This window comes from Agromyces subbeticus DSM 16689 (assembly GCF_000421565.1).
Classification (GTDB): domain Bacteria; phylum Actinomycetota; class Actinomycetes; order Actinomycetales; family Microbacteriaceae; genus Agromyces; species Agromyces subbeticus.
In genome coordinates, this window is the sequence record NZ_ATXG01000001.1 from 400,540 (window position 1) to 458,210 (window position 57,671).

The following is a 57,671-nucleotide window of genomic DNA, read 5'->3' on the forward strand; positions in this document are numbered from 1 at the left end:
GTGCCCGGGCGTTCGGCCTGCCGAACCGTGCCGCTAGGGCGTCTGCGGTCCGTCGACCCGAAGCGGCCTCGCTGCGGTCGTAGCCATCGAAGAACCCCACCCACGAGGGCGAGAGGTCTTCGGGGTCAGGAACGAACGGAACATGGTCGGCGACTTCGGCGACCTCGTCGACCAAAACGCGCGGCATCTCGGCTGCGACTATCTGAGCGCTCTCGACAGCCCGTGGCAGTGGGGAATGCCACACCACGTCGATAGGCAGCCGGGCGAGTCGTCGGCCTATCAATCGAGACTGTTCCCGTCCCTGGTCGGTCAGCTGGCCCCAGGTGTCAGCCGCCCCGTGGCGCACGAAATAGATTGTGCGAGCGGCCATCACCGTCCTCCTGGATGTAATTCCGCGGAACGGTCACGGCCGAGGCTGGACAGCAGGTCCTCATGGAGCTCCGCCCACACGACGTGGTAAGAGAGCCTGCCCACGCCAGCCACCCACTGATGGTCGCCCGCGCGCACCTTCTCCAAAGCCGCCGAGAACTGCCGCGGGTACCGAGCGAATCGGGGGAGGTGGGTACACAGTTCGACCATGAGGTCGCCGAGAGAGTCGGCGAGGTCCGTCAGCTCCCGCAATACCTCGATACTGCGGTCCGTCCGGTCGCCGGAAGTGTCAAGCTGCCAGTCGGTCACCGCCCGCACCAGACGAGGATTGACGCTGCTCTCGAACTCCTCAACCGTGGCTTGGAGGATCGGCTGCGCCCCGGCCGCGTCAAGTTCTTCCCGGAGCAGTTCGCCGTCTCGACTCTTGCCCGCTTCCGTGAGAATCCAGCCCCCGGAGTCGGCGAACGTCAAGCGCTCGACAAGGTGCTGCACTTCGAGAACGCGGAGAGTTTCACCGACAATGCTGGCTGGCAGAGCGACGCGGTCAGCGACCGCCGCGGTGTCCGCGAACCCGGCGAGACGGACCGCGTGAAGCACCAGCAGCTCGTCACGGGACCGCCACGTCATATCGGACCGTTCAGCCGTCACTCTGATCGCTCCGCGGCGTCGCCGGCCTGGGAGCGAGTCGACACCCTCTGGAAGCGCTGCTGAGCTGCCTGCGGGGACTTCACGCCGAGCTGCTTGGCGATGTCAGGCCAGGTCAGCCCCTCCGCCCTCGCGATCAGCGTCAAACCTGCCTCGAGAGCATCGAGGCCAGCTCGTGCCGACTCCACTAGTGCCAGCGCCGCACGAAGATCGTCGTGAGAAGCCTCGCCAACCGTGGAATTCGCCCGCCACATGGCAAAACGCAGCAGGGTCACATCTTCCGGCACGGCCCCCGGCAGGAGCCAGGGGAGCGCGGGCAGCCGGTCGGCGCCAGACTCGCACAGTCGTCGCCGCGCGGAGTCCAGCACGCTCAATTCGCCAAATTCATCCGGAATGGGAACCATGTCGCAAGCCTCACGCAATCAACATCGTGTTGTCAACATGATGTTGATCCTTGGAGCTCGGTATCAAATGCCGCGCCGAGAACAAATCGCTCATGGATTGTCTGCACGACGCACGCGGCCACGAATGTCAAGGGCTGCTCGATGTCAGTCTCGCCGTCGAGGATGTCCGCCGGCATCCCGCGAGCACCGTGACTATCACGGCAGCGGGGATGACGGCAAGGAACCGCTGGCGTCGTCTCGCGGGGCAGCTTCGTCAAGCGGCCTGGCCAACTCGAGCAGATCGCCTGGTGCGAACTTGTGCGGGCGGGTCCGGCCGGTCGGTGAGAAGCTGTGTCTCCTGTAGAACCGGATCGCGGGCTCTGAGCCCTCGTAGACGTACAGCCGTAGGCGTGTGGTACGGGGGAGTGCCCATTGGATCACGAGTGCCATCAGCTGGTCGGCGACCTTGGGAGTCCGGCTCCGGTATTCGGGCACGACGTAGACGCCAGTGAGCACGGGGTCCTCTCCCTCGTCGTCATGACTCTGCGCGCTCATCATGCCGACCCAGCGGCCGGTCTCCTGTTCGATGGCCACGAACGATGCAGCGTCGTCCTGCTCGCCGCGACGGGCGCGCATCCGCCAGTCGCCCTCGGTCAGGGCGAGCACGTGCTCCAGAGAAGCACCGAACGAAATCGGGTGCTCGGTCGCGTTCTCGATGCGGAACGCACGCACGAGCGGCCAATCGACCTCCCGCGTGCCCCGGATGAGAATGTCTGCGGCAGGCATGCTGGTCACCCTATCGACGGAGGATCAGTCACCTCGGCAGCCACTGCGATGAGAGTCGAACCATGTCAAGTTCCGTGCGCCCGGGCAGGGATCTGACCGTGGACAAGGGCTCGTTGCTGAAGCTGCTAGCGGACCAAGGGGCTGAGAGCGAAGTGGGTGCCCGCACCTCCAGCGGCTCGAGTGCCGGAGTCTTCGACCTGTGAATCGTGGGATCGCAGGATGTTGCGTAAGTTCCGTTGGGTTGCCGCCCGGACCCTCCTCGTCGCACGAGTATGGTGATGAAGCGTCATGAGCGGGGCGGGGGAGCGATGACAGGAACTGACTTGGCCGAACAAGCCGCGGCGCACCGTCAGCACTTGATCCGAGTGGCGTTTCGGATCGTGGGCTCGCTGACCGACGCGGAAGACGCGGTGCAGGAGGCCTTCGAGCGCTGGTACCGCCTGCCCGTTGCAGACCGGCGCGACGTCCGCAATTCCGCTGCATGGTTGACAACGGTCGTCTCCCGGATCTGCCTGGACCTGCTCGGGTCTGCGGCTCACCGTCGGGAAGAGTACGTCGGACCGTGGCTACCCGAACCGATACCAGGCACGGGGCCCCTCGTCTCGGACGATGACCCGGTCGATCAGGCGATCATGCGCGAATCGGTGAGCACTGCGATGCTTCGGCTCATGGAACACATGACTCCTGCAGAGCGTGTCGCTTTCGTGTTACATGATGTGTTCCACTACTCCTTCACCGAGGTCGGATCCGTGCTCGACCGCTCAGCGGGTGCCGCACGGGAGTTGGCGTCGTCTGGCCGCCGACGCCTGTCCGGCGGGAAGCGAGCCGACGTCGACGCAGCACGAAACCGCGAGGTCGTCGAGGCGTTCCTCATAGCCGCAGGCACGGGAGAGCTCGCCGCACTGGTGCGCCTGCTTGACCCACGCGTCGTACTCACCTCCGACGGCGGTGGCATCGCCCGCGCCGCACTCAATCCGATCTACGGATCCGACAAGGTGGCTCGTTTCGTACTCGGCGTGAGACGGCGCAACCCCGGTGTCCGCGTCACGCTCGGTGAGACTGCTGACGGCGCCGCGATCCTGTTTTCGGACGAGGCTGGTGTGAGCGGCGTGCTGAATTTCGAGGTCGTGGACGGCGCCGTCTCTCAGATATGGATCCAATGGAACCCACGCAAACTCGGCCTGTGGAAGGCGCCCGCCTGACATTCTCCCCGTCTGCTTCGTCGAATAGAGCGAAGGCATAAACCAGAAGGAGAGTCATGCGAGCAATCATCGTGAGCGACAGGGAAGCCGGCGCGAAAGGAATGCGGCTGGCGGAACATCCGCGCGCACACGCCGCAGAGAACGATGTGGTCGTGCGGGTGCGCGCCTCAGGGTTCACGCCGGGCGAACTCACGTGGCCGGGCACCTGGGAGGACAGGTCCGGCAAGGACCGTACTCCGTCTGTCCCCGGCCACGAGGTCGCCGGCTACGTTGACGAACTCGGATACGGCACCACCGGTCTCACCGTGGGGCAGCGGGTCGTCGGGCTCGCCGACTGGGCCCGAGACGGCTCGCTTGCTGAATACGTTGCCGTCGAAGCGCGAAACCTCGTCCCGCTCCCGGCCGACATCGATTTCGTCACCGCCGCCAGTCTGCCGATATCCGGCCTGACCGCATGGCAGGCACTCTTCGTTCATGCCGACCTGCGGGCGGGACAGAGCGTGCTCGTCCACGGGGCAGCGGGTGGCGTCGGATCAGTCGCAGTACAGCTCGCCCGCGAAGTCGGTGCCTATGTGATCGGCACCGGTAGACCTCGGGACCGCGACACGGTCCTCGGCCTCGGCGCGCACGAGTTCCTGGACCTCGGGACCGCCGACTGGACCTCCCGCGAGGAAGTCGACGTAGTGCTCGACGTGATCGGAGGGCAGATCGGTGAAGCGTCCAACAAACTCGTCCGCGCCGGCGGCGTACTCGTAACGATTGCCGAACCTCCCGCTCGCCAGCCGGCGCAAGGCCGCGCGGTGTTCTTCATCGTCGAACCAGACAGAGCACAACTTCTTGAGATCATCCAGCGTGTTCGCGCCGGGCGGCTGCATGTATCGGTTGGTACTGTCGCTCCGCTGGAGCATGCGGTCGCTGCGCTCACTTCTCGCAGCCACGTGCCCGGCAAGACCATCATCAGCGTTGGCGACTAGACGGTACTGTACGGAAGCAACGACTCTCAAAGGACGACGATGAGCATCGCATTCCTGCTGACCACCCTCGTGGTGGTCGCTACTCCCGGCACGGGAGCGGTGTTCTCCATTGCGGCCGGGCTATCTCGTGGTACCAAGGCTGGGCTCGTGGCCGCGTTCGGCTGCACGCTCGGCGTGATCCCTCACATGGTCGCTGCGATCACCGGGCTCGCGGCGATCCTGAACGCCTCCGCGATCGCGTTTCAGACGATCAAGTGGCTCGGCGTCGCGTACCTGCTCTACCTGGCCTGGCAGACCTTCCGCGACAAGTCGCTGATCGACGTCGATGCCAACGCGGCCCCGGTGTCGTTCTGGCGGGTGATCCGCACCGCCATTCTCATCAACCTTCTCAACCCGAAGCTGACGATCTTCTTCTTCGCGTTCCTGCCTCAGTTCGTCCCGGCGGGCGAGGCGAATGGCACTTGGCACATGGTCGGCCTGAGCTTGGTCTTCATGGTGCTGACCTTCGTCGTGTTCGCTCTCTACGGGGTGTTCGCCGCGACGATGCGTAACCAGGTCATCACGCGCCCGAAGGTCATGGCGTGGCTGCGTCGCACGTTCGCGGCGACGTACGTCCTTCTCGCTGGCCGGCTCGCCCTCGAAACCCGATAGCCGGCGATGCAGTTCAGTCACGACCCCGCGCTGCGCGCCGAGTTCCCGCAGCTCGCCGCGTGAGCGAAGCGCTCCACGACACCGCGCCCGCCGACATCGACGCGCTACGATCCGAGCTGTCCAGGGCGCTCGGACAGCACTGGTAGACGAACCGAAACTCCGCCCGAAACCGATCGTCCCGTAACTCGGTTTCGAAAGGGCACACGTGCGGTCACGCTACAGCTTCCCCTGTGGGATGCCTCCCGCAATCGATCGGGTCCGGCACAAGGTCGGCCGCTCAGTCCTTTCGCGCGGCGATCGCTTCGACTTCGACGAACCACATGGGATCGAGGAGCTGTTGCACCACCACAGTGCGGGCCGTCAGCGTGACCCCAAGATGCTCAGCCAGAACGTCAACGTTGGCCGGATCGAAGTCCGCAGACGTCAGAAAGAACCGTAGCGAAACAAGGTCGCCGTACCCCATCCGTGCGGCATTCAGAGCCGCACCCAAGTGCGCCCAGACATTCCGCACCTGTTCTTCGAACGTGCCGGGGAGCGTTTCGCCAGTGGCGTCGTAGCCATTGAGTCCGCTGATGTAGAGCGTTCGGGCACCAGGGGGGACTTCGATCGCGTGAGCGTAGTTGCGGTACGGGGAGAAGATGGCCGAGGGGTTGTGGGCGACGTTGGCTGAAGGCGTGTCGTGCTGGACTGTGTTCTTGGTCATGCGTCGATGATGGTCCTCGGATGCGTCGTTATCCACCTGCGGTCCGAGGCGAGCTGCCCGCGTGTGAATGAATCCGTCGCGGCAACGGCGACGAAGTCGGCAAGCGACGCAGCAATTTCACGTCGACGTTAGAGCGAGATGAACCCTGAGGATTCTGCGCGCAGCCCGATGGACATGAACGTGGATCCACTCATCATGCGTCATTATGAACATTTCTGATGTACGATCAGACATGTCAAATGTTCGATCAGCAGATTCTCGGTTCAAAGGGGAACAGGAAATGTCAATCAGCCAGTCCGAGGCGCGGCCAGACGAGGTGAGCACGACGCAGAGCGGACTCCGAACGGGATCCATCGGCCTCGGCGGGACGCTCATGCAGTCGATCGCACAGATCTCGCCCACCCTCGGCATCTTCTACACCATTGCATTCACCACAGGTCAGGCCGGCGTCAGTGCACCGTTGACCTATCTCGCCGCGTTCGCCGTGTGCATGGCGATCGCTGTCCCGATGCGCGGTCTCGCGCGACACCTGCCTTCGGCCGGCGGGTTCTACACCTACGTGTCGGCCGGTATCGGTCCGAAGGCGGGCTTCATCACGGGCTGGCTCTACGCAGTCATGGTCACGATCGTGCCCGCCGCGCTCGCCGCCTTCACCGGTGCGATCCTGCAGGACGAGTTGGGCGGCAAATACGGCATCCTGGTGCCCTGGTGGGTCTACGCCGTCGTGATCCTCGCGATCTGCTTCGCGTGTGCCTACCGCGGCATCGTCATCTCGATCAAGTTCCTCGTCGTCATGACGATCTTCGAGATGGCCGTCGGTCTCGGCCTTGCGATCGCGGGCATCGTGAACCCCGGCCCGGGTGGCGTCTCTCTTGAGGGCTTCAACCCCGCGAACATCGAGAACGGCAGCGGCTTCTTCCTCGCGATCGTGCTGTCGATCTTCGCCTTCACGGGCTTCGAGAGCGCGGCTGCGGTCGGCGAGGAGTCGCGCGATCCCAAGCGCATCGTGCCGAAGGCGATCATCGGCTCGCTCGTGCTGATCGGCCTCTTCTACGTCTTCACGGCGTGGGGCCTGCAGGTCGGCTGGGGCGTCGACGACCTCGACGCGCTCGCCTCCTCGCCCACGGCGCCCGCGTTCGTACTGGCCGACCGCGTGTTCGACGGTGCCTCGCTCATCATCCTCATCGCCCTCGTGAACTCCGGCCTCGGCGTCTGCATCGCCTGCACCACGAGTGCGACCCGAACGATCTACGGCATCGCCCGCACCGGTGCACTGCCCTCGGTGTTCGCCCGGGTGCAGCGCACGCATCGCACACCCGTCGTCGCCGTGTTCGCGCAGTCGGCGATCGCCATGATCGTCTGCCTCGCGATCGGGCTGCCGCTCGGCCCGTACAACCTGTTCAACATGCTCGGCACGACCGGTACGTTCGTCTACATCCCGATCTTCGTGCTCATGAACATCGCGGCGTTCCAGTTCTTCCGGCGCAAGCACCCCGATGAGTTCAACATCTGGGCATACGTCGTCGCGCCGATCGTGTCGACCGCCGCGCTCGGGCTCATCGCCTGGAACAGCCTCGTGCCGCTGCCGGCCTTCCCGGTGCTGCTCGCGCCGTTCATCGCCCTCTTCTACCTGGCGCTCGGCCTCGTCGTGCTGATCGGCCGCAACCTCCGCCCTGGCAAGCGGGCGTGGATGTCGCGTGCCGGTGAGCTACCTGAGGTTGACTGAACACGAGAAGTGTTCTGTCGCACATGAAGGAAGGCAATCGATCGTGAACGCAGAGACCCGCCAGCAGGAGATCCTCGAGCAGCTCGCCAAGCGCGGCGAGACGAGCATCGCCGAACTCAGCGCCCGCTTCGACGTGTCCGAAATGACCGTGCGCCGCGATGTCAATCAACTGGCGGCCGCCGGCCTCGTGGTGCGCACGCACGGCGGGGCAGCGCCCGCGGCGAGCGGCAGCTTCGAGCCGCCGTTCGCGCTGCGTAGTCGCACCAACAGCGAGGCCAAGCGGCGCATCGCCGTCGCCATCGCCCGCGAGGTCATCGACGGCCAGACCGTCATCCTCGACGGCGGCTCGACAGGGCTCGCGATCGCCGAGGAGCTCCTCGGACGCAACCTCACGATCTGCGCGCTGAACCTGCGAGTCGCCGAGGTGCTCTCGGCCGATGCCGCGACCCGGGTGATGATCCCAGGCGGACTCATCCGCCCTGGGGAGTCGAGCGTCGTCGGCTCGGAAGCGGAGGCGTCACTGCGCGCATACCGCTTCGATGCGTACATCATGACCGCATCGGCCGCGGACGCCTCCGCCGGATTCACCGAGTGGAACATCGAGGATGCCGCGATCAAGCGCACCGCACGTGCGGCATCTCGCCGCACCCTGGTCGCGATCGACTCGTCGAAATTCGGTCGTGAGGCCTTCGCGCGGATCTGCGGCCTCGACGAGGTCGATGTCATGGTGACGGATGCCTCGCTCACTGACCAACAACGCCAGGAACTCTCGGTCGCGGGGGCCGAGATCCTGATCGCATAGCCCCCCGCGTCTAGGAACCCCATGAACACCTCTCATCCCACCCTTCCGACGTACGTCGACACGCTCGTCATCGGCGGCGGCACCGGCGGCGCCTCGTTCGCCGGCACGCTCGCGGCCGGCAGCGACGAGTCCGTGCTGCTGGTCGAAGCCGGCCCCGACTACGGCCCGTTCTCCGATGGTGCCTGGCCCGTCGACATGCTCGACGGCCGGTCGATCCCGCTGTCGCACGACTACACCCTGCACACCACTCGCACCGCGGGCGAAGGCGTCCTCGACCTCCCGCGCGCCCGCATCCTCGGCGGGTGCTCGGCGCACAACGGCTGCACCGCGTCGGTGAGCGCCCGGTACGACTACGACGAGTGGGCCGCATTCGGCAACCCGGGTTGGTCGGCGGCCGAGGTCGAGCCGCTGCTCGAGTCGGTGCGCGAGCGGTTCCGGGTGCGCCGCTACACGATGGACGAGCTGACCCCGCCGCAACGCGCTTTCGTGAACGCCGGGCTCGCCGCCGGACTTCCGTTCGCCGACGACCTCGACGACATCGAGGCGGCCGAGGGAATTGGCCCGATGCCGGTGAACATCTCCGACGGAGTTCGCTGGAACAGCGCGTTCGTCTTCCTCGACCCGGTGCGCGACCGCCCCAACCTCGTCATCGCGGGCGACGCGAAGGTCACTATGTTGACCTTCGAGGGCGGCACCGTGACCGGCGCGTTCATCGAGCGCAACGACGAGCTCGTTCACGTGTCGGCGGGCCGCGTGGTGGTCGCCGCCGGCGCCTACCACTCGCCGGCCATCCTGCTGCGTTCAGGCGTCGGCCCGGCCGACGAGCTCGCGGCGCTCGGCATCGACGTCGTCGCCGACCTGCCGGGTGTCGGCAAGCACCTGCTCGATCACGAATGCGTGCAGCTCGACTTCGCGGGCCCCGGTCTCGTCGATGAACTCGCCGCCCTCGACTGGAACCCCGACGAGCAGTCGCTCGGCCGGGCGCGCTCGAGCCGCTGCGACGACGGACCCTACGACATCCACGTGTTCATGGTCGCGGGCGCGAACAGCGGCCACCCGGGGCTGCCGCCCATCTCGCTCTACGGCGGCGCGATGCGCGCCCGCTCCGAAGGCACCGTGACACTCGGCGCCGACCTCGACTTGGCCAACCCGATCATCGACCACCGCTACGGCACCGACCCCGAGGGGTACGACCGGGCGGTGCTCGGCGAGGCACTCGACCTGCTCGAACGCATGGTCGTGCAGCCCGAACTCGCCGAGATGCTGGGCGAGCGCGTCGGCGACGCCGACCCGCTCGACGACATCGTGAACTACTGCCATCCTGCCGGCACCTGCAAGATGGGCCCCGCGAGCGACCCGCTGGCGGTGGTCGGCCACGACGGCCAGGTGCACGGCGTCACCGGTCTCTATGTCGCTGACGCCTCGATCATGCCGACGATCACGCGAGGCAACATCAACCTGCCCACCGCGATGATCGGCATGAACGTCGCGCGGCACCTGCTCGACGGCCAAGCCTCGACGGTGGCCCTGACCGGAGCGGAGGAGACCCGATGAGCAACGTGCGTCCTGCCGGGCCGACCCCGTTCGAGCTCGACATCTTCGCGCAGCCGGAGGCGTTGCGAGCCCTCGCAGCGGCCGGCGCCGATGCCCGGCTCGCCGAGATCGCGGGCCGGCCGTGGTCGCGCGTCGTGCTCACCGGCATGGGCAGCTCGCACTTCGCCGGGTTGCCGACGTGGCGCGCGCTCACCTCGATCGGCCTGCCGGTCTGGACCGTCGATGCCGGGCAGTTGCTCGACACCCCCGGGCTGATCACGCCAGACACGCTCGTCATCGCGACCTCGCAGTCGGGCGCGAGCGGCGAAGTGGTCGAGCTCATCGAGCGCGCCGAGGCGGGCGAACTCCACTGGGGCGGGCTGATCGGCGTCGCGGCGAACGAGTCGAGCCCGCTCGCTCGGGCCGCCGACCTCTTCCTTCCGTTGCGCAGCGGCGAGGAGGCGACGGTGAGCACGAAGAGCTATCTCAATACTCTCGCCGTCCATCGTCGTATCGCCGCCGCGTTCGGCGCCGACGACGAGGCATCCGTCGAGCGCGACATCGTCGAGACCGCTGAGCGCGTCGCGCCGCTCGTGACGTTCGACACGACCGAACTCGCACGCACGGCGCTCGCGTTCGGCCGGCCCCGCCTCGTCGCGGTCGGTTGGGGTGACTCGGCGGCGACCGCCCAGTACGCCGCACTCATCGTGAAGGAGTCGTCGAAGGTGCCGATCGAGGGCTTCGTCGGCGGGCAGTTCCGACATGGGCCCTACGAGCTCGCCGGGCCGGGCCTGACGGCGGTGCTCTTCGGGGCGTCTGCCGCTGATCCCGACGGCCCGCTCGCTCGTATCGCCCGCGACCTCGTCGCAACCGGCGCCGCGGTCGTGCTGGTCGGCGACCTCGAGATCGACGGTGCGACCACGTTGCGCATCGAGCAGGACGGCTCGCTCGCCGCGCTCGCGGCCGAGTCGGTCGTCGCCGAGTCGCTCGCGGTCGCCGTGGCCCACGCGAACGGCGTCGAGCCGGGTGCCTTCGCCTACGGCAGCAAGGTGACGGTCAAGCTGTGAACCTCGCCGACGAATCGGATGCCTCGGACGGAGCCGTGCGCATCGGCATCGACCTCGGCGGTACGGGCACCCGCTTCGTCGCGCTCGACGGCGAGGCCGTCGCCGCGTCGGCCTCCTTCGCGACACCGTCGGAGGCCGACGCAACGGCGGTCGTCGCCTTCCTCGTCGAGCAAGTGCGTGCTGTGGCATCCGACCGGCCGATCGCGTACATCGGTATCGGCGCGAGCGGCCCGGTCGACGCCGCCGGCATGATCCGCAACCCCGACACGCTGCCGGCGTTCACGGGCGTCGAGCTGCGACGACCGCTCATCGAGGCGTTCGGCGTTCCCGTCACGATCGACAACGACGCCGTGGCCGCGGCGGTGTTCGAAGTGCGTGCCGGCGCGGCGCGCGGGTTCGCCAGCACCCTCGTGGTGACCCTCGGCACGGGTGTCGGCGTGGCAGCACTGCGCGGGGTTCAGCCGATGCGGGGAGCCGACGGCCAGCACCCCGAGGCAGGGCACCTGAGCGTGAACGGCGCCGACGCGCCCTGCTACTGCGGGCGATCGGCGTGCTTCGAGCAGCTCGTCTCGCGGGCGGCGTTGCAGCGCTCCGCCGCCGCGCTCATCGCGCAGTCACCGGCGATACCTGCCGATGGGGCGGCCGTGATCGACCAGGCGGCCGAACTGGCCCGTGCCGGACACCCCGGCGCGCTCGCCCTCTTCGAGCGCTTCGGCACCCTGCTGGCGGCGGGCGTCGCCGACCTCGTGACGGTTTTCCGCCCGGACTGCGTGGTCATCGGCGGCAGCGCGGCGCGGTTCTCGAGCGAGTATTCAGAGGCGTTCCAGCGTCGACTGTCACAGCTCGAGGTCTACCGCGCGCATCCGGGGGTGCGATTCTCGGCCGCCGGCGACTTCGGCGGGGCGATCGGGGCCGCCCTGCAGGAGCCCCGGGCACAGGCCTGATCACGGACAAACCATGCGTGCTGTCGGCGTGCTCGTCCTGAACGGCGCCGCACACCGGTTGATCGGACCCCGAAGCCGAGACCCTCCGAATTCTGACGTTGCCTCTCGAGAGAGATCGCTACAGATTGCAAGGGAGATCGGTTTCCAACGAGCGCGGGTTCGAGTCCCGCCCTCGCTACAAATAAATGCCCTCTGAACAGGAATCTCGTTCGGGCAAGTGGCCGGCGACGCTGGACTGGCCGCGAGTCTCAGCCGCGGCGGCGGCGGGCTCGGGTGCCGAACGCGTCCAGCGCAGCGAGGATCTCCGGCGCCTGCCAGATACGGTTTCGTCTGCCGGCGCTGATCTTCGTGAGCACCTCGGCGTCGACGAGGCGATCGATGGCGCCTTGCGCTGCGACTTCGCTGATCTCGAGCTGGGCGGCGACCGTCCTCGTGTTCACGACCGGCTGGCGGAGCAAGTACTCCTTCACCCGGTGCACCGAGGAGTCTCTTCGGGCGGTGACCTGACTGTCCCAGCGCGTCGCGGCGGCTTGGATGTCGCCGACGAGCGCGCGGCCGTTCTGCACGGCGAAGAACGCAGCTTCGGCCACGGCCGTCACGATGGCGTCCGGGCGGCCTGCCCGGTACTCGGTCAAGGCGCTGAAATATGCGTCGGTGTCGTGCAGGAGCCCCGCGGACACAGGCACAGTGACGTTGCGGGTGAGGCGGCCGTGGCGGAGCATGCCCTGCAGAAGTGCGCGTCCGGTTCGGCCGTTGCCGTCTGGGAACGGGTGGATGGTCTCGAACTGCGCATGTGCGATCGCCGCCTGGGTGAGCACCGGCACGTCAGTGCGCCGGGCGAAAGCAACCACATCAGCCATGAGCTCAGGCACCCGACTCTGGTGAGGCGGCACGAACGACGCTGCGTGCGGAGAGATGCTCCCGCCGCCGATCCAGACCTGCTCATCGCGCCAGCGCCCGACGTACTCGGGAGCCGAATCCCGGAGGAGCGCGTCGTGCATGGCGAGGATCGAGGCTTCGTCCAGGCGGTCCGAGAGTTCGATGGCGGCGCTCATGGCGCGAACGTTCGCCACGACCAGTCTTGCGTTGCCGGACTGCGACTCGCCGATCTCCGCGAGAGCCACCTGCTTGGCGCTCGAGGTGAGGTTTTCGACCTCCGAGCTCGACGCGGACTCCGTGCGCAGCAAGATCGAGGCGAACGGGGCAGCGATCGTGCCGGCCTCCGCGTCGAACCGGGCCAGCTCCTGGCTGGCGTCATCCGCCAGCGCGATCGTTGCTGCAGCCAGCGCCACCGGGGTGCTGGCGATGAGCGGCGGGACGGCGGCTTGATAGTCGCCGTGAGCCGCGCGCAGGGTCCGGCGTGAGGCGACCTCATCGCCGGTACGCTCCCACGGGTGCGGCTCGTACGCGGTCGCGGGCCAGACGCCGGCCTGAGCTTGCTGCCGATCCGTGGTCATGCTCCAAGCATAGCAAAGGGTAGCTGTTTAGCCTTTGATATGGAGGGGATAGCAAGGGGAGCAATCGGTGCCCGCGGGCGGGGCATCAGGGATGCTTGCGCGCAAGCCCTTTCGTCGGCGGCGCAACCGTCGTAGCTTTTCGGCATGAGTTCGCAAGGGATGTCCCGAGTGTCAAGCGAGGGTGGGCGTCGGGCTGCGCTGGTGTACAACCCGGTGAAGCTGGAAGCGGACGAGCTGAGGCCCCTGTTGGATGCCGCCGAGCGGGATGTCGGTTGGCGTCCCACCTTGTGGCTGGAGACGACCGAGGAGGATCCTGGGGCGGGCCAGACCAGGGAAGCGCTGGAGGCGGGTGTCGATGTCGTGATCGCGGCCGGCGGTGATGGCACCGTTCGGGTCGTCGCTGAAGTGCTCCGCGGGTCCGGGGTGCCGCTCGCGTTGCTGCCGTCGGGCACCGGGAATCTGCTGGCGCGGAACCTGGACCTCACGCTTGATGACTCAGAGCATTCACTCCGCACCGCATTCACGGGTGTGGACCGTCCGATCGACATGGCGATGATCGAGATCCGCGATGAGGGCGGCACCCTCAACCGGCACGCGTACCTGGTGATGGCGGGGCTGGGGCTTGATTCGAAGATGCTCGCGAACACCGATGACGAGCTGAAGGCGAAAGCGGGTTGGCTCGCGTATGTCAAAGCGATCGGACAGGCTCTCGGCGACAAGAACCGGCTGCGAATGCGGTACAAGCTCAACGGTGGCAAGACCCGCGCCCTGCGTGCGCACACGATCATGATCGGCAACTGCGGTTCGCTGCCCGCCAATATCCTGCTGCTGCCCGACGCGGCCGTCGACGACGGCGAGTTCGACATCGTGGTCTTGCGACCGGAGGGGTTCGTCGGCTGGGTCCAGATCATGGTCAAGATCTTCTGGGAGAACGGCGTGCTTCGCCGTACGACGGCAGGCCGCCGGCTCATGGGCGCGACGAAGGAAGTACGCGCACTCAACTATCTCCGCGGTACAGAGCTGGTCGTCTCACTGAGTCGTCCGGAACCGATCCAGCTCGACGGCGACGGTTTCGGTGACGCGCGTGCGTTCAAGACCTGGATCGACCCGGCCTCGCTGCTCGTGCGGATACCGTCGACGCACGCGCACTGAAGAGAGTTCTCGACGTGGTGCGGTGCCGGTTTCAGCGGCGAGCATCGAATCGGCGTCGGTAGCTCGACGGCGTGCTGCCGAAGGCTGAAGCGAAGTTCTGGCGAAGCGTGACCGGGTTGCCGAAGCCGCACGAGGCAGCGATCTGGTCGATCGAGAGGTCGGTCGTCTCGAGCATGCTGCGGGCCGCATCGAGACGCCGGGACCGCACCCATGCTGCAGGTGTCGAGCCGGTCGTGACTCGGAAGGCCCGAATGAACGAGCGGCGGCTCATGTGCGCCACCTCGGCGAGTCGTTCGACGCTGAGTTCCTCGTCGAGGTGCAACAGTGCCCAGGCGGATGTTGCGGCGATCGGTTCGCTGCCGGCGCCCACCGAGATCGGTCGTTCGATGTACTGAGCTTGCCCGCCTTCACGGTGCGGTGCCACGACGAGACTGCGAGCGACCCGGTTGGCGGCATCGGCCCCGAGGCGTGTGCGGACGATGTGCAGACACGCGTCGATGGCCGAAGCCGTGCCGGCGGAGGTGACCACGTCTCCGTGGTCGAGATAGAGCACGGAGGCATCCACGGTGATGTCGGGGTGGCGGGCTGCGAGGCGGTCGACGGAGTGCCAGTGCGTCACGGCACTGCGCCCCGTGAGCAGGCCCGCGTCGGCCACTGCGATGGCGCCGAGACAGAGGCCGGCGACGGTGGCCCCGCGCTCGTGTGCGTTGATGAGCGCCCGGCGGAATGCCGGTCGGGGGTCGCGGCCGTCGTCGACCCAGGACGGCACCACGACGACATCCGCGTCTTCGGCAGCGCTGAGCCCCCGAATGCCGCCGATGCTGTAGCCCTCAGCGGTCTGAACCGACCCGGCACGGTCTGAGAACAGCACCGTCTGCCAGTCGCCGAGGCCCAGACGGGCGACCTCATCGAACACCATCTGCGGCACCGACAGGTGGAACATGGTCACGCCGTCGAAGGCGTAGATCGTGATCTTCATGGTTCCCTCGTTTGGCCTGTTTTCATCATAACGCGGCATTCGTGCCAATGGCATTCGGGGGCGCGACGCGTCAGTATCGTGAGGTCGCGGCAATCGCGACTCCCCGAATCACCAGGAGTAGATGACAATGAGCACCCCCCGTCGTGCACTGATCCTCGTCGACGTGCAGCAGGAGTACTTCGACGGACCGCTGGAGATCCAGTACCCGCCGCACGCGGAATCGCTGCCGAAGATCGTCGCGGCGATCGACGCCGCGACGTCTGCGGGAGTTCCCGTGGCCGTGTTCCAGCACACGTCCGGAGACGACGCGCCCGTGTTCAACCCGACCACGCAGGGCTTCCAGCTGCACCCGGAGATCGCGCAGCGCCAGAGCCTTCAGTGGAAGGCGGTGACGAAGCAGTTCGGCACCGTCTTCGCCGGGACCGACCTGCTCGAGTGGTTGCGCGAGCACGACGTCGACACGATCACGCTCGTCGGGTACATGACGAACAACTGCATTCTCGCCTCGGCCGCCGAGTCGGAGACACACGGCCTGGCCGCGGAGGTGCTCTCAGACGCCACCGGTGCCATCAACATCGCCAATGACGCCGGTTTCGCCGACGCCGAGACGGTGCACACCACGCTCATGGCCCTGCTGAACTCGAACTTCGCCGCCGTCGGTACCACCGACGACTGGACTCGTGCCCTCGGTGAGGGCACGGCGCTCCCGAAGGACAACCTGCCCGGTTCCGCCCTCCGCGGCGCGGCGCGCTGAACGAAGACCTGCTCGGGATGCCCCGGGAGCGCATCCGCACTCTCGGGGGCCGTTCCGTGCCTACCGACCGTAGCGGGCCGTGATCGTTCGGGCTGCCTCGTCGACGGTGTGGAGCACCTCGTCGTCAGTGAGCGACCAATTGCCGTGGACGAGCCGTGGCCAGAACACGACGGTCGCGATCATGCCGAGGAACTGCGCCGCGGCGACGTCGAGGTCGCTCACGTTCGCGGTTCCCTGAGCATTCGCCTGCTGGAAGAAGCGCCGGAGCGCCCGGAGCACGGGCAGCGTGCCGAAATCGAACGTGCGTTCGCGCAGTTCTGGGAACCGCGCGGATTCGGCGATCACCGCCCGGATCAGGTCTGCGATTCGGGGCCGCGACAACAGTTCGGCGTATGCCTCGCCGAGACTGACCAAGCCCGCATGGAAGTCGTCGGACGGCGGCTCCAGGGGCTCGGAGTCCGGCGTCGCGCCCGCCGCGAGCACCGTTGCCTCGAAGAGCTCCGCCTTGGTCGGGAACTGTTTGAACAGCGTCGCCTTCGAGACGCCGGCGTTGTCGGCGACTCGGGCCAATGGAGTTCGGTCGTAGCCGAGTTCGAGGAACAGGCCGGCCGCAGCCTCGAGGATCGCCGCGCGATTCTGGGCGGCGACCTGTCGATGGTACGCAGAGAGTTCGCGTGGCATGCATCCAGTATGACGCAAAGGTGAGTCGGTTGACTCACGTCAGCGGAGTCGGTACTCTCGGCAGAAGTGAGTCGCCTGACTCGCCTCTCATGAGATCGACTCGGACGCGTTCAAGGAGAAGCAGATGTCGAAGGTATTCATTCACGCGACGGTGACCCTCGATGGGTTCATGGCCGACCTGGACGGAGGGGTCGACTGGATGAACGGCTTCCCCTCGGCTCCTGAAGACGAAGAGGTCGTCGAGCGGGTGATTCAGCAACTCGGCGCCGTCGTCGGAGGCGCCAATAAGACGCAAACCATCGAAGAAGGAGAGGTTCCGTACGGCGCCATGGTCAAGGTGCCGGTGTACCTGATGACCCACAGTGCTCACGAACCGATCGAGATGGACGGTGTGACGTACACCTTCGTCGTCGACGACATCGCGCAGGCTGTTGAAGCCGCCGAACAGGCGGCGGGGGACAAGTGGGTCAGCCTTCTCGGAGGCAGCATCTCGAGACAGTGCCTCGAACTCGGGCTCGTCGATGAGATCCACTTGGACGTCGTGCCGATTCTGCTCGGAGAGGGGATCTCGCTCTTCACCGGACTGCGCAAGCGCATCAAGCTCGAACGTCTCGAGACGTCGGCGTTCGCGAGCGAGACCCACCTCCGCTACCGCGTTCTTGCGTAGCCGGCGGCTGCCGCGCCTTCTTCATCGAACTCGGCAGTCAGGCCCACGAGTCGACGGAAGGCCGGTCGGGGAGGTTCCCGACCGGCCTTCGTCGTTGTGGTGCTGACCGCGGTGCGGGCTGAGCGTCAGCAGCCGATCGCGGGATGCGCCGCCGTGACCGTCATCGATCGGCTCGGGTCGGCGGCATCGGTGCCCGAGACCGTGACCGACCCTGCACCGATCGTTCTCGTGCGGGTCGAGAACGCCGCGCTGCTCGACGCGCCGGCCTCGAGCGCGAACGACTTCGAGCCGTAGGTGCCGGCCGCGGTCACGTCGAGGGCGACCACGTCGGCATTGCGCACCGTGGCCACCACGACGGCCTTGCCGGCGACGCAGCGCGCCGTGGCCGTGGCCTCGAGTGCCGGTGTCGCGACCGGGTCGGTCGCGACCGAGGCGATGCGGTAGCGCTGGCAGTCGTTGTTCAGCACGCTGTACTGGTGGATGCGGGTGCCGTCGGCTGCAGCGCAGAACGAGAGGTCGAGCGCCTTCAGGCTCGTGCCGTTGCGGAACTCGACGGTGCCGTCGTTGCCGACGAGCACTCGCCACGTGCTGCCCGCGATGGCGCACGCGCCCTGCGTGACCGCCACGCTGTCGGCCGTCGACCCGCCGGCCACGGCGAGGCACTTCTCGGGCGCTGAGGCGAGGTGCAGCTCGGCCTCGCCGTTCGCGGCAGCGGTGAAGCTGACGCTCTGGCAGGGCGCAGCGAGGTACTCCCGCTGCTGCAGGATGGCGCCGTCGGCCGTCGAGCACCCGGGCAGGTCGAACGACTTGCCAGAGACGATCGAGGTGACCACGACCTGGCCCGCGGGGCGCAGCGCCCAGTCCTGCCCGGCCGAGGCGTTCACCGTCGACTGCACGAGCGCGACGCCGGTCGCCTCGCCGGCCGCCGCGCCCGCGTCGAGCACCTTGCCGCTCGTGCGGTTCGTGAGCTTCGACCAGCCGCCGGTCGTCGAAGCGACGGCCCACTGCTGGCATCCCGTGGTGAGGAACGGGGTCTGCACCACCGCCGCGCTCTCGGCAGTCGAGCACTCGACCGGCCCCAACGATTCGCCGCTCACCGCGTTCACGACCCGCAGGTAACCGTCGCCGGTGGTGTCGAGCACGAAGCGAGCACGTGACGAGGAGCAGTCGCCCTGCGCGACGGCAGCACCGGCTGCATCGCTCGGTGCCGTGGCGCAGAGCCCCGTGCTGCGGCTGACGAGGTTCCACCTGGCACCTTCCACCTGGGCGGTGATCGGCGCGTTCTCGCCACTCGGCACCTGCACCTGCGTGCTGGTCGCCTGCGGGATACCGAAGTCGGGCTCACCGTCGGCGCCCCAGTTCACGATCTGCGCACGGGCCGAGCGTTCGCGACTGCATCCGCCGTTCGGTCGGTTGTTGGCGTGGTAGAGATTCCACGTCTCGGTGCCGTCGGGCGAGGTGAAGAAGTCGTTGTGACCCGTGCCGTAGACGCCGTTCGCCTTCGAGAACACCGGCCCGTCGCTCTTCCGCCACGAGGTCGACAGCACGGGGTCGCCGCCGAGGTACTCGAGCGTGCCGAGCTGGTAGTCCTCGGTGCCGCAGAAGCTCGCCGAGTAGACGATCCAGGTCTTCCCATCCTTCTGCAGGGGAATCGGGCCCTCGTTCACCGGTTGGCCGATGACCTCCCACGGCTCGGTCGGCTGCGACAGGATATTGAGCGGCCCGGTCGCCGACCACGGCGTCGTCATGCGTGCGATGTAGTTGCTCTGCAAGCCGTCGGGCGCGAACGCCGACCAGGTCACGAAGAGCTCGCCGTTCAGCTCCAGGTACGCGCCGTCGATGTTCCAGTCGTCGGTCGGAATCGGTCGGCCCTTGTAGGTGTACGGGCCCATCGGGTCATCCGCTGCGCTCTCGATCACCTGCAGGTGCTGCGTGCCGAAATTGCCGGAGACGCCCATCGTGTACATCAGGTACCAGCGCCAGCCGTTCGGCCCTTCGATGCGCTCGAGCTCGGGAGCCCACATGTTGCCGTTGCGGCCGGCGTTGGTGTCGGAGTAGACCGTCACCGGCTTGGTCGTGCCGAGGCCCGCGAGCGTCGGCGCCTTGCGCATGACGACCTTGTTGTCCCACGTCGTCGCCACCATGTAGTAGTTGCCGTCGTGGAACTCGATCGTCGGATCGGCCGTGTCGGGCGCCAGGGGATTGGTGAAGGTGTCCTCCCCGATCGCCTGAGCGGCCGGGGCCTGTGCGGCGTCGATGGCGGTGAGGCCGCCGAACGCGAGCGCGGCGACCAGCGCCGCGCGCATCACGGTTCGAAACGGTCTCAGCATGAGCGGCCTCCGTACGCAGCCGTGGTGATGGCGCCGTCGGCCGCCGTCGAGACCTCACCGGCGGCCACCGTCGCGAGACGGCTCGAGAACGTCGCCGACTGGCTCGAGCCCGCCGCGATCGTCACGACGCGCTCGCCGAAGGGCGTGCTGATCGTGACGCTCGACGCCTGGGTCGACTGGTTGGTGGCCTTGGCGACGATGACGACCTTGCCGGCCACGCACCGGGTCGAGGCCGCCACGTCGATGCCGGGCGCGACGATCACGGTCGCCGCCACCGGCATCCGCGAATCGTCGTGCGCGACGCCGCGCACCGTGAAGGTGCCTGGCGCTTCGTAGTCGGCGGGCGAGACGCCCTCCCACGTGACGTCGACTTGCTCGGTGGTGCCGTCGATCATGGTGAGCGAAGCACCGGGAAGCACCGGTGCCTGGCCGGGGCGCGTGGTCACCTCGATAGGGGCGACCTCGGCGACCGCGACCGCGGGAGCGTAGGCCTCGAGCACCGTCTGGTACTCGGCCCTGGTCACCGGGATCACGGTGCCGTGACGCGGCTTGCCGCCGTCGCTGTTCTGCGGCAGGTGCTCGCGCAGCGTGGCGCCCAGTGGCTGCCACGACGAGCCGTCGGCGATGTCGTTCGAGCCGAACGGGATGTAGTAGTTCGGGCCGCCGTGATACGAGGGCTGGTCGATGAACAGGAACCAGTCGAGGCCGTTCACGTCACCGGGGTTCGCGGCGAAGATGCTCGGCCCCTCGCCGCTCGAGTACGTGCCGCCCGGCTCGCCGTTGGGCAGGCCGGTCGCGATCTGCTCCTTGATGAGCGTCCACTCGTCGTCGGCGCCCGTGGTGCCGGGCAGCGAGCCGCTGATCGTCGCGAGCAGGTCGGTCGACTTCTCCTCACGGATCGTCATGGACGCCTCGTCTTTCGTGAAGCGGTAGTAGGTGTCGTCGACCTTCGCGACCGTCGAGTCGATCAGGCCGCGGCCGGTTCCCCGCTTCACGTCCGACCAGATCTGAGGCTCCGAGAAGGTCACGAAGTCGTCGGTCGTGGCGTACATCATGCGGTTGTAGGTGACGGCGGTGCGTGCAGCCGCGTCGGTGCCCGGGTAGAGGTTCGACGCCCAGAACACCACGTAGCGGCCGAGCTCGTCGTCCCAGTACGCCTCGGGCGCCCAGGTGTTGCCCGCGTAGGGCGTCGAGACCTGCACGTGCCGCTGATCCGACCAGTTCACGAGGTCGGTCGACTCCCACACCTCGATGCCGAGCGAGCCCGAGATCTGCGCCGTCGTGAAGCCGCCGGGCAGGCCGGCGACCTTCAGGTCGGTGGCGAGCATGTAGAACTTGTCGCCCTCGTGCGAGCGGATGATGAACGGGTCGCGCAGCCCGCTCGTGCCCTGCGTCGAGGTGAAGATGGGCTCGCCGTCGTTCAGCGTGTTCCAGCGCAACGCATCGTTGCCCTTGGATGCCGCGAGGCTGACCCGCTCGGCACCGGCGCCCTCGCCCGTGAAGAAGGCCCAGACATAGGCCTCGGGGTCGGCCGCGTCTGCCGGCGCCGCCGGCACGGTGAGCGTGAAGCTGCGCGAGGCGGTCGCGTCGCCGCTCGTCGCGGTCGCGGTGAGCACGACGTCGGATGCCGCGGCGGGACGCGTGATCGCGATGGTCGCGGTGCCCGTCTTGACGCCGTCGCGGAGCGCCGCGATGCCATCGCCCGAGGTGACGGCCCACGAGATGGTCGAGCCGTTCGCTCCGGTCGTCGGAACCGCGAAGCTCGTGCGCACGTCGGCGGCTCCGGGAATGGCGAGGGCCGCAGCATCCGCGTCGACCTTCGCCTGGTCGGAGAGTTGCGCTGGCACCGTCACGGTGTAGCTGCGGGTCGCCGTCGCGCTCCCTGCGGTGAAGCCGGCCGTCAAGGTGACCACGGCGTCCGCCGAGCCGCCCGCCGGGCGGGTGACCGTCGCCGTTCCGCCCGACACGGCGATCGCGGCACCGTCTGACGCCCACGAGACGGATGCGCCGTGGCTCGTCGTCGGCAGGGCGAAGTCGGCCGTCGCGCTCGCCGGAGGCGACACCGCCGCGGTCGCGCGCTCGATCGCCTGGTCGGCGAACACCTGCTGCACGGTCGTCGCGTCGAGCGCTTCGGCGTACACGGCGAAGTCGTCGATGTCACCGGCCCAGCCCGGGTCGTTGTAGGTCGAGCGACCGAGGTACGACGCCAGGCTGGTGCCGAACGATGACACGTCGCGCGCGATCGTGTGCTGGCCGATCTGCTGGCCGTTGACGTACACCGTGAGCTTCGCGTTCACGCCGTCGATGACGGTCGTGTAGAGCGCCATGCCCGACGGCGTGCGTGCGCCGGTCGTCGCGGTGTTCGTCGCACCGGGGCCGACCTCGGTGCCCCAGGGGGCGCCCGCGTTGACCGTGTTCGTCACGACCGACTTCACGTAGCCGCTCGGGTTCGTCGGGTTCAGCATCCAGTAGGCGCTCGAGTACGAGGCTCCCGACGCGACCGGCGCGCCGATGAACGCGGCCCCGACGTTCGCCGGGCCCGAGCGGTTGCTGAGCCAGGTCGAGATCGTGAGCTGCTTCTTGCCGACGAGCCCGGCAGTCGGGATCTCGACGTAGGCGGCGCTCGCCCGCGCACCACCGGGAAGTGACAGGGCGCCGGCGGCGACCGTGGCGCCGCTCTGCTTGATGACGCCGTCGTAGCCGTTGCCCGACGCATCGCCGACGACACCGCCGGCGGCGGCATCGAAGGTGTAGTGGATCAGCGGGGCGGGCGCCTCGATGGCACCGGCGGCCTGCGGGGCGATGGTGCCCGCAACCGCGAGGGCGGCGACGGCCGCAGCAGCTGCGGCCCCCGTTCGCAGCTTTCGCACGAGGATGTCGCGCATGTCACTCCTTCGTGATGGTCGAACCGTTTGCCGGTCGAAACGTGGTGGTCGAAACGTGGTGGTCGGAACGGCGAATCGGATGCCTCGGCACGCCGCCGAGGCATCCGATTCGTTCAGCCGCAGTTGGCGGGCGGGGTACTGAACGAACCCTCGAAGGCGCTGCCGTCGGCGGTGCTGCCGGTCAGCGTGAGCGAGCCCGCGGCGATCGACGCCGCTCGGGTCGCGAACGCGGCCGAGGCGGAGCCGCCGGCGGCGATCGAGACGCTCTTGCCGCCGTACAGGGTCTGGATCGCGACCGCGGCTCGCTGGTCGTCGGCGTTCTGCACCGTGACCACGAGCTGCACCTTGCCGGCGACGCAGCGAGTCGTCGCCGTGGCGTCGAGCTCGAGGCCGCCGTGCAGGTCGACGGACTCCGACGTGGAGGTGGCCACGAGCGCGTCACGGTAGCCGTCGTAGGTCGCGGTGACCGACGCGACCCCTGCGGGTGCGGTGACGGTCGCCGTGCCGTTCTGCAGCGACACCGTGGTGCTCCAGTCGCCGCCCGAGAACGTCACCGTGCCGGCGATGTCGCCGTCGTCGGCGGCGGTCACTTCGGCCGTGACGTCACGGCCGTCGGCGGTCAGCTGCGTGGTCGACGCGACGGCGGTGATGCCGGTCCAGTCGTGCATGGCCGTGAGCACCGTCTGCGGCACGCTCACGAACGCGCCGTGCCGCGGGCTCGCCGGCAGTCCGCCGACCGGGCGCACGTTCCAGTTCGAGCGCTGCGAGATCCGGTCGCTCTGCGAACTCGAGGCGATCTCGGCGCCCGTCGTCGCGAAGGCGCGGTAGCCGCCGGCACCGTAGTTGTCGACGAGGAAGACGTAGCCGTCGCCCGAGACGTTGTTCGGGTCGCCCTCGTTGAGCTTCACGATCTCGGGCCCTTCGCCGGCCTGACCGGTCTCGAGGCTCGTCATGCGGGTGTCGGTGAGCTGCCACGTCGTGGCGGGGTCGGCGCTCCAGCTCGACGAGGTCGTCGGTGCGGTGAGCACCTTCGAACGCTCGAGGAAGATGTCCTTGCCGGCCTCGAGCGTGCCTGCGGCACCGCCCTCCTCGTTCTTCGTGAAGCGGTAGTAGTAGTCGTCGATCTTGGTGACCGTCGAGTCGATGCGGGCGTACCCCGTGTCCTGCCACGTCGCGGGCGGCGAGGTGAAGGTCCTGAAATCGCGCGTGAGCACCGAGAACATGCGGGCGTAGAGCTTGTCGGTGTTGGTGTGCGAGGCATCCGAATAGAGGCGCGACGCGAAGAACACGACGTACGACTGCAGCTCGTCGTCCCAGTACGCCTCGGGCGCCCAGGTCATGCCGGCTTCGGGCTGGTTGACCGTGATGCCGGTGTCGATGCCGTTCGTGCGCGTCCAGTGCACGAGGTCGACCGACTCCCAGACCTCGATCTTCAGGCTGCCGGCGGATTGGGCCGGGCCCCAGCCCGTGCCGCAGCCGATGCAGAGGTCGGTGGCGACCATGTAGTACTTGTCGCCGTCGTGCGATCGCAGGATGAACGGATCGCGCAGTCCCTTGGTGTCGGTGGTCGACGTGATCACCGCTGCGCCGCCGTTGACCGGCGAGAACGTGAAGAAGTCGTTGCCCGAGGTCGCGGCCTGGTAGATCTTCTCGTCGCCGTCGGACTTGAAGTAGGCGGCGGCGTAGCCGGCGTCGGGCGCCGAGCGTGCATGTTCAGCGACCGCGACGGTGAACGACTTCTCGACGGCGGACTCGCCGAGCACCGCGTGCGCGGTGAGCGTGACCTCGCGATCGCCGTCGCCGTAGGCGGGACGCTCGACGAGGCCGCCGCCCTCGAACGGGTCGGGGGCGCCGACCGCGGGAGCGGTGTAGCCGGTGTCGGTCGGCGTGACCAGCGCGGGGTCGGAAGACGTCCACGTGATGGTCGCGCCGTTGACCGAACCGGTCGTGACGAGCGGCAGGTTCTCGGTCGTGCGGGCCGCGAGCGAGATCGCCTCGAGGTCGGCCGACGCCGAGGCGGCGAGCACGGTGAGGTCGAAGGAGATCGTGGTGCCGAGCGAGGTCGTGGCCGTGACGGTCACCGGGGTGTCGGCGGTGACGGCGCGCGAGACGACGCCGGTGTTCGAGATCACCGAACTGTCGCTCGAGGCCCAGCTCAGCGTGACGCCGTTGACGGATGCCGGCAGCGAGAGGTTCTGCGAGACGGCATCGGCCGACGGGTTGCCCGCGAGCACGGTCGGCAGCAGGTCGGCGCGCAGCATCGCGTCGGTCGTGGCCGACTTCGCCGCCGCCGTCGGCATGCTCTCGGATACCTGCGCCTGGCTCAGGGCGACGTCCCAGAACTTCACGTCGGTGACGTCGGCCTGCAGCATCGGGTCGGGGGCGTAGAGCGAGCGGCCGAGGTAGCCGAGCGTCGTGCCGGCCGGCACGATCGAGCTCATGGCGTACGAGTGGGTGACCGTCGAGGCCTGCACGCCGTCGCGGTAGAGCGTGATGGTGTTGCCGCTGCCCACGAGGGTCAGCGTGGTGAAGCCCGGGTTGAGTCCGCCGCCGTTCGGCAGGCGCACCTCGCCGTTGCTCGTGCCGGTCTTCACCCGGATTCCCGAGAGCACTGCGCTGGCGTAGGAAGACTCGCTCGAGCGCGGGTTGACGAACACGTGGTTGCCGAGCGCGGTGGTGTTCCATGCGCCGACGCCGTCACCGATCACCCAGCCGAACTGGTTGCCGGCGGTCTGGCTCGAGACGGTGTACTCGACGGTGAAGTCGTTGTCGGCTGCGGTCACGAGACCCTTGGGCAGCGCGGCGTAGCCGTTCTTCTTGAACCGGAGCACGGCGTCGCCACCGGCATCGGCGAACGAGGCGTCGGTGAGGCCGGTGAGTGCCGCGTTGCGACCGTTGCCCGAGATGTCGAGCAGTGCGCCGCCCGCGTGCGACATGTCGTAGTGAGCGGTGACGGGGGGCAGCTCGGCGGCCGACGCGGAGAGCGGAGCCGTGGCGCACAGGCCGGCGACCACGGCGCCGGTGAGGCCCGCGGCGAGCAGTCGTCGCGCACGAGTTGGGGGGAGAGCGGCAGACGGGCGCATGGGTCTCCTTGCAGTCGCCATTGACGGGGGCCCGACGATGTTCGTCGGATCGCCAGAATGTTACCGGACACATTGCCGGAATAACAAGGATCGGTGACGAAGTGCCCGTCTGCCGAAATCTTCTGGCGACACTTCTCGACTGTGTGCTACGGTCTGGCGTTACCGGTAACAATGCGAGTATCGCCGGTTCGCCCCGCCACCGAAGTCGTAGGCCCGAGGAGCTGTCAATGTCGACGCACGCCGCCACCGTCCGCGCGTTCCGCGGCACCGCGATCGCCCTCGGCGCCGCACTCCTGGCGGGCGCCGCCGCAGCAGGCCCGCTGGTGCCAACCGCGGCCAGCGCCGCTCCGAACACTGCGCCGAATGCCGCCCCCGCCGACGCCCCGCGCGACGGCCTGCTGGCCGAGTACCTCTTCACCCAGACCACGGGCAGTGCCGTGCCGAACACGGCCGGCGCTGCGTCGCCGCTCGGGCCGGCCACGGTCGTCAACGGCAGCGACGCCCTCTGGACGGGATCCTCACTGCGCTTCACCGGCGGCGCCAAGACCAGCACGGCCGACTGGGTGCGCCTGCCCGACGCGCTGCTCGCCGGGGAGCAGTCGGCCACGATCACCGTCGAGACGAAGTTCGACGCCTCGATGGCCTCGAACTGGCACTTCCTCTGGAACATCGGCAGCGACAGCACGAGCTCGTACTACTTCGCGACACTGAAAGACCCGGCGCGCACTGCGATCACGACTGCGAGCAATGGGGGAGAGGCCAACGCCCGCACCACCTCGCCGCTCGTGCCCGACCGCTGGTACAGCGTCACCTCGGTGATCGACGGCGCTGCCGACACGATCTCGTTCTACATCGACGGGGTGCGCGTGGGGCAGACGGCCACCGCACTGACCCCGGCCTCGATCACCGACCAGACCGTCAACGCGATCGGCCGCTCGCCGTGGCCCGACGGGTTCTACAAGGGCGAGGTGTCGACGTTCCGGGCGTACGACCGCGCGCTGTCGGCAGCCGAGGTGGCCGCGGTGTCCGACGCCGACAGCAGTCTGCACGCCTCGTCGTTCCAAGCGAGCGCGCAGGCGTCGCTCGACTCGATCCAGCCGATCGACATGTCGGATTCCTCCATCACCCTGCCCACCGCCAACGGGGCGACGCTCAGTTGGTCGAACCCCTCAGACGGTCTCGCGCTCGGCTCGGCCGGTACGACGCTCCAGGCCGTGCAGCCGGCACCCGGCTCGTCCGAGCTGACCGGCACGGTGACCGCGACGGCCACCGTGCGCGGAGTGAGCGTGTCGAAGGAGATTCCCGTGACGGTGGCTCCCGCGGCCGCGGCGGGCGATGACTACGGCTACCTGATGGTGCACTTCATCGAGGACTCGGCCGGCTATGCCGAGAAGATCTACCTCGACGTTTCACGCGGCGACGACCCCGAGCAGTGGGACCCGCTGAACGGCGGCGAGCCGATCCTCGCGTCGCAACTCGGCACCACCGGGATCCGCGACCCGTACCTCACTCGCAACCCCGAAACCGGCACGTACTACATCATCGCGACCGACCTGCGGGTCTTCGGCGGCGACGGCGGTGCCGGCGCGTGCACGAGCTGGTGCCACTGGACGACCAAGGGCAGCACGAAGCTGCTCGTCTGGGAGTCCACCGATCTCGTGAGCTGGGGCGAGCCGCGCAGCCTCGACGTCTCACTCGACGCGAACGGCGGCGAGGTCGCCGAACTCGGCATGGCCTGGGCGCCAGAGGCGACCTGGGTCGACGACTACTTCCCCGACGGCCGCGGCGCCTTCGTCATGTACTGGTCGTCGAACCTCTACGAGAACCCCGAGCACACCGGCGCGAGCCACAACGAGGTGCTGTGGGGGGCCACGACCGACTTCACGCAAGGCACCTACGCCTACGGTGGGTCGTTCATCGACACCGGCGCGAACGCCATCGACACCACGATGATCCAGAACGACGGCACCACCTACCGCATCACGAAAGACAACGGCCTCGGCAACGGCATCTACATGGAGTCCACGACCGCCGAGCGCTGGTGGGAACCGGGCACCGCGTGGACCCAGCTGCAGTCGAGGATCGGCGCGGCCTGGGCCGGCGGCAACGCCGGCGGCGTCGAGGGCCCTGCGGTCTTCAAGAGCCACAGCGACGAGCGCTGGTACCTCTACGTCGACGTCATCCCGTCGACCGGATACCGCCCGATGACCACGACGAACCTCGATGCGGGCTGGAGCCAGCTGAACGACCCCTCGTTCTTCATGGCCCCGAGCACCAAGCACGGCGGCGTGATCTCGCTCACCAAGGCGCAGTACGACACCGTTCGGTCAGCGGATGCCGCGGCCGCCGTGTCATCCGACCTCGGCTCGATCGAGGTCGACGCCGGCAGCGATCCGAACGAACTGGCCGGCGCGCTGCCGGCGACCGCCGACGTCGTGCTCGCCTACGACCGGGGCACCGCGGCGCGGCCGGTCACGTGGAACGAGGCATCCGTCGATCTCGACACCCCGGGCACCTACCCGATCACCGGAACGGTGAGCACGTACTCCGCCAACCTCGACACGTGGGTCGGCGCCGGCGGTTCGAGTGCCTGGAACGCGCCCGACCGGGTGCTCTCGAGCAGTGCGGCGATCACCGTGAACGCGACCGTGGTCGTGACCGCGCCAGCGGGCCCGTCGTTCACCGTATTGGCCGACACCCGCTGCGTCGCGGGCAAGGTCGTGCTCGTCGCCAAGGCCGCGAACACCGGCGAGACCGCTGCCGAGATCGCGATCGTCACCCCATACGGCTCGAAGACGGTGCAGCTCGATGCCGGTGCCGGCAAGAGCCTGACGTTCTCATCGCGCCTCGCCTCCATTTCGGCGGGCAACGTCGAAGCAACCTCCGCCGGCGGCACGCAGTCGGCCGCGTTCGCGGCGCGCACCTGCAACTGACCTCCCTTCCCTTCTCCGCACTCCAAAAGGACTCCCATGTCGAAATCGGCTCGCACCACCGCCATCGCGGCGATCGCCGCCGTCGGCGCGCTCTTCGGCGGCCTCGTCACGGCGACGATGCCCGCTGCCGCCGCAACGGGTGAACTCAGCATCGAGGCATCCAAGGTGCTCGAGCTGAACTTCGACGGCGACCTCGCCGACTCGAGCGCCAACGCCGCGAACGTCGGCCTGCAGAAGGGCGTCGCCGGCTACGCCGACGGCATCGACGGCCAGGCGTTCTCGTTCAACGGTGCCACGGCGCTGAACCTCGGAACGGCGTCGTACCTGCAGCCGCAGGACCTCACCGTCTCGTACTGGTACAACCCGAGCGCCGCGATGAGCGGCGAGCAGACCTTCGCCTGGAGCAAGACGACGTACAACTCCGACGGCTGGTATCTCACCTCCGAGAACGCCACGACGCCGCTCGCGCTGTCGATCGGTCCCTCGGCCGGTCAGCCCTACAAGGTCGCGGTCGAGGCCGACCGTGCGGCCTTCTTCCCGCCCGGCCAATGGACCCACGTCGTGGCGAGCTACGACCACGAGAGCAAGGCCGTGGCGTTCTACCGCAACGGAATCCGCCAGCCCGCGATCGTGAAGATTCCGGTGAGCGCGACCGCTTCGGGCGTGCTCGGCGCCGAGAGCACGAGCACGAAGACCATCGGCTACAACGGCCCGACCTACAACGGTTCGCACGTGAGGGGCCTGCTCGACGACTACGCACTGTTCGACGGGGTCGCCACCGTCGCCGACGTCGTGACGCTCACCCAACGAGGCACCCCCGGCTTCGACCCGGCGACCGTCGCGCGCGGCGATCTCGACGCGATCATCCTCCCCGAGAGCGCTGCCGTCGACTTCTCGGTGCCGACCGCCGGCGCCGGTGGCAGCGAGATCACCTGGACCTCCTCCGACGATTCGGTCATCTCGATCGACGACGATATGGCGCGAGTCACCCGCCCCGACGGCGCGGCGGCCCCGGTGCGCCTCAGCGCCAGCGCGAGCTACGGCGGCAGCGCGGAGGTCACTCGCGACTTCGACCTCGTGGTGCAACCCGCCGGCGAGACATCCACCGAGTACCTCGCGGACGCCGGCCTCGAGAACGTGACGCTCGCCGACGACTACCTCCTGAACGCGAACCAGAAGACCATCGACTACCTGCTGAGCCTCGACCCCGAGAAATTCCTCTACTCCTGGTACCTGCAGGCCGGACTCACTCCGACGACCGCGACCGGGTACGGCGGGTGGGAGCGCTCGACCGGCGCCCGCTTCCAGGGCCACTTCTTCGGCCACTACCTCTCCTCCCTGTCGCAGGCCTATGCGACCACGACGGATGCCTCGGTCAAGTCGCAGCTGCTCGCGAAGCTCACTGCAGCGGTCGAAGGCCTCGAGCGCTGTCAGGATGCCTGGGCGGCCGCCGATCCCTCCAGTGCCGGGTACGTCGCGCCGTTCCCGCTGAACGCGCTTCCGAGCGGCCGCGACGGGCTGCTCGTGCCGTTCTACAACCTGCACAAGGTGCTCGCAGGCCTCATCGACGCGCACGAGCAGGCCCCGGCCGAGGTGTCGGCGAAGGCCCTCTCCGTGGCGTCCGGCTTCGGCTCGTGGGTGAAGAACTACGCGGCATCGCTCTCGAACCCCGCCGTCATTCTCAACACCGAGTACGGCGGCATGAACGAGGCGCTCTACGAGCTCTTCAGCATCACGAGGAGCCCCGACCACAAGCGCGCGGCCGAGTACTTCGACGAGGTGCCGCTCTTCCAGGCGCTCGCGAACGGTCAGGACGTGTTGAACGGCAAGCACGCCAACACGACCATTCCGAAGCTCGTCGGCGCACTCAAGCGCTACACGCTCTTCATGGACGACGAAGAGCTCTACGCGACGCTCACGCAAGCCGAGAAGGACGCGCTGCCGATGTACCGCACGGCGGCCGAGAACTTCTGGCAGATCGTGATCGACGACCACACCTACGCCAACGGTGCGAACAGTCACTCCGAGCACTTCCACGGCGCAGACACGCTGTACCAGTTCGCGACCAACGGCGTCACGTCGGGCTACGGCGAGAACTCCACCGCCGAGGGCTGCAACGAGTACAACATGCTGAAGCTCAGCCATGCCCTGTTCGCGGTGACGAAAGACGTGAAGTACGCCGACTACTACGAGTCGACGTTCATCAACACGATCCTCGCCTCGCAGAGTCCAGAGACGGGCATGGTCACCTACTTCCAGCCGCAGACCTCGGGCTACGCGAAGATTTTCGGCACTCCGCTCGACCAGTTCTGGTGCGACCACGGCACGGGTGTCGAGAGCTTCACGAAGCTCGGCGACTCGATCTACTTCACCGACCCGACGGCGGTGTACGTGAATCAGTTCCGCAGTTCGGAGCTGCGCTCGGCGGCGCAGAACCTGCGCCTCACGCAGACGGCCGACGTGCCGGCGAGCCCGACCGTGCGGCTGACGGTCGCGGCCCTCGACGGCGGGGCGGTCGCGGCCGGCACCGTGCTGAAGCTGCGCGTGCCGAGCTGGGTCGCCTCGGCCCCGACGCTGACGGTCAACGGCGAGGTGACGGATGCCTCCGCCCTCACGAGCGACGGCTACATCACGCTGCCCGTCGCCGGCGGTGACGAGATCGAGTACTCGCTGCCGGCGAAGGTCACCGTCGACGACGGCACCGAGAACCCGAACTGGGTCGCCTTCAAGTACGGCCCGGTGCTGCTCGCGACCGAACTCAGCCGCAGCAACGTCGACGCCAGCTACACCGCCGGCGTGCTCGTGCAGATGGGCGTCGCCGACAAGTCGCTGAGCTCCAACGTCGTCGTGGCCGACGCGGCCGCGTGGAAGGCGAACGCCGAGACGAACATCGAGCGCATCGCCGACGGCGTGAACGCGAACGGCATGACCACCATGCGGTTCAAGCTGCACGGGGTCGACGCGACCTCGGCAGCCCTCACCTTCGAGCCGTACTACAGCCTCTACGACGCCCGCTACGCGACCTATATGACGCTCGTGCAGCCCGACTCGGCCGAAGCGCAGGCGCTGATCCTCAAGCACAAGCAGCAGTTGCGCGTCGACGAGACGACGATCGACTCGCTCACCTCGTTCGACGACAACAACAGCGAGGCCGACAAGAACTACGCGTTCTCGAACTCGACCGTCGGCGTGTTCAACGGCAACAGCTTCCGGCATGCGCCGCCCGCCGCCGGGGCGTTCTTCCAGTACGACATGATCGTCGACCCCTCGCAGCCCGCGAACTACCTGGCCGCCAGGTACTACGGCGGCGACAACGGGCGAACCTTCGACGTGTACCTCAACGACGTGCTGCTGAAGCACGAGCGGGTGACGAACGCCGGCGGAGCGACGAGCTGGTACCTCCAGTACGACGAGATCCCGCAGGCGATCCTCGACGGCATCGAGGCCGAAGACAGCTACAAGCGCGACCAGTCGGGCGAGTACGCGCTGGATGCCGCGGGGCAGAAGATCCCCATCGTGACGGTGCGGTTCCAGAGCAACGGCACGAGCTACGTGGGCGGACTGTTCGGCCTGCACACCTCGTCGACGAACCACTACGCCACGGACCCCGAGCTCTCGAAGCTCGAGGTCGCCGGCGGCACGTTGGCGCCCGCTCTGGCCGCGGGAACGCACGAGTACACGGCGACCGTGCCGCTCGACGCGACGAGCGTGCAGCTCGACGTCGACCCCGCCACCCCCAGCGGGCTCGTGTCCGTCGACGGCATCCTCATCGACGACACCGAGCCGCGCACGGTGGCGCTCGCGTCAGGGGATGCCCCGACGACCGTATCGATCGAGGCGTCCGCGCAGGACCACACGACGAAGGTCACCTACGCCGTGCAGATCGTGCGAGCCGCTCCGGAACCCGAGCTCGCCGTGTCGGCGGTTGCCAGCACACGGTGCGTGGCGGGCAAGGTCGTGGTGGTCGTGAAGACGACGAACGGCGCCGACGTGCCGGTGGAGGTCGTCGCGGCATCCGCTCATGGCACCGCGACCGGAACGCTCGCCGTCGGGGCCTCGGCGACGAAGGCCTTCTCGACCCGCGCCGCGTCGATCGACGCCGGTGCGGTGACGGTCACGGCGACCGCGACGGTCGACGGCGCACCGCGCTCGACGGAGATCGCGGCCGCATATGCGGCGCGCAACTGCGGCTGAACAGACCACGGCGACGGAACAGGAGACCATGCAGATGAGACGCACGCGACGCCTTGACGGTGCTTGGAACCATCTCTACTCTAGGAATGTTCCCGCTAACATTGCAACGAACACGTGGCCCCCCGAAGGCCCGTACCCGGCAAGGACGCCGACCTCGGTCGCGACCAGAGCCACCACTGCGATCGTGTCAGCACCCTGCTGCACGACGGAACGGCTCGGCATGCGCCGACCGAGGAAACTGGAGACAACATGATCAGCAAAGGTGCTGCACTGCGTACCGCAGCAGGAGTGCTCGGCGGGCTCATGCTCGTCGGCGTCGGAAGCGCGGCGTTCGCTGCTTACCCCGACCCCACGAGCGGATCCGACGTCGACGTGAACGTCGACATCGCAGCCGTCGAGAACGGCGCGTTGAGCCTCACGGTCGCCGCCAACGCCACGAGCCTCGCCGAGACCGGCTCGAACGCCTCGTACCGTCAGTTCACCGGCACGCTGCCGAACGTCACGGTCACCGACACTCGCACCGACGTGCCGGCGGGCGTGTTCTGGTACGTCACGGGCCAGGCGAGCAGCTTCGTCGGGGCGACCGGCCAGCCCGACATCACCGCCGACCACCTCGGCTGGGCGCCGGCACTCGTGAACCCGGCCAATGCCGACGACGTGGTCGAAGGCCCCGCCGTCGACACCTCGCTCGACCCCACGACGCCGAACAACGTCGGCCTCGTCGGCGAAGAGCTGCTGGCGCTCAACCTGACCGACTCGCAGGCCGCGGCCACCGCCGGCCAGTGGACCGCCAACGCCGGTCTCGTGCTGAAGACCGCGGTCGATGTCGCTCCCGGTGCCTACACCTCGACGCTGACGCTGTCGCTCTTCGAGGACGCGCTCTAAGCACGTGAACCGATTTCGTCTCCGCCGCGCGCTCGCCGCCGTCGCCGCCGCACTCGCGGTCGGCGTCGGTGGCGTGCTCGCGGCCGCGGGCCCTGCCGCCGCTGAAGAGGCGGCACCCGTGTCGTGGTCGGTCACGCCGTCGGATGCCTCCGGGCCCGACGGGCGCTTCTCGGTCGAGCACGAGATCGACCCGGGTGCGAGCGTCGACGACTTCCTCGCGGTGCGCAACCTCGGCGCCGAGGAGGTCACGTTCGCGCTGTCGGCGGCCGACGGCTTCTACAACGACAACGGTCGCTTCGACATGCTGCCGTCGGGGGAGCAGTCCGTCGGCGCGGGCACCTGGATCAGCCTGCCGGAATCGGTCACCGTCGCCCCCGCCGGCACCGTCGTGGTGCCGTTCACCGTGACCGTGCCCGACAACGCCGAACCCGGCGACCACGCGGCCGGCATCGCCGCTTCCGTCATGTCGACGAGTTCTGGTGACGGGGCAGCGGTCGGCGTCGAGAGCCGCGTCGGGTTCCGAGTGATGACGCAGGTGACGGGCGAGCTCGAGCCCGTCTTCTCGGTGCAGCACGTCGTCGCCGACTACCGCACGTCGTGGAACCCCCTGCATCCCGGCGACATCGCCGTGTCGTTCGACGTGGTGAACGAGGGCAACGTGCGGCTCTCGGTCGGCGGCACCGTCGACATCGCGGGCAGGCAGGTCGCCTTCCCCGCCGACGCCGAGCGCCAGCAGGACATCCTGCCCGGCGAGCACCACACCTTCACAGCCGACCTCGACGGGGTCTGGCCGCTCTTCGGATTCGCGGGCGAGATCGTCGTCTCGCCGACCGTCACCACGGTCGGCGGCGACACCGCCGAGGTCGCCCCGGCCTCGACCTCGATCTTCGTGTGGGCGGTGCCGTGGTCCCAGTTGCTGGTGCTCATCGGGCTCGCCCTCATCATCGTGGCGCTCGTCTGGCGCCGCGGGCGCTCGAAGCGCCGCTTCGACATGCTGCTCGCCCAGGCCCGTGAAGCGGGCCGCCAGGACTCGGCCGCAGGAGGGCTGGAAGCGACTTCCTAGCTTGCCCCGAGGGCTCGCTGTTTCGACTCGCGGTTCCGCGCAGAGGCCGATGGATGCCTCGTGGCGCTCGTTCTGCACGCCTCGCCGGCGTGCCCGTCTGCACTGGAGGCAACCGATGATTCGAGAGACACCCATTCGAACGACGTCACCCGCTGCACGTCGTGATCGCAGGCTGACAACCGTGGCATCCCTCGTCGTCGGGGCCGCACTGGCCTCGTCGCTCGGCGCATCGCTGCCGGCGGCGGCAGAGGAGCCGGCCTCTCCGCAGCCGATCGCCGCCTACGCGTTCGACGATGGCACCCTGCACGACTCGGTCGGCGCGGCGGACCTCACCGCCTCGGGCACCGCCGCCCTCGTGACCGATGCCGATCGAGGCCAGGTGCTGCGCCTCGACGGTTCCGCGAACGGCTTCGCGGCCTTCCCGCAGGGCTTCTTCGACGGACGCGACGCCATGACGGTGTCGATGGACGTGAAGAGCGAGAAGACGAGCGGCAACTTCTTCACCTTCGCCTTCGGCGCCGATTCGACGAGGTACTCCTTTCTGCGGGTGCGGGGCGCCGACGTGCGCAGCGCGATCACGAATGCGTCGTGGCAGAGCGAGTCGGCCGTGACGGGCACGGTTGCGAGCGGGTCGTGGCACCACTACGACCTCGTGTTCGACGGCGCGAAGATGACCGTCTACGTCGACGGGGCGAAGCTCGGCGAGAACGCCGCACTCGGCACCACCGTGTCGGGGCTGGGCTCCAACCTGCTCGGCTATCTCGGCAAGTCGTTCTATGCGGCCGACGGGTACTTCCAGGGCTCGTTCGACGAGGTGCGGGTGTTCGATCGGGCGCTCACCGCCTCTGAGGTGCTCACCAACGCCGGCGCGACCGACCAGTTGACCGACGTGTCGCTGAACGACCCGTCGGCGCTGAAGATCGCTCCGATCGTGAACGGCGCGGGCCGCACGGCGATCCTGCCGCTGCGACCGGGCACGGATGCCTCGGCGCTCGCGCCGACCTTCACCGCCGCCGCCGGGGTGACCGTCTCGCCCGCGTCGGGCGAGATCGTCGACCTCCGCGCGCCGGTCACGTACACGTTGACTGCGCCCGGCGGGGCGACGGCGACCTGGACGCTCTCGGCACAGGAGATGAAGAGTCCCGTGCTGCCCGGGTTGTACGCCGACCCGAACATCGCGGTCTTCGGTGACACCTACTACCTCTACGCCACGACAGACGGCACCCCGGGCTGGGGTGGCAAGGACTTCTACGTGTGGAAGTCGCCCGACCTCGTGAACTGGACCCGCTCGGCGGAGCCCTTCCTCACCCTCGACGGCGTCAACGGAAACGTGCCGTGGGCGAGCGGAAACGCGTGGGCGCCGACGATCATCGAACGCGACGGCAGGTACTTCTTCTACTTCAGCGGCCACAACGCGGCCCTGAACCGGAAGACGATCGGCGTGGCCGTGGCCGACAGTCCCGAGGGGCCGTTCACCGCGCAGCCCACCGCGATGATCCTGAACAACGAGTCCGTCACCTCGGGCCAGGCCATCGACCCATCCGCGTTCCTCGACCCCGTGTCGGGCAAGTACTACTTGTTCTGGGGCAACGGCAGCCCGGTCTACGCCGAACTGAGCGACGACATGCTGTCGCTGAAGCCGGGGACGATCGCACGGATCAGCGGGCTTACCTCGTTCCGCGAGGGAACGTTCGTGAACCACCGCGACGGGCTGTACCACCTGACCTACTCGATCGACGACACCGGGTCCGAGAACTACCGGGTCGGCTACGCCACCTCGACGAGCGTGCACGGCCCGTGGACCTACCGCGGGGTCATCCTGCAGAAGGATCTCTCGCTCGGCATCAAGGCGACCGGCCACAACTCGATCGTCAACGTGCCCGGCACCGACGACTGGTACATCGCCTACCACCGCTTCGCCATGCCGAACGGCGACGGCACCCACCGTGAGACGACGATCGACAAGCTCACGATCGGCCCCGACGGACTGTTCCAGACGGTGCAGCCGACCCTCACGAGCGTCGCGCCGCAGCCGATCGCGAGCCCTGTCGAGGTGACGGCCGCGGCATCCACGCGGTGCGCCGCAGGCAGGGTCGTGCTCGTGGTCACCACCGCGAATGCGTCGGGCGCAGCCGCGGGGCCGGTCGACGTCGGCATCGAGACGGCGTACGGCACCAAGGAACTCGCTGCGCTCGCCGCCGGCGGTTCGAGCAGCACGGCCTTCTCGAGCCGGCTCGCGTCGATACCCGCGGGCACGGTGACGATCACCACGACCGCGACGGATGCTTCGGCGCCCGGGCCGCTCGAGGTCGCGTACGCCGCCCGCAGTTGCGGCTGACGGCGAGGGCCGGTCAGCCATGCAGCACCGCACTGACGACACCAGCACCAGCAGCCCACCGCGCCAACCGGCGCGAACACACCACTCCGGAGGATCACCGATGATTCGAGAGACACCGATTCGAACGAAGGCACCTGCAACGCATCGCGCGCGGCGGTGGGTCGCTGGCGCGACGGGCGCGCTGCTCGCGGCGGGCAGCCTCGCCCTGGCGGGCTCGGGCGCGGCGACCGCCGTCACTCCGGGCTCGCTGATCGCCTCGTACGACTTCTCGGAGTCGTCGGGCACGGTCGCCCATGATCTCTCGGGCAGCGAGCACGATGGCGCGGTCGTCGGCGGTGAGGCGTGGCGCGGCGGGTTCCTGCAGTTGAACGGGTCGAACCACGTGAAGCTGCCCGACGGTCTGCTCGCGGGGCAGTCGGCCGCGACGATCGTCGTGGAGACGAACCCGGCCGCGCTCAGCGGGGCGAAGTTCCTGTGGAACATCGGCGGCTCGGGCGAGGGCGGCACGGGTCAGTTCTTCATCCAGCCGGTCGCGCCGCGGCTGGCGATCTCGAAGACGAACTGGTCGGGTGAGCAATCGGTGACCTCGACGACGAAGCTCGCCGCAGGCCGGTGGCAGTCGGTCGCGGCGACGATCGCGAAGAACGCCGACGGGACGACCTCCACGCTGCGGCTCTACATCGATGGCGCGCTCGTTGCTGAGAAGACGAACTCGACCACGAACCTCAGCGATCTCACGACGCACACGATGAACTTCCTCGGCAAGAGCGCCTACGCCGCCGACTCGCTGTACCAGGGCGGGGTCTCGTCGTTCCGGGTCTACACCGAGGCGCTCACCGCCGCCGAACTCGGCACCATCGCCGAGACCGACGCGCAGGCTGCGGCGAACGAGACGGCCGCCGCGCTCGACCTCGACGCTGTGAACGAGCAAGACCTCGCTGCTATCGAGACCGACCTCGTGCTGCCGACGACCGGGGGAGTGATCTGGTCGTCGTCGCCCACGGGAATCGTGGCCGCCGACGGCACGATCAGCCAACCGGCATCCGACACGGTCGTGACCCTCACGGGCACCGCCACTGTGCGCGGCACGATCGCGACCAAGCAGTTCTCGGTGACGGTGCTCGCGGCGCCGACCGCCGCAGAGGCGGCCCAGCGCGACGTCGACGCGATCGCCCTCGCGAACGCCGACGACGTGCGCGGCGACCTCACGCTGCCGACGACCGGCGAGCGGTTCGGCTCGACGCTGAGCTGGAACTCGTCGGATGCCGCGATCGTCGATGTCGAGGGCACCGACACTGTCGCGCCCGGCGTCGTCACGAGGCCCACGACGGTCGACACGACCGTCGTGCTCACAGTCACCGCGACGAACGGTGACGCCGTCGCCACCCGCGAGATCCCGCTCACGGTGCGCAAGTCGACGCCGCTCGCGAAGACCACCGACTACCTCTTCGCGCACTTCACCGGCACCGAAGGCAGCGCGAACGACGAGCAGATCTACATCGCCACGAGTCGCGACGCGCTGACCTTCACCGACACTCGTGCGAACGGCGATCCGGTGCTGTCGCTCGCCGCTGACCAGGGCGACGGCGGCGTGCGCGACCCGTTCGTGGTGCGATCACCCGAGGGCGACCGCTTCTTCATGATCGCGACCGACCTGAGCATCTACCACCGCGGCGGCTGGGGCAACTCCAACGCGACCGTCACCGGCTCGAAGTTCCTCGTCGTGTGGGAGTCGACCGACCTCGTCGACTGGAGCGAGCCGCGTTTCGTCGATGTGGCGAGCGAGATCCCCAACGCGGGCATGGCCTGGGCGCCCGAGGCGATCTGGGACGACGTGACCCAGCAGTACTACGTCTATTGGGCGACTCGCGCCGACGGCAACACCGAGCTCGGCGACAGCGTCGACGTCTACCTCTCGACCACCCGCGACTTCACCACCTTCTCGACCCCGGTCAAGTGGATCGACCGTTCGCACTCCATCATCGACACCACGGTGATCAAGGTCGGCGACTGGTTCTACCGGGCGTCGGGCGACGGAGAGATCACCATCGAGCGCTCGAAGAAGCTCGACGCGGTCACCACCTCGGCGACCGCGAAGCCGAGCGGCACCGAGCAGGAGTGGGTGCTCGTCGGCACGCTGCAGTCGATCCTGAGCGGCAGCGGCACCTGCTCGGGCGGTGGCAACTACACCGGTGCGTGCCTCGAGGGCCCCGAGTTCTTCGCGTACAACGACGACGACCGCGGCGCCGCCGAGCAGCTCTACGGCCTGCTCGCCGACCAGTACGCCACCGGCCGCGGATACCTGCCGTTCCGCACGACCGACCTCGCCTCGACGTCGGCGTCGGTCTGGTCGAAGGCGAGCGGGGTGAACCTCGGCACCCTCAAGAAGCGCCACGGCGGCATCCTGCCGATCACCGCCGAGGAGTACCAGCGCGTCATGTTCGCCTACGCCGGCGTCGGCACGAACCCCGATCTCGCGATCGAGGTGAGTGCGAGCACCCGCTGCGTCGCAGGCAAGGTCACGATCGTCGCCTCCGCGAAGAACGCCGACACCAGGCCAGCGGATGTCACGGTGACGACGGCGTACGGCTCGAAGACGTTCACCGGCGTGCAACCCGGCAAGACGGTCTCGCAGGCGATCTCGACCAGGCAGCCGAATCTCGGCGCTGGGTTCGTCGGCGTCACGGCGACGGCGAGCACCGCGAGCTACGACGGCAGTGCGTCGTACGACGCAAGGAGCTGCAGATGACCGCGCTCACCCGTCGGAACGTGCTCGGAGGGGCGCTGTTCGCGGCGTCCGTCGCGGCGGCGGGCGCGGCAGCGAGCCCAGCGCAGGCCGTCGCCGGAAGAGCCGTGGCCCCGCGCATGGCGATCACCTCGCTGGGCGGTTCCACGTACGCGCATCCGGGACTGCTGCACACGGCATCCGATCTCGGCGACCTGGCCACTCGCATCGCTGCGCACTCCCAGCCGTGGTACTCGGGATACGAACGCCTCGCTGCCAACGGGCGCAGCAACCCCGGGTGGAACCCGCGGCCGCTCGCGACGGTGATCCGCGGCGGCACCGGCCAGAACTACATGCAGATGGCCTACGACATCCACGCCGCCTACCAGAACGCACTGCGGTGGCGGGCGACCGGCATCGAGGAGCACGGCGCGGCCGCCGTGCGCATCCTCAACGCCTGGTCGTCGTCGCTCGTCGCGGTCGGCGGAAACGCCGACCGCTTCCTCGCGGCGGGCATCTACGGGTACCAGTTCGCGAACGCCGCGGAGCTCGTGCGCGAGCGGAGCGACTTCGAGCTGACGGCGTTCCGCGACATGCTGCTGAACGTCTTCCACCCGATGAACGAGCAGTTCCTGACCTTCCACAACAACGCCGTGATCACGAACTACTGGGCGAACTGGGACCTGTGCAACATGGCGTCGATCCTCGCGATCGGGATCTTCGCCGACCGCGACGACCTCGTCGATCGAGCGGTCGACTACTTCCACAACGGTGCCGGCAACGGTTCGCTGCCGCACGCGGTGCCGTTCGTCTACGCCGACGAGGGCCTCGCGCAATGGCAGGAGAGCGGGCGCGACCAGGGCCACACCATGATGGGCATGGGACTCATGGGCGCGATCTGCGAGATGGCGTGGAACCAGGGGATCGACCTGTGGGGCGCCGACGACAACCGGTTCCTGAAGGCGGCCGAGTACGTCGCCAAGTACAACCTGGGCAATGACGTGCCGTTCACGCCGTACAGCTGGCAGACCGGCCCGAACACGACGGCCGGGCATGTCGGCTGGCAGACCCAGACCGTCGTGGGCGCCGGATCGCGCGGGCAGCTCAGGCCCGTGTGGGAGGCGATCCTCGGGCACTACGCCGGGCGGCGCGGTCTCGCGGCGCCGTGGACCGCGCAGATGGTGCAACTCGTTCGCGCCGAGGGCGGCGGCGGCGACTACGGTCAGGAGTCGGGCGGGTACGACCAGCTCGGTTTCGGCACGCTGACCGCTGCGGCCGTGACCGTCGGCGAGCGCGTCTCGCGCCTGCAGGCGTTCACGCATCCCGGTCACTACGTCGCGGCCTCGGCGGGGTCGGCTGCGCTCGCCGCCGACCCGGTGCTCGGCGTCTCGCGTTTCAGAGTCGTCTCGGGACTCGCAGGCACGGCCGACGGCCGCGTGTCGTTCGAGTCTGTCGAACAGCCGGGCACCTACCTGCGGCACAGCTCCTTCAGGATCGTCGCGCACCAGAGCGATGGTTCGTCGCTGTTCGCGGCGGACGCGACGTTCGTGCCGGTCACCGGGCTCGGGCACTCGATGCTCAGCTCCTTCCGCTCGCACAACTTCGCCGACCGGTACCTGCGTCATCGCAACTTCCAGCTGTGGATCGATCCGATCGCGAACGATCAGGATCGAGCGGACGCGACCTTCCGGTTGGTCGACTGACGATCAGGCGCTGGGCGCGCGACGGGTCGACTCGCGCTCGACGACCGATGCCGGATGCACGACGACGCGTCGTTCCAGCACGCCATCGCGGTGTTGCAGGCGCGAGACGAGCAATTCGGCCACCGTCTCGGCCCTGGCCTCGTTCGAGGGCTCCACGGTGGTCAGGCGCGGCACGGTGTACCGGCTCGCGGTCGTGTTGTCGAACCCCACCACCTGCACGTCTTCGGGAACGCGGAGGCCGGCGTCTGCCAGCGCTCGGAGCGCGCCGACGGCCAGGCCGTCGGTGACGGCGAAGACGGCATCGAACCGCCGCCCCGATGCGATCAGGGCGCGGATGCTGCCGTGCCCGCCTTCGGCGTCGAACGTCGACGGGAGGACGAGAGCCGGGTCGAGGTCTCTGCCGATCTCGGCATGCGCCTCGGCGTACCCGCGCGTGCGGAGCCCGGGCATCGACTCCTCATCGTCGTGCACGCCGCCGAGGGCGACGATCGCGCGCGCTCCGGTCTTCAACAGGAGCCTGGTCGCCAGCCGAGCGCCGCCCTCGTTGTCCATGAGCACGTGGTCGAATCGACTCGACAGTGCGCGCTCGCCGAGGAGCACGACGGGCTTGTCGATGCTGATGCGATCGAAATGCGGGGTATCGCCGGCGGCGAGCGCGAGCACGAAGCCGTCGTACGAATCGAGGTGCGACGACGCGAGTGACTCGACCTCGGCGCGCACGGCGCCGCCGGTGTTCTCGGTCACGAGTCGCAGCCCGCGCTCGGCGAATCGGTCGTTCAGGGCCTGCGCGAGCGCACCGTAGTACTCCGAGTCGAAGGTCGGGATGGCGAGCCCGACCATGCCCGTGCGGCCACGCCGAAGTGAGCGCGCCGACTGGTTCAGGCGGTACCCGAGCTGGGTGATGGATTCGATCACCCGCACCCGCGTCTCGTCGCCGACGCGTGCCGAGCGCCCGTTGACGACGTTCGACACGGTCTGCGGCGAAACGCCCGCGTGCCGAGCGACGTCCTGCATGGTGACGTTCATGCGGTCGCGCCCGGGCATGCCCCCATCCTCCCACTCGCCCGGCTCCGTCCGCACAGAGGCGGGGGATCGAGCGCCCGACGTGGGCGCTCGTGACGTGAGCACGACCACGAGGCTCTGCGAACGGTCTTGCCACCGCTCGAATGTTCGCGGTAACATCCGAGGGCCGCTCGGGAGTTTATCGATCAACTCTGCATCGAATCCGGCCTGTTCGCAATCGAAGGAGATCGCAGATGAGCACGTGTGGAGTGCTGGCTCGGCGGGTCGTCTCGCTCGTCACCGCGGGTCTGCTGGTCGGCTCCGGCTCCGGCTTCGCCGCGACCGCCGGTACCGCGCAGGCCGCCGACGAATGGAGTCCCGATTCGTCGTACACGTCGACCGACACGGGCGACGGGACGTACACGGTTCCGCTGCTCAACGCAGATGTTCCGGATGTGAGCGTCGAACGCGTTCCCGCATCGCAGAACGACGAAGGCCGCGACATCTACTACATGATCAGCACGACGATGCAGCTCAGCCCGGGTGCACCGATCATGAAGTCGTACGACCTGGTCAACTGGGAGATCGTGAACTACGCGTTCGACCGCCTCGACATCGGCGATGCCGCCTCCTTGCGAAACGGTTCGAACTCCTACGGGCAGGGGCAGTGGGCGTCGTCGCTCCGCTTCCATGACGGCACCTTCTACGTGCTCATCAACTCGCTGAACCTGGGCGGCGCCTACCTCTACCGCACCGACGACATCGAGAACGGGGCGTGGACGAGAGTGGCCCTCGGCCGTAGCCTCCACGACCCTTCGCTGTTCTTCGACGACGCCGACGGCGGAACGCCGTACATCATCTACGGCGGCGTCAGCGCCGTGCGGCTGAACCCGACGCTGACCGCGATCGAGCAGGACTTTCCGAACTTCATCCAGCGCAGCGACTACGCGAGCCAGCCGTACGTCGGCAGCAACGGGCTCTTCGAGGGCGCCCAGGCGTTCTTCATCGACGGCTACTACTACGTGGTGATGATCACGTGGCCGAGCAGCGGTCGACAGGTCGCCATGTTCCGCTCGACCGAACTGCTCGGGCGCCTCTCGGCGACACCGGCGCCCTACGAGTCCCGTGGCGTGCTGAACTCCAACGGATTCGCGCAGGGCAGTCTCGTGCCCATCTCGAATGACGCGGGTGATGACGACTGGTACGGCTTCTTCTTCCGCGACACGTTTCCGATCGGCCGCATTCCGGCGCTGATCCCCGCGACCTGGAGCGACGGCTGGCCGACCTTCGGCAACAACGGCGTCGTGCCGGTCGACGGAGTCTTCGAGAAGCCGATCGACCTCACCCCTGAGCAGGAGCGCTTCGAGCGGCTCAAGAGCGTCGTCGCGTCCGACGACTTCGACAACGACGCGCCGCACCGGTCGTACCAGGACGAGCAGTGGACGCTGCCGACGGCACCCGACTTCGACGAGACGCTGATCGGCGTCGAGCTCTTCGGCAATCCCGGCGTCGAGTCCGGAACCACCGAGGGCTGGACGGCCAACGACAGCGCGACACTCTCGACGACCACCGACGCGCACACCGGCTCGACGGCCATCGCGGTCACTGCGCGGAGCACCACGGGATCGGGGCCCGCGCAGAGCGTCACCGGCAAGGTGCAGCACGGCGTCACGTACGACGTCTCGGCATGGGTCAAGTACGACAACCCTGCGAGCCCGGCGACCAAGCAGTTCCTCATCACCGCCCGCTACGGCGGCGGCAGCGCGACCTTCACCAACCTCTCGCCCGCCACGGCCGTGACTCGCGGGAGCTGGGGCAGGGTGTCGGGTTCGTTCACGATTCCGGCATCCCAGGCCCTCTCCGACGTGCGGATCTTCATCGAGACCCCGTGGACGAGCACGCCGTCGACCGCCCCCGACACGCACCTCATGGACTTCGCGGTCGACGACGTGTCACTCGTCGGACGCCCGGTCACCACCGAGGTGCCGCATGCCGACGAGATCGCCCCGAACGGGTCGAACCTCGACCTCGCATGGGAGTGGAACCACTCGCCCGACAATCGGTACTGGTCGCTCACCGATCGCGAGGGCTGGTTGCGGATGACGGCGGGCAAGGTCGTGACCGGTGCGTACACGCATCGCGGCTCCGGCGGCGAGCTCACGTGGCTCGAAGAGGCTCGCAACACGCTCTCGCAGCGCACGTTCGGACCCCGGCAGTCGGTCGAGACGAAGCTCGACATCTCGGGCATGAACGACGGCGACGTCGCCGGTCTTGCGGCGTACAACCGCGACTTCTCCTACATCGCGGTCGAGCGCGTGAACGGTGCGAGCACGGTGGGGATCGTCCATCGCGGCCAGCCCTTCGCCGCGTCGATCGACCAGTCGGCGGTCGAGAGCTTCCTCCCGGGCCGCTCGGCGGCACTCGGGGATGCCACGGAGGTGCACCTGAAGGCGGACCTGGACTTCGCCCGGACTCCGGGCCAGCTCTTCACGACCTTCTCGTACAGCCTCGACGGGCTCGAGTGGACCACCTTCGGCGACGCCGTCGGGCCGCTCCGGCTCGACGGCGGGCTCACGCACTTCATGGGACACCGCGTCGGCCTGTTCAACTACGCGACGCAGCAGTCCGGCGGCCACGTCGACTTCGACCGCTTCCTGCTGAGCGACACGCTGACCTCGCAGAACCAGCCGCTCGACGACGGCGACCTCGATGCCGCGATCGCCTACGCCGAATCACTCGACTCGGCGGACTACCCCGTCGACGCGTGGGCAGCGATGCTCGACGCGCTCGCCGAAGCACGAACGGTCGCGGCTGCAGCGGTCGGAACCCAGAACCAGATCGACGCACCCGAGCGAGCGCTCAGCTTTCAACTCGCCCGCCTCGGGACGCTGCAGGCGCCCGCCCCGTCGATCGATGTCGAACTGACGGCCGGCACCCGTTGCGTGGCCGGAAAGGCGGTCATCACGGTGCACGCGACCAATGCGGAGGAGGTGCCGATCTCGGTCGCCTTCGAGATGCCGTACGGCAGCAGGTCCTTCGCGTCGATCGCCCCCGGCAAGAACGCGGTGCATGCATTCACGACCCGACTGACGAGCGTGCCCGCGGGAGCGGCATCCGCTCGCTTCTCGGCGACCATCGACGGCGAATCCGTCTCGATGGAGAGCGAGGCCGGATACCCGGCCCGCGCGTGCCAGTGATCTGGGCGGGCGGGCCCGGTCGACCCGGGTCCGTGCCGCTCGGAACCCGGTCCCGAGGCTGACACCTCGGGACCGGGGCTCCAACGTCCCACGACACTAAATCAAGGAGGATTCGTGGAACTGCAACAGGAACGGCGCAGACGCATGCCGAGGCGGACCATGGCCGGTCTCGCCCTGGCGGCGTTGATGACCGCATCATTCGCTGCGACGACGACATCGTACGCCGCCGACGAAGAGCTCGTGCTGAACGGCGGCTTCGAGAACGGCACGACCAACTGGATCGTGAACAACGGCAACGGAACCGACGGCGGTACCCTCGCCACGACGACCGATGCCTACTCGGGATCGAGCGCGGCCGTCATCACCGGGCGCGCCACCACCGGCTCGGGCCCGATGCAGGACCTGACCGGCAAGGTGACGGGCGGGCAGACCTACACGCTCAAGGCCAGGATCAAGTACGACAACGCCAACGGGCCCGCGACGAAGCAGTTCTTCGCCACGATGCACTACGGCGGAAGCACGTACACGAACCTCGTCAGCGTCACGGCGACGAAGGGGCAGTGGGCGTACATCAACGGCACCTTCACCATCCCGGCCGGGCAGAGCGTGGCGACCGCCCGCGTCTTCTTCGAGACGCCGTGGACGCAGACGCCGTCGACCGCGCCCGACACGCACCTGATGGACTTCACCCTCGACGACGTGTCGATGGTCGGCGCGCCGCCACCCCCGCCGCCGTCGAGGACCGTCGAGGTCGAAGGCCGGCTTCCCGGTGACCACAACCCCCTGCTCGGCCATAAGTTCGGGGCCGATGGCTTCGGCTTCGTCGACAAGGGTCGCGTGTACATGTACATGACGAACGACACCCAGGGCTACGCCCCCAACCCGGTCACCGGAGTCTCTCCGCAGATCAACTACGGGGCGATCAACCAGGTGACGCTCATCTCGTCGACCGACATGGTGAACTGGACCGATCACGGTGAGATCCAGGTCGCCGGACCGAACGGCGTCGCCCCGTTCACGAACAACTCGTGGGCCCCGGGCATGGCCAAGCAGGTCGTCGACGGCGTGGAGAAGTACTACCTCTATTACGCCAACGGCGGTGGATCGAGCAATGTGCTCACGGGTACGAGCCCGCTGGGCCCGTGGACGAGTGAGCGCACGAGCACGCTGATCAACAGCAGCACTCCCGGTGCGCAGGGCGTCTCATGGCTCTTCGACCCCGCGCCGCTGGTCGACGACGACGGCGAGGAGTACCTCTTCTTCGGCGGCGGCCCTGCTTCGACGAGCATGCCGGCCGCTGAGCGCTTCAACAACCCGAAGAACATCCGCGTCATCGAGCTCGGCGACGACATGATCTCGACGGAGGGCACCGCCGCCGTCGTCGACGCGCCGGTCGCCTTCGAAGCGGCGCAGGTGTTCAAGCGTGGAGAGAAGTACTACCTCTCGTACTCGTCGCACTTCGGGGGAACCGACTTCGGCGGCAGCCAGACTCCGCTGCCGGGGTACCCGGGCGGCGGCCAGATCGGCTACATGATGTCGGAGGATCCGATGTCGTGGCCGAAGGAGGCGTACGCCGGCGTGATGTTCCCGAACCAGTCCCAGTTCTTCGGATCGGGCACCGGCGGCAACAACCACCAGTCGGTCTTCGAGTACGAGGGCAAGTACTACTTCACGTATCACGCGCCGACGCTGAACAAGCGCATCAACGGCGACAGCACGCAGGGGTACCGCAGCCCGCACATCGAGGAGCTGACGTTCAAGGCCGACGGCACCGTCAACCAGGTGGTCGGTACCTACGCGGGCGTCGACCAGGTGCGAGACTTCGATCCCTTCCGCGTGTTCGAGGGCGAGACACTCGGTTGGACGAAGGGCGTCGCGACGGCCAAGATCGACGGCGGTTCCTCGGAGTTCGGTGCCTCGGCTCCGAACCTGGTGGTGAAGGACATCGACGCCGGTGACTGGACGGGCGTGTCGTCGGTGGCGTTCGGTGAGAACGGCGCGGCATCCGTCACGGCCAAGGTCAAGCCACTGCAGGCCGGCGGTGCGATCCAGGTGCGCCTGGACTCCGCCGATGGTGCGGTCGTGGGCACGATCGACGTCGATGGCACGACCGGTGCATGGACCGAGGTGACCGCCGACCTCGAGGGGGCGACGGGCACGCACGACGTCTACTTCACCTACAGCGGCGCCGCCGGCGACCTGTTCGAGGTCGACACGTTGGCGTTCACCGAGGGCGAGGCGGCTCCGTCGCTCGACGTCGCGGTGACCGCCGGCACCCGATGCATCGCCGGCAAGGCGGTTGTGACGGTGCAGGCGAGGAACCACGAGGACGTGCCGGTCTCGGTCGTCTTCGAGTCGTCGTTCGGCACGAAGTCGATCGCATCGGTTGCGCCCGGGAAGAACGCGGTGCACGCGTTCACCACTCGTCAGCAGACCGTGCCGGCCGCCGCGATCGTCGTGAATGCGACCGCGACCGTTGACGGTGTGCCGACTGCCGTATCGCTGAGTGCGCCCTACGAAGCGCGGTCCTGTGGCTGAGTGAGCGCGGCGGCCAGCGCCCTCGCTCTCCTCGCTCATCGAGTGAGGGGAACCCGGGGCGCGGGCTGCCGCTTCCGCACACGCGCGCGGCGCGCAGCAGCGGCTGAGCCCAGGGCGAGCCGGGGCGAATAGGCTGGTGCCCGTCGGTCGGCGTTCGGAGGTCGCGCCGAGTGACCCGAGCACGATGAGTGCGCCGAGACATCCGCGAGACAGGAGACGGTCGTGAGCGACGTCGAGACGGGGGAGCGCCCCGAGAAGCTCGGCATCCGCGAGGTTGCCGCGCTCGCCGGCGTCTCGCACATGACCGTCTCGCGCGTGCTCAACGGGCACCCCAACATCCGTCCCGCTACCCGGCAACGCGTGCTCGACGTCATTCAAGAGCTCGACTTCAAGCCCAACAGCGCAGCGCGCGCGCTCGCGACGCAGCGCACCCAGCGCATCGGCGTCATCGTCGACAGCTCGGTCGAGTTCGGGCCCACCAGCACGCTGCGGGGCATCGAGTTCGCCGCCCGCTCGAGCGGGTACTCGGTGGCATCCGTCGCGCTGCAGGACGACGCGAACCTGACGCCCGAGACGGCGGTGAGCCACCTGATCGCCGAGGGGGTCGATGCGCTGTGCGTCGTCGCGCCGCGCTCGTCGTCGGTGTCGGCGCTCCGGCGCATCTCGATCGACGTGCCCGTGCTCGTGGTGAAGGCCGCGAAAGACCCGACGTTCCTCACCGTCAGCGTCGACCAGCAGCTCGGCACGACGCTCGCCGTCGACCACCTCGTCTCGCTCGGCCACCGCGACATCCTGCACCTGGCCGGCCCGCTCGACTGGCTCGACGCCCGTGGTCGCGAGCGCGCGTTCCACACGCGAATCGAGCAGTGGGGCCTGAAGGCCCGCCCGATCGTCGTCGGCGACTGGACCGCCGACTTCGGCTACGACTACGCGGTGAACCTGAAGGGCGTGCCCGAGTACACGGCCATGTTCGTCGCGAACGACGAGATGGCGCTCGGTGTCGTGCACGGCTTCCATGACCGCGGCATCCGGGTGCCCGAAGACGTGAGCGTCGTCGGCTTCGACGACCTGCCGCTCTCTCGACACTTCATCCCGCCGCTCACGACGGTCCGGCAGGACTTCCATGCGCTCGGAATCAAGGCCATGGAGGTGCTGCGCGCCGCTCTCGAGGGCCGCGAGATCCCGCAGCGCTCGAAGATCCCGAGTGAGTTGGTCGTGCGCTCGTCGACCGCGCCGCCGAGGTCGTCATGACCGAGCGGGATGCCTCGGCACGGCCGGTCGTCGAGATGACCGGCATCACCGTGGTGATCGAGGGAACACCGGTGCTGCACGGTGTCGACCTGCGGTTGTTCGGCGGCGAGATCCATGCGCTCATGGGCGGCAACGGTGCCGGCAAGTCGTCGATGGTGAAAGCCCTCACCGGCGCCTACCGCGTCGACGCCGGCGAAGTGCGCATCGACGGGGAGCCCGTCGCCCTCTCGGGTCCGGCCGCGGCGGAGGCGGCCGGCGTCGCTGCGGCCTTCCAAGACGTCGACCTGTGCGGCAATCTCTCGATCGCCGAGAACGTGATGATCGGTCACGAGGAGCGACGCTGGTACGGCATCTCGTGGCGGGCCACGCGGCGGCGGGCCGTCGCGGTGCTGCAAGAGCTGGGCCTCGGCGAGCTCGATCCCAAGCAATCGGTGTCGGCGTTGTCGCCGGCCATCCAGCAGCTCGTCGCCATCGCCCGGGCGCTCGTGACCCAGCCGAAGGTGCTCGTGCTCGACGAGCCCACCTCGAGTCTCGACGCCGACGAGGTGGCCACCCTCTTCCGGGCCCTGCGTCGCCTGCGTGAACAGGGCGTGGCGATCCTCTTCGTCTCGCACTTCCTCGAACAGGTCTACGCGATCAGCGACCGCATCACGGTGCTGCGCGACGGCCGTGGGCAGGGGGAGTACCCGACCAGAGAACTCGATCGCGCCGAACTGATCTCGAAGATGATCGGCAAGGACCTCACCGAGCTGCGCCGCATCGGGTCGGAGCGACGCGCCCACCGCGCCGATCCGACCGGCGAGCCCGTGTACCGCGTGGTCGGCCTCGGCAAGCGGGGCGACTTCGATGCGACCGACTTCGAGTTGCACCGCGGCGAGGTCGTGGGCCTCGGTGGCCTGCGGGGTTCGGGCCGGAGCGAGTTCGGCCAGCTGCTCGCGGGCGTCGTGCGGGGCGACTCGGGAACGATCCAGATCGACGGTCGCAAGGTCGTGCTGTCGAGTCCCGCCGCGGCGCTGCGCCACCGCATCGCGTTCGCGAGCGAAGACCGACGCGATGGCGGCATCATCGAAGAGCTGAGCGTGCGCGACAACATCGTGCTCGCGCTGCAGGCGATCAGGGGCTGGGCGCGCCCGATCTCCCACGCCGAGCGCGACGCGCTCGTCGAACGATTCATGGAGTCGTTCGACATCGTCGCGCCCGGGCCGGATGCGCCGGCGAAGCAGCTCTCGGGCGGAAACCAGCAGAAGGTGCTGCTCGCGAGATGGCTCGCCACGAGACCCCACGTGCTCGTGCTCGATGAGCCGACTCGCGGCGTCGACATCGCGGCCAAGGTCGAGATCCAGGCCCGCGTGGCCGAGATGGCGAGAGACGGCGTCGCCGTGGTGTTCATCTCCTCGGAGCTCGACGAAGTGGTCCGGCTCAGCGACCGCATCGCGATCCTCAAGGACCGCCGCAAGATCGGCGAGGTCAGCAACGGGCCGGGGCTCAGCGTCGACACGATCATCGAGATGATCGCGGCCGCCGACGAAGACGACGCGTAGCGCGCCGTCGAGAGCTTGCGCTGCCGTTTCCGGAACGTTATGTTTCCGGGAACAATCAGTCTTGCGCTCCTGAAATTGTTCCCGGTAACATGCTGAAAGCGGCACGCATCGAGCGGAGCTGCAATCACACAGCCCTGCATGAGCGGGGAGAAGCCGGCAGCAGTGCCGGATCTCAAGGAGGAGATCACATGTCAGTTCAGAGGCGATTCACGAAGATCCTCGGCCTGGCGGCCGTCGGCGCGCTCAGCATCGGCCTCGCCGCGTGCTCGAGCGGCGGCGACAGCGGTTCGGGTGGTGGCGAGGGCGACCTCACCACGGTCGGGTTCGTCGCGGTCGGCCCCGAGGGTGCCTGGCGCGAGGCGAACGAGACGAACATCCAGGACACGTTCACGAAGGATGCCGGCTTCGACCTGAAGTACGCGCCGGCCACGAACCTCGACCAGAAGTCGCAGATCGACGCGTTCACGTCGTTCGTCGACGAGGGCGTCGACGTGATCCTGCTCTCGGCCACCGAGGCATCCGGCTGGGAGGACTCGCTCGCTCGTGCGCAGGAGGCGGAGATCCCCGTGATCCTGCTCGACCGCGGCATCGAGCCCGAAGACACGAGCCTCTACGTCACCCGCATCGCCCCCGACAACGTCGAGGTCGCCAAGGAGGTCGGCGCCTGGGCTGCAGAGCAGTTCCCCGACGGCGGCAACTACATCACCCTCGAGGGCCCCGCCGGCGTCGGCGTGGTCAACGAGCGCAACGAGGGCTGGAACGAGTCGGTCGAGGGCTCGAAGCTCGTGCAGGTCGCCGCGCAGACCGCGAACTGGTCGGCCGAAGAGGGCAAGAGCGTCACCGAGACGCTGCTCAAGGCCAACGGCAACAACATCCAGCTGATCTTCGCCCAGAACGACGAGATGGGTCTCGGCGCGGCGCAGGCCGTCGAAGAGGCCGGCCTCACGCCGGGCGTCGACGTGAAGATCGCGACGATCGACGGCACGCTCGCCGCCATGGAGGCGCTCGCCGACGGCCAGCTCAGCTACGTGCACGAGTACAACCCGCTGTTCGGTGAGACCGCACTCGAGGTCGTCGAGAAGGCGCTCGCCGCCGACTCGGTGGAGTCGTACATCATCGTGCCGAGCGAGGCGTTCGACTCGGCCGAGGCAGCGCAGGCCGTGCTCGCCGACCGCAAGTACTGACGGTCGCCGCACCGCGCGAGCGGTTCAGCAACTGAGGTGCGGGGCCGGCTGCCACAGCGGCCCCGCATCGTCGTCCCACCGAATCACCGAAGGGCCGGCCGCGTCGACGCGGTCGGAGCACAGAAATGCGACTGTCATGACTGAAGCACTGCCCCTCATCGAGATGCGCGACATCTCGATCGAATTCCCGGGCGTCAAAGCGCTCGACGGCGTGGACTTCCGCCTCTTCCAGGGCGAGGTCCACGCGCTGATGGGCGAGAACGGCGCCGGCAAGTCGACGCTCATCAAGGCGCTCACCGGCGTCTACAAGATCGACGGCGGCTCCATCGTCGTCGCCGGTCAGGAGCGCCAGTTCCACGGCACGAGCGACGCGCAGAGCGCCGGCATCTCGACCGTCTACCAAGAGGTCAACCTCGTCACCAACCTCTCCATCGGCGAGAACGTGATGCTCGGCCACGAGGTGCGCGGGGCGTTCGGCGTCAACTGGCGGGCCACGCACAAGGCCGCGACCGAAGCGCTCGCGACGCTCGGCCTCGAACACCTCGACACCCACAAGCCGCTGTCGACGCTCTCGATCGCGCTTCAGCAGCTCGTCGCGATCAGCCGCGCGATGGCCGTCAAGGCGAAGGTGCTCATCCTCGACGAGCCGACCTCGAGCCTTGACGCGGCCGAGGTCGAGGGGCTCTTCCGCGTGATGCGGGTGCTGCGCGATCAAGGCGTCGCGATCCTGTTCGTGTCGCACTTCCTCGATCAGATCTACGCGATCAGCGATCGGCTCACCATCCTGCGCAACGGCCGCTACGAGGGCGAGTACCTCACGCGCGAGCTCGACCGCCACGAGCTGATCTCCAAGATGATCGGCAAAGACCTCAGCACGCTCTCGTCGCTCGGCGGCAACCGCCGCGCCGAGGAGCGCGACTACGCCGCCGAAGAGCCGCTGCTCTCGGCGAAGGGCATCGGCCGGCGCGGCTCCATCGAGCCCACCGACCTCGACATCCACCGCGGTGAGGTGATCGGCTTCGCCGGCCTGCTCGGCTCGGGTCGCACCGAGCTCGCGCGCCTGCTCTACGGCGCCGACCGCACCGACGAGGGCGAGATCACGCTGCACGGCGCACGCGTCGACATCAAGAGTCCGGCCGACGGCCTCGGCAAGCGCATCGCGTTCTCGACCGAGAACCGTCGCGACGAGGGCATCATCGGCGACCTGACCGTTCGAGAGAACATGATTCTCGCGGTGCAGGCCGAGCGCGGGTGGGCCCGGCCCATCCCGCGCAAGGAGCAGGACGAACTCGTCGAGAAGTACATCACCGCGCTCAACGTGCGGCCCGCCGACCCGAATCGGCTGATCAAGAACCTGTCGGGCGGCAACCAGCAGAAGGTGCTGCTCGGCCGCTGGCTCGCGACCACGCCAGAGCTGCTGATCCTCGACGAGCCGACGCGCGGCATCGACGTCGGTGCGAAGGCCGAGATCCAGGAGGCCGTCGCGGCACTCGCCGAAGACGGCGTCTCGGTCGTGTTCATCTCCTCCGAACTCGAGGAGGTCGTGCGCCTGAGCGAGCGGATCATCGTGCTCAAGGATCACCAGAAGATCGGCGAGATCGTGAACGGCCCGACGGTCACGGCGCAGCAGGTCGTCGACGTCATCGCGGCACATGGTGTCGAGGCGGCCGCGCACAGTGGCATCATCGATGCCGAAGCAGGTCTGCACCCGAGCGACAGCCGGCAGGCGAGCGTGCATGCGCTCGCCGCGGCGAAGGAGGAATCATGAGCACCGATGCTCGATGGTCATGGCTGCGCGAACTCATTCGCAAGCCGTTCTTCTGGGGGCTGATCGCCATCGTCGCGCTGCTCGCCCTGAACGTGCTGAAAGACCCCAACTACCTCGCGCTCTCGATCAACCCGGTCAACGGCAATCTCGTCGGCAACGTGGTCGACATCCTGCGGGCCTCCGCGCCGATCCTGATGATCGCGGTCGGCATGTCGCTCGTCATCGCGACCGGCGGCATCGACCTCTCGGTCGGCTCGGTGATGGCCGTCTCGGGCGCCGTCGCGATGGTGTTCATGAAAGAGGCGGGTGAGTCGGGCTCGCTCGGGGCCGCGCTCGGCGCGATCGGCCTCGCCCTGCTCGTGAGCGCGGTGCTCGGCGCAGTGAACGGCGTGCTGGTGGCCTACGTCGGCCTGCAGCCGTTCATCAGCACGCTCATCATGATGCTCGCCGGTCGCGGCATCGCGAAGGTGATCACCGAGGGGCAGAACACCTCGGCGACGAACGACCCGTTCCGCTGGATCGCGAACGGGTTCGTCATCGGGCTTCCCGTCGTCTTCCTCCTCGCGATCCTGATTGTGCTCGTCGTCGGCTTCGTGGTTCGCCGCAGCGCGCTCGGCCTCATGATCGAGGCGATCGGCATCAACCCGAAGGCGAGCCGCATGGCGGGCATCAAGCCCAACGGCCTGCTGCTCACCGTCTACATCCTGAGCGCCGTGCTCGCCGGCATCGCCGGCATCATGTCGGTCGGCACCGTGATGACGGTCGACGTCTCGCGCACCGGCTATCAGATGGAACTCGACGCGATCCTCGCCGTCGTCATCGGCGGCACCTCGCTCGCCGGCGGCAAGTTCTCGATCGGCGGCGCGGTCGTCGGCGGCCTGCTCATCGCGACCCTCGACAAGACCATCGTCTTCCTCGGCATCTCGTCGTCGGCCACCCCGGCATTCAAGGCGATCGTGATCGTCGTGCTGTGCCTCCTGCAGTCCGAACGGGTGCGCAGCTGGTTCGTGCAACGCCGCAGGCCCCCGCAGGGGCGGATGACACCGAGCCCGGCTCCGGTGAAGCAGGAGAACCAGGAGGTGACGGCATGACCGCCGTGCAGACCCCTCGGGCCGACTCGTCGGCCGAGGCATCCGCAGTCTCGAAGATCGTGGCCCGGGTGAAGCGCGTCGTCGCTTCGAATCCCTCGGTGCTGCCGACCGTCGCGGCGATCGTCATCTTCATCGGCATGGTGATCTACGGCGAAGTGGCCTACGGCCGCATCGTGCAGGCCAACACGCTGTCGAACCTGCTCATCAACAACGCGCACCTGATCATCCTCGCGGTGGCGATGACGTTCGTGATCCTCACGGGCGGCATCGACCTGTCGGTCGGCTCGGTCATCGCGCTCTCGAGCGTCGCCGGGGTCATGCTCTCCAACGCCGGCTGGGATCCGCTCGTCGTGATCGTGCTGATGATCCTCATCGGCACGGTGTTCGGCCTGGCCAGCGGCATCCTGATCCAGTACTTCAACGTGCAGCCGTTCATCGCGACGCTCGCGATGATGTTCCTCGGGCGAGGCCTCGCGGCCCTGCTCAGCACCCAGCCCGAGCGGCTCTCCGAGGATTCGCCGATCCGATGGCTCGGCGAGCAGTTCAAGGTGGTCGACGGCGAGAAGGTGAACGACGTCGTGGTCACGCCCGGCGTCGTTATCGCGCTGCTCGTCGTGCTCGCCGCGTTCTTCGTGCTGCATCGCACGCGCACCGGGCGCACCGTGTACGCGATCGGCGGCTCCGAGAGCTCGTCGGCGCTCATGGGCCTCGCGGTGCCGCGCACCAAGGTGCTCGTGTACGTCATCAGCGGCACGCTCTCGGGTGTCGCCGCCGTGGTCTACACCTCGCGCCTCGGCATCGCACAGAACATCACCGGCATCGGCTGGGAGCTCGACGCGATCGCCGCGACCGTGATCGGCGGCACACTGCTCACCGGTGGCTACGGCTACGTGCTCGGCTCGGTGATCGGCGCGCTCGTGCTCGGGCTGATGAACGTGCTGATCACGCGCGATGGCGGCATCCCGCCCAAGATGACGACGATCATCACGGGCGGCATTCTGCTGGTCTTCGTGCTGCTGCAGCGCGCCGTGACCTCGAAGCGGCATACCTAACCGCCGGGCTCCGCGTCGTCGACGGCCGGCACAGAGAAGGGCCGGATGCCTCGAGGCATCCGGCCCTTCGTCGTTCTCGGGTGAAGTGGGCGACCCGTCAGTGTGCGCGGGCGTACTGCGGCGCGTCGGCGCGGGCGCCTGCCGTCGCGAGCGCACGGGAGGTCAGACGGTCGTGATCAGTGCGGCGCGGGCAGCTGCACGGAACCGCGAATCGGTCGCCGTCGTGCGTCACGAACTCGACGTGCTCGGTCGGTTCCTCGTGCTTGCGTCGCTGCCACATGATCGACTCCCTTCACTTGAGAGACGACGGATGCCGCGATTCATGACGCAACTCGGCCCCTGTCTCTCCGCTGCGCCCTGGGTGCGAACCGACCCGAGAGCTGGGGTGCAATGAGCTCATCGTCAACCCCTAGGGCGCAATTGCAGCGGCTGTTATCGTGGCCCGTGAACGGAACCCCCGGACCTTGGGCGCCGCGCTGACCGCACGCGCGACCGGGGGGAGTAACTCATGGATCGCATTCTCTACGCAGGACACGACTTCGCCACCGCGACCGACATCGCGCGGGCCGTGCTCGACTATGCGGGCACACTCGCACAAGTGGGCAGGTACGCGACGATCGACATCCCGATCGTCGCCCTCGATGGTGCCCCATCGACGGCGACGTTGCTGCTGGGGCCGGCGCTGCCGATCGCGAGCCGACCCATCCAGGGCCCGGCGATCGAGCTCGTCGACACCGGCACCGTCAGCGCGCTGCGCGATGCCGCCGAGCGATTGCGTTCGCCATCTGAGGCGCACTGGATGATCGATCGACGGCGCGATGAGCGCATGATCGACGAACTCGACTTCGACCGGCGCTGACGAGCGAGCGGTCTGGTGGTGTGCCGCGCCGTCAGAAGATGATCGCGCGGTCGACCAGCTGCCGCGCCACGAGTGCGATCGGCAACTGGTTGCTGCGAGCGTGGTGACGCAGCAGCTCGAACGCCTCCTCCATGGGCACGTCGTGCGTGTACGCGAGGATGCCCTTGGCCTGCTCGATCGTGACCCGCGAATTCAGTGCCTGCTGCAACTGCGCCCGCGCCGCGTCGCTCGCCCGTAGCGTGCGTTCATGGAGGATGCCGATCGTCGCGACATCCGCCAGGGCCTGTGCCGCTCGCAGATCGCGCTCGCCGAGGCTGCGATGCTCGTCGAGGAAGAGGTTGAGCGCGCCGATCGTGGTCTCGCGCAGTCGCAGCGGCACCGCGTAGACACCGGTGAAGCCCTGCTCGCGCGCGGCCGCACGGAACTCATGCCATTCGGGCCGAGCCTGCTCGATGTCGGGAACCGAGACGACCGATGCGGTGCGGAAGCTCTCGATGCACGGGCCGGCCTCGGCGCCCAGCTGCATCGTCTCGACGAGCCGGCTCTCTTCGCTCGTCGAGGCGAGCACCTCGAG

The 57,671-nt window shown here is 68.2% G+C and carries 41 protein-coding genes (2 of these 41 only partly in view); 27 read left to right on the top strand and 14 right to left on the bottom strand.

Annotated features, from left to right (window positions below):
• From H521_RS0101860 to H521_RS24820, 4 genes are all read right to left on the bottom strand, one after another.
• On the bottom strand, positions 1-370 hold the 5' portion of the coding sequence (locus H521_RS0101860; protein WP_022891331.1) for a histidine phosphatase family protein. Its footprint begins 236 nt before the window's first position; 370 of the gene's 606 nt are visible here — the first part of the coding sequence; its start codon is at positions 368-370; its stop codon lies beyond the left edge, outside the window.
• On the bottom strand, positions 370-996 hold the full coding sequence (locus H521_RS0101865) for a hypothetical protein (protein WP_022891332.1): 627 nt from the start codon (positions 994-996) through the stop codon (positions 370-372). Before H521_RS0101865 ends, H521_RS0101860 begins: the two co-directional genes overlap by 1 nt.
• A gap of 17 nt (positions 997-1,013) precedes the next feature.
• Complete coding sequence (locus H521_RS0101870; RefSeq protein ID WP_022891333.1) at positions 1,014-1,418, bottom strand: hypothetical protein; 405 nt, start codon at positions 1,416-1,418, stop codon at positions 1,014-1,016.
• A gap of 195 nt (positions 1,419-1,613) precedes the next feature.
• Positions 1,614-2,183, bottom strand: a complete 570-nt coding sequence (locus tag H521_RS24820; protein ID WP_022891334.1) for a GNAT family N-acetyltransferase — start codon at positions 2,181-2,183, stop codon at positions 1,614-1,616.
• Between the two features lie 323 nt (positions 2,184-2,506).
• On the opposite strand from H521_RS24820, the gene sigJ reads away from it, so the two are divergent.
• From sigJ to H521_RS0101895, 3 genes are read left to right on the top strand one after another with little or no spacing between them, the layout of a single operon-like run.
• Positions 2,507-3,385: an RNA polymerase sigma factor SigJ gene (gene sigJ / locus H521_RS0101885; RefSeq protein WP_022891336.1), complete on the top strand. Its 879-nt coding sequence runs from the start codon at positions 2,507-2,509 to the stop codon at positions 3,383-3,385.
• Positions 3,386-3,441: 56 nt separating this feature from the next.
• A complete protein-coding gene (locus H521_RS0101890; protein WP_022891337.1) occupies positions 3,442-4,359 on the top strand; it encodes an NADP-dependent oxidoreductase in 918 nt (305 codons plus the stop codon).
• A 39-nt stretch (positions 4,360-4,398) separates the two neighbouring features.
• Complete coding sequence (locus H521_RS0101895; RefSeq protein ID WP_022891338.1) at positions 4,399-5,010, top strand: LysE family translocator; 612 nt, start codon at positions 4,399-4,401, stop codon at positions 5,008-5,010.
• A gap of 277 nt (positions 5,011-5,287) precedes the next feature.
• On the opposite strand, the gene H521_RS24825 is transcribed toward H521_RS0101895, so the two are convergent.
• Positions 5,288-5,713 carry a RidA family protein gene (locus H521_RS24825; RefSeq protein ID WP_022891339.1) on the bottom strand — a complete coding sequence of 142 codons (426 nt, stop codon included), beginning with the start codon at positions 5,711-5,713 and terminating at the stop codon, positions 5,288-5,290.
• Between the two features lie 280 nt (positions 5,714-5,993).
• Here H521_RS24825 and H521_RS20940 point away from each other — a divergent pair, with 280 nt between their 5' ends.
• Genes H521_RS20940 through H521_RS0101925 form a run of 5 tightly spaced genes read left to right on the top strand, consistent with a single transcriptional unit; the run spans position 5,994 to position 11,785 of the window.
• On the top strand, positions 5,994-7,439 hold the full coding sequence (locus H521_RS20940) for an APC family permease (protein ID WP_022891340.1): 1,446 nt from the start codon (positions 5,994-5,996) through the stop codon (positions 7,437-7,439).
• Positions 7,440-7,482: 43 nt separating this feature from the next.
• Complete coding sequence (locus H521_RS0101910) at positions 7,483-8,241, top strand: DeoR/GlpR family DNA-binding transcription regulator (protein WP_022891341.1); 759 nt, start codon at positions 7,483-7,485, stop codon at positions 8,239-8,241.
• Between the two features lie 21 nt (positions 8,242-8,262).
• Positions 8,263-9,795 carry a GMC family oxidoreductase gene (locus H521_RS20945; protein WP_022891342.1) on the top strand — a complete coding sequence of 511 codons (1,533 nt, stop codon included), beginning with the start codon at positions 8,263-8,265 and terminating at the stop codon, positions 9,793-9,795.
• A complete protein-coding gene (locus H521_RS0101920) occupies positions 9,792-10,841 on the top strand; it encodes an SIS domain-containing protein (protein WP_022891343.1) in 1,050 nt (349 codons plus the stop codon). Before H521_RS20945 ends, H521_RS0101920 begins: the two co-directional genes overlap by 4 nt.
• Complete coding sequence (locus H521_RS0101925; protein WP_022891344.1) at positions 10,838-11,785, top strand: ROK family protein; 948 nt, start codon at positions 10,838-10,840, stop codon at positions 11,783-11,785. The genes H521_RS0101920 and H521_RS0101925 overlap by 4 nt, the downstream gene beginning before the upstream one ends.
• A 248-nt stretch (positions 11,786-12,033) precedes the next feature.
• Here H521_RS0101925 and H521_RS0101930 read toward each other — a convergent pair whose 3' ends face one another.
• Positions 12,034-13,242 (bottom strand): Fic family protein, encoded by a 1,209-nt coding sequence (locus tag H521_RS0101930; RefSeq protein WP_022891345.1) that lies wholly within the window; start codon positions 13,240-13,242, stop codon positions 12,034-12,036.
• 159 nt (positions 13,243-13,401) lie between these two features.
• On the opposite strand from H521_RS0101930, the gene H521_RS0101935 reads away from it, so the two are divergent.
• Positions 13,402-14,394, top strand: a complete 993-nt coding sequence (locus tag H521_RS0101935; protein WP_051159123.1) for a diacylglycerol/lipid kinase family protein — start codon at positions 13,402-13,404, stop codon at positions 14,392-14,394.
• Positions 14,395-14,425: 31 nt separating this feature from the next.
• Here the strand turns inward: H521_RS0101935 and H521_RS0101940 are convergent, their stop codons facing one another.
• Complete coding sequence (locus H521_RS0101940) at positions 14,426-15,373, bottom strand: GlxA family transcriptional regulator (protein ID WP_022891347.1); 948 nt, start codon at positions 15,371-15,373, stop codon at positions 14,426-14,428.
• Between the two features lie 127 nt (positions 15,374-15,500).
• Between H521_RS0101940 and H521_RS0101945 the strand changes: the two genes are divergently transcribed.
• A complete protein-coding gene (locus tag H521_RS0101945; RefSeq protein ID WP_022891348.1) occupies positions 15,501-16,127 on the top strand; it encodes an isochorismatase family protein in 627 nt (208 codons plus the stop codon).
• Positions 16,128-16,187: 60 nt separating this feature from the next.
• Here H521_RS0101945 and H521_RS0101950 read toward each other — a convergent pair whose 3' ends face one another.
• Positions 16,188-16,808: a TetR/AcrR family transcriptional regulator gene (locus tag H521_RS0101950; protein ID WP_022891349.1), complete on the bottom strand. Its 621-nt coding sequence runs from the start codon at positions 16,806-16,808 to the stop codon at positions 16,188-16,190.
• 124 nt (positions 16,809-16,932) lie between these two features.
• Here H521_RS0101950 and H521_RS0101955 point away from each other — a divergent pair, with 124 nt between their 5' ends.
• Positions 16,933-17,475, top strand: a complete 543-nt coding sequence (locus tag H521_RS0101955) for a dihydrofolate reductase family protein (RefSeq protein WP_022891350.1) — start codon at positions 16,933-16,935, stop codon at positions 17,473-17,475.
• Between the two features lie 125 nt (positions 17,476-17,600).
• Here H521_RS0101955 and H521_RS20950 read toward each other — a convergent pair whose 3' ends face one another.
• From H521_RS20950 to H521_RS20960, 3 genes are all read right to left on the bottom strand, one after another.
• Entirely contained in the window at positions 17,601-19,805 is a 2,205-nt protein-coding gene (locus H521_RS20950; protein ID WP_084511804.1) for a family 43 glycosylhydrolase, read from the bottom strand.
• On the bottom strand, positions 19,799-22,690 hold the full coding sequence (locus H521_RS20955; RefSeq protein WP_022891352.1) for an immunoglobulin-like domain-containing protein: 2,892 nt from the start codon (positions 22,688-22,690) through the stop codon (positions 19,799-19,801). The genes H521_RS20950 and H521_RS20955 overlap by 7 nt, the downstream gene beginning before the upstream one ends.
• 113 nt (positions 22,691-22,803) lie before the next feature.
• Positions 22,804-25,773: an immunoglobulin-like domain-containing protein gene (locus H521_RS20960; RefSeq protein WP_156891243.1), complete on the bottom strand. Its 2,970-nt coding sequence runs from the start codon at positions 25,771-25,773 to the stop codon at positions 22,804-22,806.
• Between the two features lie 227 nt (positions 25,774-26,000).
• Here H521_RS20960 and H521_RS25345 point away from each other — a divergent pair, with 227 nt between their 5' ends.
• From H521_RS25345 to H521_RS20990, 7 genes are all read left to right on the top strand, one after another.
• Positions 26,001-28,706: a LamG-like jellyroll fold domain-containing protein gene (locus tag H521_RS25345; protein WP_022891354.1), complete on the top strand. Its 2,706-nt coding sequence runs from the start codon at positions 26,001-26,003 to the stop codon at positions 28,704-28,706.
• Between the two features lie 36 nt (positions 28,707-28,742).
• Positions 28,743-32,900: a beta-L-arabinofuranosidase domain-containing protein gene (locus H521_RS24830; protein ID WP_022891355.1), complete on the top strand. Its 4,158-nt coding sequence runs from the start codon at positions 28,743-28,745 to the stop codon at positions 32,898-32,900.
• 249 nt (positions 32,901-33,149) lie between these two features.
• Positions 33,150-33,785: a hypothetical protein gene (locus H521_RS0101985; RefSeq protein ID WP_026481785.1), complete on the top strand. Its 636-nt coding sequence runs from the start codon at positions 33,150-33,152 to the stop codon at positions 33,783-33,785.
• Between the two features lie 4 nt (positions 33,786-33,789).
• The gene (locus tag H521_RS20975) at positions 33,790-34,848 is read left to right on the top strand and encodes a DUF916 domain-containing protein (protein ID WP_022891357.1); all 1,059 of its coding nucleotides are present in this window, start codon (positions 33,790-33,792) and stop codon (positions 34,846-34,848) included.
• Positions 34,849-35,029: 181 nt separating this feature from the next.
• Complete coding sequence (locus H521_RS24835; protein WP_022891358.1) at positions 35,030-37,186, top strand: family 43 glycosylhydrolase; 2,157 nt, start codon at positions 35,030-35,032, stop codon at positions 37,184-37,186.
• A 100-nt stretch (positions 37,187-37,286) separates the two neighbouring features.
• Positions 37,287-39,935 (top strand): immunoglobulin-like domain-containing protein, encoded by a 2,649-nt coding sequence (locus H521_RS20985; protein ID WP_022891359.1) that lies wholly within the window; start codon positions 37,287-37,289, stop codon positions 39,933-39,935.
• The gene (locus H521_RS20990) at positions 39,932-41,614 is read left to right on the top strand and encodes an AbfB domain-containing protein (protein WP_022891360.1); all 1,683 of its coding nucleotides are present in this window, start codon (positions 39,932-39,934) and stop codon (positions 41,612-41,614) included. The genes H521_RS20985 and H521_RS20990 overlap by 4 nt, the downstream gene beginning before the upstream one ends.
• Positions 41,615-41,617: 3 nt before the next feature.
• On the opposite strand, the gene H521_RS0102010 is transcribed toward H521_RS20990, so the two are convergent.
• Positions 41,618-42,658: a LacI family DNA-binding transcriptional regulator gene (locus H521_RS0102010; protein WP_022891361.1), complete on the bottom strand. Its 1,041-nt coding sequence runs from the start codon at positions 42,656-42,658 to the stop codon at positions 41,618-41,620.
• 212 nt (positions 42,659-42,870) lie between these two features.
• Here H521_RS0102010 and H521_RS20995 point away from each other — a divergent pair, with 212 nt between their 5' ends.
• The 8 genes from H521_RS20995 to H521_RS0102050 all read left to right on the top strand — a co-directional run bounded on the left by H521_RS20995 (position 42,871) and on the right by H521_RS0102050 (position 56,238).
• The gene (locus H521_RS20995; protein WP_051159124.1) at positions 42,871-45,813 is read left to right on the top strand and encodes a beta-xylosidase family glycoside hydrolase; all 2,943 of its coding nucleotides are present in this window, start codon (positions 42,871-42,873) and stop codon (positions 45,811-45,813) included.
• A 186-nt stretch (positions 45,814-45,999) separates the two neighbouring features.
• Positions 46,000-48,351, top strand: a complete 2,352-nt coding sequence (locus H521_RS0102020) for a family 43 glycosylhydrolase (RefSeq protein WP_211215457.1) — start codon at positions 46,000-46,002, stop codon at positions 48,349-48,351.
• Between the two features lie 222 nt (positions 48,352-48,573).
• Complete coding sequence (locus tag H521_RS0102025; protein WP_022891364.1) at positions 48,574-49,602, top strand: LacI family DNA-binding transcriptional regulator; 1,029 nt, start codon at positions 48,574-48,576, stop codon at positions 49,600-49,602.
• Positions 49,599-51,143 (top strand): sugar ABC transporter ATP-binding protein, encoded by a 1,545-nt coding sequence (locus H521_RS0102030; RefSeq protein ID WP_022891365.1) that lies wholly within the window; start codon positions 49,599-49,601, stop codon positions 51,141-51,143. Before H521_RS0102025 ends, H521_RS0102030 begins: the two co-directional genes overlap by 4 nt.
• Before the next feature lie 188 nt (positions 51,144-51,331).
• Positions 51,332-52,327 carry an ABC transporter substrate-binding protein gene (locus tag H521_RS0102035; protein ID WP_022891366.1) on the top strand — a complete coding sequence of 332 codons (996 nt, stop codon included), beginning with the start codon at positions 51,332-51,334 and terminating at the stop codon, positions 52,325-52,327.
• Positions 52,328-52,463: 136 nt separating this feature from the next.
• The gene (locus H521_RS21000) at positions 52,464-54,095 is read left to right on the top strand and encodes a sugar ABC transporter ATP-binding protein (RefSeq protein ID WP_022891367.1); all 1,632 of its coding nucleotides are present in this window, start codon (positions 52,464-52,466) and stop codon (positions 54,093-54,095) included.
• Entirely contained in the window at positions 54,092-55,186 is a 1,095-nt protein-coding gene (locus H521_RS0102045) for an ABC transporter permease (protein WP_022891368.1), read from the top strand. Before H521_RS21000 ends, H521_RS0102045 begins: the two co-directional genes overlap by 4 nt.
• On the top strand, positions 55,183-56,238 hold the full coding sequence (locus H521_RS0102050; RefSeq protein WP_022891369.1) for an ABC transporter permease subunit: 1,056 nt from the start codon (positions 55,183-55,185) through the stop codon (positions 56,236-56,238). The genes H521_RS0102045 and H521_RS0102050 overlap by 4 nt, the downstream gene beginning before the upstream one ends.
• Positions 56,239-56,335: 97 nt before the next feature.
• Here H521_RS0102050 and H521_RS0102055 read toward each other — a convergent pair whose 3' ends face one another.
• Positions 56,336-56,518: a hypothetical protein gene (locus tag H521_RS0102055; protein WP_022891370.1), complete on the bottom strand. Its 183-nt coding sequence runs from the start codon at positions 56,516-56,518 to the stop codon at positions 56,336-56,338.
• Positions 56,519-56,746: 228 nt separating this feature from the next.
• Between H521_RS0102055 and H521_RS0102060 the strand changes: the two genes are divergently transcribed.
• Entirely contained in the window at positions 56,747-57,097 is a 351-nt protein-coding gene (locus H521_RS0102060) for a hypothetical protein (RefSeq protein ID WP_022891371.1), read from the top strand.
• 31 nt (positions 57,098-57,128) lie between these two features.
• Here H521_RS0102060 and H521_RS0102065 read toward each other — a convergent pair whose 3' ends face one another.
• Positions 57,129-57,671, bottom strand: the 3' portion of a protein-coding gene (locus H521_RS0102065; protein WP_022891372.1) for a GAF and ANTAR domain-containing protein. The gene runs 171 nt beyond the window's last position; only the last 543 of its 714 coding nucleotides appear in the window; its start codon lies off the right edge, out of view; the stop codon is at positions 57,129-57,131.

What these genes read in the sequence shown, in the direction of transcription:
- H521_RS0101865 (WP_022891332.1), bottom strand. Translation starts at nt 996, where the DNA reads ATGACGTGGCGGTCCCGTGACGAGCTGCTGGTGCTTCACGCGGTCCGT.
- H521_RS0101870 (WP_022891333.1), bottom strand. Translation starts at nt 1,418, where the DNA reads ATGGTTCCCATTCCGGATGAATTTGGCGAATTGAGCGTGCTGGACTCC.
- H521_RS24820 (WP_022891334.1), bottom strand. Translation starts at nt 2,183, where the DNA reads ATGCCTGCCGCAGACATTCTCATCCGGGGCACGCGGGAGGTCGATTGG.
- H521_RS0101890 (WP_022891337.1), top strand. Translation starts at nt 3,442, where the DNA reads ATGCGAGCAATCATCGTGAGCGACAGGGAAGCCGGCGCGAAAGGAATG.
- H521_RS0101895 (WP_022891338.1), top strand. Translation starts at nt 4,399, where the DNA reads ATGAGCATCGCATTCCTGCTGACCACCCTCGTGGTGGTCGCTACTCCC.
- H521_RS24825 (WP_022891339.1), bottom strand. Translation starts at nt 5,713, where the DNA reads ATGACCAAGAACACAGTCCAGCACGACACGCCTTCAGCCAACGTCGCC.
- H521_RS20940 (WP_022891340.1), top strand. Translation starts at nt 5,994, where the DNA reads ATGTCAATCAGCCAGTCCGAGGCGCGGCCAGACGAGGTGAGCACGACG.
- H521_RS20945 (WP_022891342.1), top strand. Translation starts at nt 8,263, where the DNA reads ATGAACACCTCTCATCCCACCCTTCCGACGTACGTCGACACGCTCGTC.
- H521_RS0101920 (WP_022891343.1), top strand. Translation starts at nt 9,792, where the DNA reads ATGAGCAACGTGCGTCCTGCCGGGCCGACCCCGTTCGAGCTCGACATC.
- H521_RS0101930 (WP_022891345.1), bottom strand. Translation starts at nt 13,242, where the DNA reads ATGACCACGGATCGGCAGCAAGCTCAGGCCGGCGTCTGGCCCGCGACC.
- H521_RS0101935 (WP_051159123.1), top strand. Translation starts at nt 13,402, where the DNA reads ATGTCCCGAGTGTCAAGCGAGGGTGGGCGTCGGGCTGCGCTGGTGTAC.
- H521_RS0101940 (WP_022891347.1), bottom strand. Translation starts at nt 15,373, where the DNA reads ATGAAGATCACGATCTACGCCTTCGACGGCGTGACCATGTTCCACCTG.
- H521_RS0101945 (WP_022891348.1), top strand. Translation starts at nt 15,501, where the DNA reads ATGAGCACCCCCCGTCGTGCACTGATCCTCGTCGACGTGCAGCAGGAG.
- H521_RS0101950 (WP_022891349.1), bottom strand. Translation starts at nt 16,808, where the DNA reads ATGCCACGCGAACTCTCTGCGTACCATCGACAGGTCGCCGCCCAGAAT.
- H521_RS0101955 (WP_022891350.1), top strand. Translation starts at nt 16,933, where the DNA reads ATGTCGAAGGTATTCATTCACGCGACGGTGACCCTCGATGGGTTCATG.
- H521_RS20950 (WP_084511804.1), bottom strand. Translation starts at nt 19,805, where the DNA reads ATGCTGAGACCGTTTCGAACCGTGATGCGCGCGGCGCTGGTCGCCGCG.
- H521_RS20955 (WP_022891352.1), bottom strand. Translation starts at nt 22,690, where the DNA reads ATGCGCGACATCCTCGTGCGAAAGCTGCGAACGGGGGCCGCAGCTGCT.
- H521_RS20960 (WP_156891243.1), bottom strand. Translation starts at nt 25,773, where the DNA reads ATGCGCCCGTCTGCCGCTCTCCCCCCAACTCGTGCGCGACGACTGCTC.
- H521_RS25345 (WP_022891354.1), top strand. Translation starts at nt 26,001, where the DNA reads ATGTCGACGCACGCCGCCACCGTCCGCGCGTTCCGCGGCACCGCGATC.
- H521_RS24830 (WP_022891355.1), top strand. Translation starts at nt 28,743, where the DNA reads ATGTCGAAATCGGCTCGCACCACCGCCATCGCGGCGATCGCCGCCGTC.
- H521_RS0101985 (WP_026481785.1), top strand. Translation starts at nt 33,150, where the DNA reads ATGATCAGCAAAGGTGCTGCACTGCGTACCGCAGCAGGAGTGCTCGGC.
- H521_RS20985 (WP_022891359.1), top strand. Translation starts at nt 37,287, where the DNA reads ATGATTCGAGAGACACCGATTCGAACGAAGGCACCTGCAACGCATCGC.
- H521_RS20990 (WP_022891360.1), top strand. Translation starts at nt 39,932, where the DNA reads ATGACCGCGCTCACCCGTCGGAACGTGCTCGGAGGGGCGCTGTTCGCG.
- H521_RS0102010 (WP_022891361.1), bottom strand. Translation starts at nt 42,658, where the DNA reads ATGCCCGGGCGCGACCGCATGAACGTCACCATGCAGGACGTCGCTCGG.
- H521_RS20995 (WP_051159124.1), top strand. Translation starts at nt 42,871, where the DNA reads ATGAGCACGTGTGGAGTGCTGGCTCGGCGGGTCGTCTCGCTCGTCACC.
- H521_RS0102020 (WP_211215457.1), top strand. Translation starts at nt 46,000, where the DNA reads ATGACCGCATCATTCGCTGCGACGACGACATCGTACGCCGCCGACGAA.
- H521_RS0102030 (WP_022891365.1), top strand. Translation starts at nt 49,599, where the DNA reads ATGACCGAGCGGGATGCCTCGGCACGGCCGGTCGTCGAGATGACCGGC.
- H521_RS0102035 (WP_022891366.1), top strand. Translation starts at nt 51,332, where the DNA reads ATGTCAGTTCAGAGGCGATTCACGAAGATCCTCGGCCTGGCGGCCGTC.
- H521_RS21000 (WP_022891367.1), top strand. Translation starts at nt 52,464, where the DNA reads ATGACTGAAGCACTGCCCCTCATCGAGATGCGCGACATCTCGATCGAA.
- H521_RS0102045 (WP_022891368.1), top strand. Translation starts at nt 54,092, where the DNA reads ATGAGCACCGATGCTCGATGGTCATGGCTGCGCGAACTCATTCGCAAG.
- H521_RS0102050 (WP_022891369.1), top strand. Translation starts at nt 55,183, where the DNA reads ATGACCGCCGTGCAGACCCCTCGGGCCGACTCGTCGGCCGAGGCATCC.
- H521_RS0102055 (WP_022891370.1), bottom strand. Translation starts at nt 56,518, where the DNA reads ATGTGGCAGCGACGCAAGCACGAGGAACCGACCGAGCACGTCGAGTTC.
- H521_RS0102060 (WP_022891371.1), top strand. Translation starts at nt 56,747, where the DNA reads ATGGATCGCATTCTCTACGCAGGACACGACTTCGCCACCGCGACCGAC.